General features: G+C 49.7%; 55 protein-coding genes, 4 tRNA genes, 3 rRNA genes, 1 pseudogene and 1 riboswitch (1 of these 64 only partly in view). Of the genes and pseudogenes, 30 read left to right on the forward strand and 33 right to left on the reverse strand.

The genetic code is table 11. The features are described from left to right. Positions 1 to 717: IS3 family transposase (locus tag IX31_RS20585; protein WP_034461504.1), on the forward strand; the 717-nt coding region annotated here is incomplete at its 5' end. A gap of 71 nt (positions 718 to 788) precedes the next feature. On the opposite strand, the gene IX31_RS20590 is transcribed toward IX31_RS20585, so the two are convergent. Together IX31_RS20590 and IX31_RS20595 are read right to left on the reverse strand one after the other, a co-directional pair. After that, positions 789 to 1106, reverse strand: coding sequence for a PTS lactose/cellobiose transporter subunit IIA (locus IX31_RS20590; RefSeq protein ID WP_034461505.1), 318 nt, complete (start codon positions 1104 to 1106; stop codon positions 789 to 791). 3 nt (positions 1107 to 1109) lie between these two features. Beyond that, positions 1110 to 1418, reverse strand: a complete 309-nt coding sequence (locus tag IX31_RS20595) for a PTS sugar transporter subunit IIB (protein ID WP_034461506.1) — start codon at positions 1416 to 1418, stop codon at positions 1110 to 1112. Positions 1419 to 1707: 289 nt separating this feature from the next. On the opposite strand from IX31_RS20595, the gene IX31_RS20600 reads away from it, so the two are divergent. After that, entirely contained in the window at positions 1708 to 3060 is a 1353-nt protein-coding gene (locus IX31_RS20600; RefSeq protein WP_034461604.1) for a PTS sugar transporter subunit IIC, read from the forward strand. Then, a complete protein-coding gene (locus IX31_RS20605; protein ID WP_034461507.1) occupies positions 3053 to 4366 on the forward strand; it encodes a 6-phospho-beta-glucosidase in 1314 nt (437 codons plus the stop codon). Before IX31_RS20600 ends, IX31_RS20605 begins: the two co-directional genes overlap by 8 nt. Here IX31_RS20605 and IX31_RS20610 read toward each other — a convergent pair. Then, entirely contained in the window at positions 4356 to 5087 is a 732-nt protein-coding gene (locus IX31_RS20610; protein WP_034461605.1) for a GntR family transcriptional regulator, read from the reverse strand. The two genes, IX31_RS20605 and IX31_RS20610, sit on opposite strands and share 11 nt — an antisense overlap. 104 nt (positions 5088 to 5191) lie before the next feature. Between IX31_RS20610 and IX31_RS20615 the strand changes: the two genes are divergently transcribed. Further along, a complete protein-coding gene (locus IX31_RS20615; protein ID WP_034461508.1) occupies positions 5192 to 6337 on the forward strand; it encodes an SIS domain-containing protein in 1146 nt (381 codons plus the stop codon). An 85-nt stretch (positions 6338 to 6422) separates the two neighbouring features. Here the strand turns inward: IX31_RS20615 and thiH are convergent, their stop codons facing one another. The 7 genes from thiH to IX31_RS20650 all read right to left on the reverse strand — a co-directional run bounded on the left by thiH (position 6423) and on the right by IX31_RS20650 (position 12558). Beyond that, positions 6423 to 7553, reverse strand: a complete 1131-nt coding sequence (gene thiH, locus IX31_RS20620; protein WP_034461509.1) for a 2-iminoacetate synthase ThiH — start codon at positions 7551 to 7553, stop codon at positions 6423 to 6425. Continuing rightward, on the reverse strand, positions 7553 to 8332 hold the full coding sequence (gene thiG / locus IX31_RS20625; protein WP_034461510.1) for a thiazole synthase: 780 nt from the start codon (positions 8330 to 8332) through the stop codon (positions 7553 to 7555). Before thiG ends, thiH begins: the two co-directional genes overlap by 1 nt. A gap of 1 nt (position 8333) precedes the next feature. Further along, entirely contained in the window at positions 8334 to 8534 is a 201-nt protein-coding gene (gene thiS, locus IX31_RS20630) for a sulfur carrier protein ThiS (protein WP_034461512.1), read from the reverse strand. Next, positions 8518 to 9273 (reverse strand): HesA/MoeB/ThiF family protein, encoded by a 756-nt coding sequence (locus IX31_RS20635; RefSeq protein ID WP_034461513.1) that lies wholly within the window; start codon positions 9271 to 9273, stop codon positions 8518 to 8520. Before IX31_RS20635 ends, thiS begins: the two co-directional genes overlap by 17 nt. Continuing rightward, positions 9266 to 9901 (reverse strand): thiamine phosphate synthase, encoded by a 636-nt coding sequence (gene thiE, locus IX31_RS20640; protein WP_034461514.1) that lies wholly within the window; start codon positions 9899 to 9901, stop codon positions 9266 to 9268. The genes IX31_RS20635 and thiE overlap by 8 nt, the downstream gene beginning before the upstream one ends. Then, positions 9901 to 11802, reverse strand: a complete 1902-nt coding sequence (gene thiC / locus IX31_RS20645) for a phosphomethylpyrimidine synthase ThiC (protein ID WP_034461515.1) — start codon at positions 11800 to 11802, stop codon at positions 9901 to 9903. Before thiC ends, thiE begins: the two co-directional genes overlap by 1 nt. Before the next feature lie 88 nt (positions 11803 to 11890). Then, positions 11891 to 12004, reverse strand: a riboswitch (TPP riboswitch). 50 nt (positions 12005 to 12054) lie between these two features. Continuing rightward, positions 12055 to 12558 carry an Rsd/AlgQ family anti-sigma factor gene (locus IX31_RS20650; protein ID WP_034461516.1) on the reverse strand — a complete coding sequence of 168 codons (504 nt, stop codon included), beginning with the start codon at positions 12556 to 12558 and terminating at the stop codon, positions 12055 to 12057. Positions 12559 to 12661: 103 nt separating this feature from the next. Between IX31_RS20650 and nudC the strand changes: the two genes are divergently transcribed. The 7 genes from nudC (at position 12662) to IX31_RS23050 (ending at position 18471) form a co-directional block, all read left to right on the forward strand. After that, entirely contained in the window at positions 12662 to 13435 is a 774-nt protein-coding gene (gene nudC, locus IX31_RS20655) for an NAD(+) diphosphatase (RefSeq protein ID WP_034461517.1), read from the forward strand. A 51-nt stretch (positions 13436 to 13486) separates the two neighbouring features. After that, complete coding sequence (gene hemE, locus IX31_RS20660; protein ID WP_034461518.1) at positions 13487 to 14551, forward strand: uroporphyrinogen decarboxylase; 1065 nt, start codon at positions 13487 to 13489, stop codon at positions 14549 to 14551. Positions 14552 to 14566: 15 nt separating this feature from the next. After that, a complete protein-coding gene (nfi, locus tag IX31_RS20665) occupies positions 14567 to 15238 on the forward strand; it encodes a deoxyribonuclease V (protein ID WP_034461519.1) in 672 nt (223 codons plus the stop codon). 43 nt (positions 15239 to 15281) lie between these two features. Continuing rightward, positions 15282 to 15872: a YjaG family protein gene (locus IX31_RS20670; protein ID WP_034461521.1), complete on the forward strand. Its 591-nt coding sequence runs from the start codon at positions 15282 to 15284 to the stop codon at positions 15870 to 15872. 186 nt (positions 15873 to 16058) lie between these two features. Beyond that, on the forward strand, positions 16059 to 16331 hold the full coding sequence (hupA, locus tag IX31_RS20675; RefSeq protein ID WP_032615913.1) for a nucleoid-associated protein HU-alpha: 273 nt from the start codon (positions 16059 to 16061) through the stop codon (positions 16329 to 16331). 14 nt (positions 16332 to 16345) lie between these two features. Then, positions 16346 to 17044 carry a DUF1481 domain-containing protein gene (locus IX31_RS20680; protein WP_034461606.1) on the forward strand — a complete coding sequence of 233 codons (699 nt, stop codon included), beginning with the start codon at positions 16346 to 16348 and terminating at the stop codon, positions 17042 to 17044. Between the two features lie 69 nt (positions 17045 to 17113). Next, positions 17114 to 18471 (forward strand): IS3 family transposase gene (locus IX31_RS23050; RefSeq protein WP_122974009.1). Its coding sequence is split into 2 segments (ribosomal slippage): positions 17114 to 17576 and positions 17576 to 18471, totalling 1359 coding nucleotides; the frame shifts between segments, so codons are not numbered across the junction. 69 nt (positions 18472 to 18540) lie between these two features. On the opposite strand, the gene purD is transcribed toward IX31_RS23050, so the two are convergent. Together purD and purH are read right to left on the reverse strand one after the other, a co-directional pair. Further along, a complete protein-coding gene (purD, locus tag IX31_RS20695; protein WP_034461522.1) occupies positions 18541 to 19833 on the reverse strand; it encodes a phosphoribosylamine--glycine ligase in 1293 nt (430 codons plus the stop codon). 17 nt (positions 19834 to 19850) lie between these two features. Next, positions 19851 to 21440 (reverse strand): bifunctional phosphoribosylaminoimidazolecarboxamide formyltransferase/IMP cyclohydrolase, encoded by a 1590-nt coding sequence (gene purH, locus IX31_RS20700; RefSeq protein WP_034461523.1) that lies wholly within the window; start codon positions 21438 to 21440, stop codon positions 19851 to 19853. Positions 21441 to 22051: 611 nt separating this feature from the next. On the opposite strand from purH, the gene IX31_RS20705 reads away from it, so the two are divergent. The 7 genes from IX31_RS20705 to dkgB all read left to right on the forward strand — a co-directional run bounded on the left by IX31_RS20705 (position 22052) and on the right by dkgB (position 28395). Next, a 16S ribosomal RNA gene (locus IX31_RS20705) occupies positions 22052 to 23591 on the forward strand. Positions 23592 to 23660: 69 nt separating this feature from the next. Beyond that, positions 23661 to 23737: transfer RNA gene (locus IX31_RS20710), tRNA-Ile, on the forward strand. Positions 23738 to 23857: 120 nt separating this feature from the next. Beyond that, positions 23858 to 23933: transfer RNA gene (locus IX31_RS20715), tRNA-Ala, on the forward strand. 206 nt (positions 23934 to 24139) lie between these two features. Then, a 23S ribosomal RNA gene (locus tag IX31_RS20720) occupies positions 24140 to 27048 on the forward strand. 110 nt (positions 27049 to 27158) lie between these two features. Continuing rightward, a 5S ribosomal RNA gene (gene rrf / locus IX31_RS20725) occupies positions 27159 to 27274 on the forward strand. Together the 16S, 23S and 5S rRNA genes with 3 tRNA genes alongside form the textbook arrangement of a ribosomal RNA operon. A 62-nt stretch (positions 27275 to 27336) precedes the next feature. Next, positions 27337 to 27413 (forward strand) — tRNA-Asp (locus tag IX31_RS20730). Between the two features lie 178 nt (positions 27414 to 27591). Beyond that, the gene (gene dkgB / locus IX31_RS20735; protein ID WP_034461524.1) at positions 27592 to 28395 is read left to right on the forward strand and encodes a 2,5-didehydrogluconate reductase DkgB; all 804 of its coding nucleotides are present in this window, start codon (positions 27592 to 27594) and stop codon (positions 28393 to 28395) included. Here the strand turns inward: dkgB and yafC are convergent. Continuing rightward, a pseudogene (yafC, locus tag IX31_RS20740) lies at positions 28392 to 29305 on the reverse strand (DNA-binding transcriptional regulator YafC). The gene dkgB and the pseudogene yafC overlap by 4 nt on opposite strands. A 104-nt stretch (positions 29306 to 29409) precedes the next feature. Here yafC and IX31_RS20745 point away from each other — a divergent pair. The 3 genes from IX31_RS20745 (at position 29410) to IX31_RS20755 (ending at position 32377) form a co-directional block, all read left to right on the forward strand. Continuing rightward, entirely contained in the window at positions 29410 to 30585 is a 1176-nt protein-coding gene (locus IX31_RS20745) for an MFS transporter (RefSeq protein WP_034461526.1), read from the forward strand. Positions 30586 to 30735: 150 nt separating this feature from the next. Further along, the gene (locus IX31_RS20750) at positions 30736 to 31539 is read left to right on the forward strand and encodes an endonuclease/exonuclease/phosphatase family protein (RefSeq protein ID WP_034461607.1); all 804 of its coding nucleotides are present in this window, start codon (positions 30736 to 30738) and stop codon (positions 31537 to 31539) included. A gap of 70 nt (positions 31540 to 31609) precedes the next feature. Then, on the forward strand, positions 31610 to 32377 hold the full coding sequence (locus IX31_RS20755) for a class I SAM-dependent methyltransferase (protein WP_034461527.1): 768 nt from the start codon (positions 31610 to 31612) through the stop codon (positions 32375 to 32377). A 64-nt stretch (positions 32378 to 32441) separates the two neighbouring features. On the opposite strand, the gene mltD is transcribed toward IX31_RS20755, so the two are convergent. Together mltD and gloB are read right to left on the reverse strand one after the other, a co-directional pair. Further along, positions 32442 to 33800 (reverse strand): murein transglycosylase D, encoded by a 1359-nt coding sequence (gene mltD / locus IX31_RS20760; RefSeq protein ID WP_034461528.1) that lies wholly within the window; start codon positions 33798 to 33800, stop codon positions 32442 to 32444. Positions 33801 to 33871: 71 nt separating this feature from the next. Then, the gene (gloB, locus tag IX31_RS20765) at positions 33872 to 34627 is read right to left on the reverse strand and encodes a hydroxyacylglutathione hydrolase (RefSeq protein WP_034461529.1); all 756 of its coding nucleotides are present in this window, start codon (positions 34625 to 34627) and stop codon (positions 33872 to 33874) included. Positions 34628 to 34663: 36 nt separating this feature from the next. Here gloB and IX31_RS20770 point away from each other — a divergent pair, with 36 nt between their 5' ends. Then, entirely contained in the window at positions 34664 to 35431 is a 768-nt protein-coding gene (locus IX31_RS20770; protein WP_034461530.1) for a class I SAM-dependent methyltransferase, read from the forward strand. On the opposite strand, the gene rnhA is transcribed toward IX31_RS20770, so the two are convergent. Further along, positions 35379 to 35855, reverse strand: a complete 477-nt coding sequence (rnhA, locus tag IX31_RS20775; RefSeq protein ID WP_034461531.1) for a ribonuclease HI — start codon at positions 35853 to 35855, stop codon at positions 35379 to 35381. The two genes, IX31_RS20770 and rnhA, sit on opposite strands and share 53 nt — an antisense overlap. A gap of 52 nt (positions 35856 to 35907) precedes the next feature. Here rnhA and dnaQ point away from each other — a divergent pair, with 52 nt between their 5' ends. Beyond that, positions 35908 to 36639, forward strand: a complete 732-nt coding sequence (gene dnaQ, locus IX31_RS20780) for a DNA polymerase III subunit epsilon (protein WP_034461532.1) — start codon at positions 35908 to 35910, stop codon at positions 36637 to 36639. 134 nt (positions 36640 to 36773) lie between these two features. Then, positions 36774 to 36850, forward strand: a tRNA-Asp gene (locus tag IX31_RS20785). A 139-nt stretch (positions 36851 to 36989) separates the two neighbouring features. Here the strand turns inward: IX31_RS20785 and IX31_RS20790 are convergent. From IX31_RS20790 to radC, 7 genes are all read right to left on the reverse strand, one after another. Then, complete coding sequence (locus tag IX31_RS20790) at positions 36990 to 37835, reverse strand: DUF4942 domain-containing protein (protein ID WP_034461534.1); 846 nt, start codon at positions 37833 to 37835, stop codon at positions 36990 to 36992. 73 nt (positions 37836 to 37908) lie between these two features. Beyond that, the gene (locus tag IX31_RS20795) at positions 37909 to 38106 is read right to left on the reverse strand and encodes a DUF957 domain-containing protein (protein WP_034461536.1); all 198 of its coding nucleotides are present in this window, start codon (positions 38104 to 38106) and stop codon (positions 37909 to 37911) included. 29 nt (positions 38107 to 38135) lie between these two features. Next, on the reverse strand, positions 38136 to 38627 hold the full coding sequence (locus tag IX31_RS20800; protein WP_034461537.1) for a DUF5983 family protein: 492 nt from the start codon (positions 38625 to 38627) through the stop codon (positions 38136 to 38138). Continuing rightward, positions 38624 to 39004, reverse strand: a complete 381-nt coding sequence (locus tag IX31_RS20805; protein ID WP_034461539.1) for a TA system toxin CbtA family protein — start codon at positions 39002 to 39004, stop codon at positions 38624 to 38626. The genes IX31_RS20800 and IX31_RS20805 overlap by 4 nt, the downstream gene beginning before the upstream one ends. A 68-nt stretch (positions 39005 to 39072) precedes the next feature. After that, positions 39073 to 39420: a type IV toxin-antitoxin system YeeU family antitoxin gene (locus tag IX31_RS20810; protein WP_034461541.1), complete on the reverse strand. Its 348-nt coding sequence runs from the start codon at positions 39418 to 39420 to the stop codon at positions 39073 to 39075. Positions 39421 to 39450: 30 nt separating this feature from the next. After that, complete coding sequence (locus IX31_RS20815) at positions 39451 to 39672, reverse strand: DUF987 family protein (protein WP_034461543.1); 222 nt, start codon at positions 39670 to 39672, stop codon at positions 39451 to 39453. A 9-nt stretch (positions 39673 to 39681) separates the two neighbouring features. After that, entirely contained in the window at positions 39682 to 40161 is a 480-nt protein-coding gene (gene radC, locus IX31_RS20820) for a RadC family protein (RefSeq protein WP_034461544.1), read from the reverse strand. 468 nt (positions 40162 to 40629) lie between these two features. Here radC and IX31_RS20825 point away from each other — a divergent pair, with 468 nt between their 5' ends. Beyond that, positions 40630 to 41760, forward strand: coding sequence for a GGDEF domain-containing protein (locus IX31_RS20825; RefSeq protein ID WP_034461545.1), 1131 nt, complete (start codon positions 40630 to 40632; stop codon positions 41758 to 41760). Positions 41761 to 41798: 38 nt separating this feature from the next. Here the strand turns inward: IX31_RS20825 and IX31_RS20830 are convergent, their stop codons facing one another. The 6 genes from IX31_RS20830 to IX31_RS23680 all read right to left on the reverse strand — a co-directional run bounded on the left by IX31_RS20830 (position 41799) and on the right by IX31_RS23680 (position 49050). Next, entirely contained in the window at positions 41799 to 43406 is a 1608-nt protein-coding gene (locus IX31_RS20830) for a mechanosensitive ion channel family protein (RefSeq protein ID WP_051880791.1), read from the reverse strand. A gap of 202 nt (positions 43407 to 43608) precedes the next feature. Continuing rightward, on the reverse strand, positions 43609 to 44397 hold the full coding sequence (locus IX31_RS20835) for a hypothetical protein (protein WP_034461546.1): 789 nt from the start codon (positions 44395 to 44397) through the stop codon (positions 43609 to 43611). A 51-nt stretch (positions 44398 to 44448) separates the two neighbouring features. Beyond that, positions 44449 to 46428, reverse strand: a complete 1980-nt coding sequence (locus IX31_RS20840; protein ID WP_034461547.1) for an alkyl/aryl-sulfatase — start codon at positions 46426 to 46428, stop codon at positions 44449 to 44451. Between the two features lie 304 nt (positions 46429 to 46732). Beyond that, positions 46733 to 47914 carry an OmpP1/FadL family transporter gene (locus tag IX31_RS20845; RefSeq protein ID WP_034461548.1) on the reverse strand — a complete coding sequence of 394 codons (1182 nt, stop codon included), beginning with the start codon at positions 47912 to 47914 and terminating at the stop codon, positions 46733 to 46735. A gap of 156 nt (positions 47915 to 48070) precedes the next feature. Continuing rightward, entirely contained in the window at positions 48071 to 48277 is a 207-nt protein-coding gene (locus tag IX31_RS20850; protein ID WP_034461549.1) for a hypothetical protein, read from the reverse strand. Between the two features lie 653 nt (positions 48278 to 48930). Then, entirely contained in the window at positions 48931 to 49050 is a 120-nt protein-coding gene (locus tag IX31_RS23680) for an autotransporter adhesin family protein (RefSeq protein ID WP_241767210.1), read from the reverse strand. Positions 49051 to 49607: 557 nt separating this feature from the next. Here IX31_RS23680 and IX31_RS20860 point away from each other — a divergent pair. Both IX31_RS20860 and IX31_RS20865 read left to right on the forward strand, forming a co-directional pair. Next, on the forward strand, positions 49608 to 50198 hold the full coding sequence (locus tag IX31_RS20860) for a YbhB/YbcL family Raf kinase inhibitor-like protein (protein WP_051880793.1): 591 nt from the start codon (positions 49608 to 49610) through the stop codon (positions 50196 to 50198). Beyond that, positions 50188 to 51000, forward strand: a complete 813-nt coding sequence (locus IX31_RS20865; RefSeq protein WP_051880797.1) for a DoxX family protein — start codon at positions 50188 to 50190, stop codon at positions 50998 to 51000. Before IX31_RS20860 ends, IX31_RS20865 begins: the two co-directional genes overlap by 11 nt. A 49-nt stretch (positions 51001 to 51049) precedes the next feature. On the opposite strand, the gene IX31_RS20870 is transcribed toward IX31_RS20865, so the two are convergent. The 4 genes from IX31_RS20870 to IX31_RS20885 form a co-directional block, all read right to left on the reverse strand. Further along, positions 51050 to 51829, reverse strand: coding sequence for a glycine betaine ABC transporter substrate-binding protein (locus IX31_RS20870; protein WP_072009491.1), 780 nt, complete (start codon positions 51827 to 51829; stop codon positions 51050 to 51052). A gap of 518 nt (positions 51830 to 52347) precedes the next feature. Continuing rightward, the gene (locus IX31_RS20875; RefSeq protein ID WP_034461551.1) at positions 52348 to 52746 is read right to left on the reverse strand and encodes a VOC family protein; all 399 of its coding nucleotides are present in this window, start codon (positions 52744 to 52746) and stop codon (positions 52348 to 52350) included. 2 nt (positions 52747 to 52748) lie between these two features. After that, complete coding sequence (locus tag IX31_RS20880) at positions 52749 to 53924, reverse strand: MFS transporter (RefSeq protein ID WP_034461552.1); 1176 nt, start codon at positions 53922 to 53924, stop codon at positions 52749 to 52751. Positions 53925 to 54038: 114 nt separating this feature from the next. Beyond that, complete coding sequence (locus IX31_RS20885; protein WP_034461553.1) at positions 54039 to 54950, reverse strand: LysR family transcriptional regulator; 912 nt, start codon at positions 54948 to 54950, stop codon at positions 54039 to 54041. Between the two features lie 102 nt (positions 54951 to 55052). On the opposite strand from IX31_RS20885, the gene IX31_RS20890 reads away from it, so the two are divergent. The 3 genes in view from IX31_RS20890 to IX31_RS20900 are tightly spaced (at most 15 nt apart) and all read left to right on the forward strand, a layout consistent with a single transcriptional unit that may run on beyond the window. Further along, complete coding sequence (locus tag IX31_RS20890; RefSeq protein WP_034461554.1) at positions 55053 to 56159, forward strand: alkene reductase; 1107 nt, start codon at positions 55053 to 55055, stop codon at positions 56157 to 56159. A gap of 3 nt (positions 56160 to 56162) precedes the next feature. Further along, positions 56163 to 56882, forward strand: a complete 720-nt coding sequence (locus IX31_RS20895) for an SDR family oxidoreductase (protein ID WP_034461555.1) — start codon at positions 56163 to 56165, stop codon at positions 56880 to 56882. A gap of 15 nt (positions 56883 to 56897) precedes the next feature. Next, on the forward strand, positions 56898 to 57066 hold the 5' portion of the coding sequence (locus IX31_RS20900) for an ester cyclase (RefSeq protein ID WP_198528586.1). The gene runs 248 nt beyond the window's last position; only the first 169 of its 417 coding nucleotides appear in the window; the start codon lies at positions 56898 to 56900; its stop codon lies beyond the right edge, outside the window.

The raw sequence follows: 57066 nt of genomic DNA on the forward strand, positions 1-57066 counted from the left end.
CATCAGATTTTAGCGCTGTTCCATAAGCATAAAGGGCGATATGGATATCGGCGTATCACGCTGGCCGGTCGTCGGCAAGGGAGTTCACTGAATCATAAAACGGTTCAGAGACTGATGCAGCAGTTAGACTTAACCGCCTGTATCAGAAGGAAGAAATACAACTCTTACAAAGGGCGATATGGCAAAGCTGCGGGTAATGTGCTGAACCGCCAGTTCAGTGCAGACAAACCCAACCAGAAGTGGGTAACAGACGTGACAGAATTTAAAATTGCCGGGGAAAAGCTGTATTTATCCCCGGTCCTTGACCTGTATAACGGTGAAATCGTGGCGTATCAGATGGAGCATCGACCCGTTCTGTCGATGGTGGACGATATGCTGAGTAAGGCGCTGTCGGTTCTGAGTGAAGGTGAATATCCGCTGGTACATTCAGACCAGGGTTGGCAGTATCAGATGGCGCACTATCAGAAGCGACTCAGGGAAGCAGGGCTGAAACAGAGTATGTCACGCAAGGGAAACTGCTATGACAATGCGGTGATAGAAAGCTTCTTCGGCACGCTGAAAACGGAATGCCTGTATCTGGAGGAGTATAAAAGCATCAGGGAGTTACGGGATGCTATTGACGAATATATCTACTATTACAACCATGAAAGAATAAAACAGAAACTAAAAGGCCTGAGTCCGGTAGAGTACCGAACCCAGGCCCAGATAGCCGCCTGATATAAACCGTCCAACTTTATGGGGTCAGTTCAAAAGAGCGGTTTTTTTATACCTGAAATACCTGAAATAAATCAGTTAGCTAGAGGCAGACGGCGATACAGTTCAATCATGTCTTCGGCCAAATCCTGAATCACCATCGCGTTCATCAGGTGGTCCTGGGAGTGTACGGTAATCAAGTTAACCGGCAGTTTGCCAGTGCCTTCATCTAACCCGATAAGTTGGGTCTGAATTTTGTGAGCATGTTTCACAAACTCACGAGACTCTTCCATCGCTTGTTGAGCTGCTACGAAATCCCCTTTACGGGCCATTTGCAGAGCTGTCAACGCCTGGCTGCGCGCGCTACCTGCGTTAACCAACAATTCCATGATAATCGTTTCTAAATCTTCCACGTCTTATGACTCCATCATTTTCAAAGCTTTCTCGAGCACAACATCGCCTTTCATCATGCCGTAATCCATCATGTCGATGACTGCAACTGTTTTACCCATTGGCTCTGCAATCGCCTGTAGCTTAGCGTGTTCATATTTAACCTGTGGACCCAGCAGCACGATATCGGCGGTGTCGATATTGTCTTTAAATTCTGCAACCGGCACTGCCTTGATTGAGACTTCAATACCTTTCTTCTGAGCGGCGTCCTTCATACGTTGGACCAAAATGCTAGTCGACATACCCGCTGCACAACACAAAACGATATTCTTCATAGATCTGCTCTCAGTGTCCGTTGGATACACAGATAATTATCCGTGACGCCTCGGTACAACAACCGCTTTGCGGTGATTGTGTGTGAGGGGTCACAAAAGAAACTTGGATGGACTGAAACCGGTTACATTTTGAGTTTCCCTGGTAGCTTGCGATTGTGGAGCTGCTCACAAAACCCGCTTAATCCTGGTAAACCCCATTGTGCTCCATTGACAGAAAACCCTGAACTACATAGTCTTTAACTAAGTGGTATATACCACTAAAATCAAAACCAGCACAGTGAGCCACAACATGAAAAATTTCACTGCTTTTATGGAAAGGAAAATATTGCCTCTGGCAATGAAGATTGAAGGGAATGATTATCTCTCGGCGATTAAAGATGGTTTTATTCGGATTATGCCATTTCTCATTATTGGCTCTTTCTTTTTACTGATAGCCAATTTGCCGATCCCTGGCTATAACGAATTTATTATTCGTATTTTTGGTGAGAAATTTATTGGGCAGTTAAATTATGTTCTGGATGCCACCTATTCTGTAATGGCATTACTGGTAGTCTTGAGTACCAGTATTAGCCTGGCAAAACGTTGGAAACTTAATGAAATATCCTGTGCACTTATTTCCTTCGTCAGTTTTTTGATTGTCACGCCTTATAAACTCCCACAAGAAAATGGTGGTGTAATTAGCGATGTCATTCCAACCTTCGCGCTGGGTGCTCAGGGTTTATTCCTTTCGCTGATTGTGACGGTAACAGCAGTGCGCTTGTATCGTTTCCTTAACCACCCGCGTTTGACAATTTCTATGCCGTCGAGTGTTCCTCCTGCGGTGGCAAATAGCTTTAGCTCATTAATTCCATCATTTCTTATCATCGTGGCATTTTGGCTGATTCGCTTGTTATTTGAAGTGACTCCGTTCGGCACAGCGCAAGAGATGATTTTTAAGGTGCTACAAGCTCCGATGATGCAGTTGGGCAATACCTTACCATCACAAATGGTGGCGGAGTTTTTTGTCAGCTTCTTCTGGTTCTTTGGGTTGCATGGTGATTCTATTGTGACGGCCATTATGGGCCCAATCTGGCGTTCATTAACGCTTGAGAATATGCAAGCCATGAAGCAAGGCTTGCCACCAGTCAACATCATTACTCAACAGTTCCGCGATGTATTTTTAATTTGTGGTGGTACAGGGTTTACCCTCGCAATGTTATTGGTGATGTTGTTTCGGGCCAAAAGTAAGCGTATGCGTGAAATTGCCAAACTTGCTTCACCGGCCGCCATTTTTAATATCAACGAACCGATAATATTCGGTGTGCCTATTGCCCTAAACCCGCTGCTATTTATCCCCTTTATTATCGTTCCGGTTGTGCTATGCGTAATAACCTATAGTGCGATGGCTTTTGGTTGGCTACCTCTAACGTCTGGGCTAGAAATTCCCTGGACCACGCCCATTTTTATTAGCGGTTTTTTAATTTGTGGCTGGAAAGGCATGCTCTTCCAGGCAATTAACCTCGCAGTCGCAATGACAATTTATTATCCGTTCGTTATGACGCTGGATAAACAGTATCTACGAGAAGAAAACGAGCAGGAAGAAAGTATCGTCAATCAGGATGAAATAGTCCTGGAGTATAAAGAAGGATTGCGGAATGAATAAAAAATTAAAGATAGTGACCATTGGTGGCGGTAGTTCGTATACGCCAGAGATTATCGAAGGTTTTATCCAGCGCTATGCCGAAATGCCGATTAATGAAATCTGGCTGGTGGATGTTGAAGCCGGACGTGAAAAACTGGAAATCGTAGGAAACCTGGCAAAACGTATGGTCGAGGCGGCTGGCATTGACTGCCAGGTGCATCTTACGCTCGACAGACGCGAAGCGCTGAAAGATGCCGACTTCGTCACAACCCAGCTGCGCGTGGGGCAATTAGACGCGCGTATCAAAGACGAACGTATTCCCTTGTCACATGGGCTTATCGGCCAGGAGACTAATGGTGCGGGCGGGTTGGCTAAAGCATTACGTACCATTCCCGTGATTCTGGACATCTGCCGCGACATGGAAGAGCTGTGTCCGGATGCGTGGCTGATTAACTTCACCAATCCGAGTGGTATCGTCACCGAAGCGGTTATCAAACACAGCAAAATTAAATGCGTCGGGCTATGTAATTTATCCCAGTCAATGCAGCGCATGGTGGCAGAAATTCTCGGTGTGGATAAATCTCGCTTCTTGCTGCAACTCGTTGGCTTGAACCATTTCCTGTATGGCACCCACGTCTATATGGATGGTAAAGATGTCATGCCAGACGTGCTGAAAAATCTCAAATATGACAGCGAACACAAACCGAAAAATATCCCGGACATTCCATGGCTTCAGGACCAAATCCAACATCTTGGCGTGATCCCATGCCCTTATCACCAGTATTACTACGCCACCAGTGATGTGCTGGAAAAGCAGCTTCAGGAATTCGAAGAACATGGAACGCGTGGCGAAGTGGTGCAAGCGGTCGAGCATGAGTTATTTGAGCTGTACAGAAACCCACAGTTGCATGAAAAACCAAAACAGCTTGAGCAGCGCGGTGGGGCGTATTACTCCGAAGCGGCCTGTGAGTTAATCAGCGCAATCTATAACGACAAAAACCTCCTGATGACGGTCAACGTACGCAATAACGGTGCGATTCGTTCACTGCCGGATAATGTCGCCATTGAAACGACTTGTGTTATCGGTCGTTACGGTGCGATTCCGCTGAATAACGATCCGTTGCCTGCCACCGTTTCGGGTTTAGTTTCTCTGATGAAAGCATGGGAAGAAATGGCGGTGGAAGCAGCGGTTACGGGTGACTATGGTGCAGCTTTGCAAGCGCTAACCCTTAACCCACTGGTTCCTTCCGGCAAACTAGCAAAAGTGGTGCTCGATGAATTACTCGAAGCGCACCGCGAATATCTACCGCAATTCTTTAAGGGATAAGATTTTTACGGCTGCGCATTCTGAAGAGGTCGCCACGGTTATAACTCCAGGAGTAGTTAAACACTGTGCCGTCCTCAAGCCAGGTGCTCTCTTTGATGTGCAACATGGGTGAATTAACGGGGATGTCGAGCAGGGCTGCCATCACATCGTCAAACAGGCTCGCTCCTACCATTGAGTCTGTGCCGCCGATTTTTTGTTGGCACTTCTCTTCGATAAAGGCGTACAGCGAGTGGTTTTGTAACACGTCGTCGTCGATGGTATCGACAATCGCTAACGGAATGTAGCTGTCCTCAACTAATACTGGTGTCCCATCGAACAGGCGAACACGGCGAATAGCGTGGACAGGTTTGTTTTCAGGCACGCCAAACTGGTTGGCAAGGTATTCACCGGCAGGTTGCTGCACATGGTAAATCAGACGGCTGGTGATGGTGACTTTACCACTGAGTTCTTTCGTGACGCCCAGCGCACTGCTTTCGCCATCTGGGTTGAGCAAATAAACCGGTGGTGCAAAGGTGCGATTTACGTAGGTGCCTTTACCGACCACTTTTTTAACCAGGCCTTCTTGTTCCATATGAGCAATGGCTTTTTGCACCGTCGCACGCGTGACCTGGTAAGTTTCCGCCAGTTCGCGTTCAGAAGGGATCAGGGAGCCAACCGGGTATTTTTGGTTCTGAATATCGCGTTTAAGTGTATCGCGAATAAGGATATATACCGGTTTCATGGTTCCCCCGATAGGGTTGTTAATGAATAGGAATGGCGCAGAAGTCGGCATGCTAAAGCACTTCTTCGGCATGGCGCAAGTTTCATAACAGGTGGAAAATAAACATGTTAAATCATAATGAAGCGTACTGGCAGCAAAAGGGAGCCAGTTTGACCGTAGAAGCCATCGTGGCTCAGCCCCGTTTGTGGCAAGAAGGGCTTGAACGTGTGAAAGCACATGAAGCCGAGATTCAGGCATTCTGGCGAAAAAGTGATACTGACACGCGAATCCTTATTACCGGGGCGGGCTCCTCGCTGTTAGCGGCACAGGCGAGTGTGAACTGGTTGCGTAGTGTTGTACCAAATCAAATCGATGTGTTACCTGCAACCGATCTGGTACTGATGCCCGAAAGCCTGCACGATAATACCGTATTAGTATCCGTTAGTAGTTCGGGTAACACGCCTGAAACTGTGAAAGTTGTGGAGCGTGCACTCGCCGCCAACCCGAAATTGCGCCACCTCAGTGTCACCAACAACGTCAGCAGTCGCCTTGCTCAACTTGCACAGAAGCATTCAGAAGGGCTGTTTATACCGGTTCCAGAAGGCACTTCTAACGGCAGTTTTGCGGCGACTTCCGAGTTCACCATTCCCCTTTGGTATCTAATGTTGCTGGTGGCCCCTGCCGGCTGGTCTGAGGCCGAAAAAGTGCTGCCAATCTTGCAGCGTGGCATGAACCATTTTCTTACGCATTATGCTGCTGATATCGAACAGTGGGCGGCGGAGTCTCGCAACAATGTCGTGGTGGTCGGTTCCCTGTCGCTAAAAGCCGTTGCTTGTGAAACGAGTCTTAAACTGCTGGAAATGGGTAACGGCCAAGTGATGACGGCCTGGCATTCAATGCTGGAGTTCCGCCATGGGCCAAAGCTGATTATCAATCGCGATGCTACTGTTATCGGTTATCTCGCTGCATGCGCCGAAATCCACCGTTATGACAGCGACATGATGTCGGAACTGACCCACGAGCGAAGCGCCACAGCGCAAATTATTGCCATCGGTCATGATGCTCTACCTGCCGGCGTTAAGCTGGGGGATCGTTATTTTCATTTTGCTACACCAGAGTTGGCGGATTACCACGAATCCTGGGCGACGTTACTCTATGTCGCATTTGCGCAACTGGCCGGGCTTTACAGTGCCATTGCTCTGGGAATCACTCCTGATACTCCTTCTCGTGACGGTAAAGTCGCAAAAGTAGCGAAAGTCACCGTTTATTAATCGAAAAGCGGGGCGGCAGTTAGCGGAGAAGTTGCCGCCCCGGTTGGTTTCGGAATCTCTTTATTGGCTATGCAAACGCGCAGAACTAATGCGAATTTCTTCCCAAAAAACTATCCCAGTCTTTCCATACTGGCTGTAAGCCAGAGCGTGTTAATGCTGCTGCGACTTCAGCTGGTGTGCGCCCGTCGTGCGGAGCAAACTGCTCGAGCTCAGGGTGGTTGTCGGCATAACCACCCGGTTGAGTTTTAGAGAACGCACTGACATTGTTGATGGCGAGCGGGATCATATGATCCCGAAACCATGGTGATTCACGAGTAGAAAGTGAAAGCTCCACATCGGGCGAAAGCAGGCGAAACGCGCATATCACCTGCACCAGTTGGCTTTCTGTCATTATCGATGCCGGTTCTACTCCACCCGCACAGGGGCGTAATCGTGGAAATGAAATCGAATAACGGCTTTGCCAGTAGTTTTGCTGAAGCCAAAGTAAGTGCTCTGCCACCATAAAGCAGTCGGTGCGCCAACTGTCTGATAAACCAATCAACGCGCCGAGGCCTATTTTATCTATCCCCGCACGGCCCAGCCTGTCCGGTGTTTCCAGGCGCCAGAAGAAATTCTGCTTATTGCCCCGTAGATGATGTTGCGCGTATACCGCCTGATGATAGGTTTCCTGGTAGACCATTACGCCGTCTAACCCAAGCGCTTTGAGTTCAGCGTATTCGCGTTCATCCAGCGGCTGCACTTCCATTTGCAGCGAGCTGAAGCAGCGACGAATCGCCGGAAGATGCTGACGGAAATAATCCATGCCGACTTTGGTTTGATGCTCACCCGTCACCAATAACAAATGCTCAAATCCCAGCTTGCGAATCGCCTCGCATTCCCGCTCAATTTCTTGCTCATCCAGCGTCTTACGTTTGAGCTTGTTGCTCATCGAAAAGCCGCAGTAGGTGCAGTCGTTGGCGCAAAGATTGGAGAGATAAAGCGGAACGTAAAAACTCACCGTGTTTCCAAAACGCTGGCGAGTTAACTGCTGGGCCTGCTGTGCGAGCGGTTCAAGGTACTGACTGGCAGCCGGAGACAATAGCGCCATAAGATCATCGCGGGTAATCTTGCGGGTGCTTAATGCACGTTCTACATCGGCAGCGGTTTTGCTGTTGATACGAAGCGTGATGTCATCCCAGTCCAGCTCGCGCCAGCGGTCGGTGAAGGTTTGTGCCATCACAAACCCTCCTGGCTGAATTGCAGAAACTGGGTTAGCGGACTGGAAGCTTGTGCCTGCTGGTGGCGAGCCCCTAAACCGGATTGAGCGGCAATTGCTCCGGCTTCAACAGCCATGCGAAAAGCGTGGGCCATTTGAATGGGATCTCGTGCAACCGCAATGGCAGTATTCACCAGTACAGCAGCAGCCCCCATTTCCAACGCTTCTGCGGCATGGCTTGGCGCACCAATGCCAGCATCAACCACTACCGGCACGCGGGCCTGGTCGATAATGATTTCTAAGAATGCGCGGGTTTGTAAGCCCTGATTGGAACCTATTGGCGCTCCGAGCGGCATGACTGCCGCACATCCCACTTCTTCAAGCCGTTTGCACAATACCGGATCGGCGCCGCAATATGGCAGCACCACAAATCCCAGTTTGACGAGTTTCTCTGCAGCTATCAGTGTTTCGATGGGGTCGGGTAACAAGTAGCGGGCGTCGGGATGAATCTCCAGTTTTACCCAATGAGTGCCGAGCGCTTCGCGGGCCAGTTGAGCTGCAAAAATCGCTTCTTCCGCCGTTTTGGCTCCGGACGTATTCGGTAGCAACTGCACGCCTGCCTCAAGCAATGGCGCGAGGATCGCATCGTTATGGTTACGCAAATCGACACGTTTCATTGCCATCGTCACCAGTTGGGAACCGGAGATACGAATGGCCTCGACCATCACCTGCGGTGAAGAGAATTTCCCGGTACCGGTGAATAATCGTGATGAGAAAGTTTTATCAGCAATCTGTAGCATGTTAACCCCCGGCTATGGCCTGAAAAAGCAAGATTTGGTCGCCATCATTCAATAAATGGGTCTCCCACTGCTCGCGTGGAACGATAGTCTGATTGATGGCCAATGCGATCCCTGGCCTTATTAGACGCAACCGCTCCAACAAATTTTCCAGCGTCAGGTTATCCGGGCACTGCATTGGTTCTTCGTTAAAGTGGATGTGCATGTTGCCCTCCGCATACCGGGCAATTAGCTGCTTTCTGCATGGCGAGAGTTCGCCAGCTATGTTGACGGGCATCAAACAGACGCAAAGTCCCGGCAGCGGGAACCATACCGCTTATCAGTTTTATGGCTTCAAGTGCCTGTAATGTCCCCATGACCCCAACTACCGGGCCGATAATGCCTGCGGTGCGGCAATTGCGTTCTGGCTCTTGTTCATCCGGCCAGACGCAGCGATAACAACCGTTTTCCCATGGCGGCGTAAGGACCATCAACTGCCCGCCAAACCCCACTGCGCTGGCGGAAATCAACGGTTTATTATGCGCGATACATGCAGCGTTAATCCCCTGTCGTGTCGCCATGTTGTCGCTGCAATCCAGCACTAGATCGGCGCTTTTTACTGCCTGAGCTAATGATTTTCCAGCCAGGCGTTCGCCAATAACCTGGAGTTTAATATCAGGATTGAGCAGTTGAAGATGACGCTGTGCGACTCGTGATTTCGGCTGGTCGAGATCTGCTGAAGTGAACAGAATCTGGCGCTGCAAATTACTGATATGCACATTGTCATCATCAGCAAGAATCAAAGTGCCAACGCCCGCAGCTGCAAGATATAACGCGGCTGGCGAGCCTAGCCCGCCAAGCCCGACGATTAAAACTTTACTTGCGAGCAGCTTCTGTTGCCCTTCGATGGCAATGTCTTCCAGCAACAGCTGGCGGCTGTAGCGCATGAAATCTGTATCATTCATCGCCAGCCCCCACCAGTTCCAGTAGCTGCGCAGTAGCAGTTTGCCAGTTAGCAGCCTGAGTTATTGCGCTAACAACAGCCACACTGCCAACGCCAGTGGCGAGGACGGCAGGAACTCGTTCCAGGCTAATTCCGCCAATCGCCACGGTGGGATAATCACCGAGGGTTTTGATATGTTCAGCCAATTGCTCGAGCCCCTGCGGGGCAGACGGCATCTGTTTGGTATTGGTTGGAAAAACATGCCCCAGAGCGATGTACGAGGGGCGTGCCGCGAGGGCGCGATCCATTTCCATATTATCGTGAGTGGAAAGTCCAAGCCGCAGACCCGCATCGCGAATAGCGTCCAGATTTGCCACATCCATATCTTCCTGACCGAGATGCACGCCGTAAGCGCGATGTTTTATCGCCAGTTGCCAGTAATCGTTAATGAATAAACGTGCGTTGTAGCGATCGCCCAGTTTGATGGCCGCGATAATATCGGCTTCTACGTCGCTTTCGACTTTGTCTTTGATTCGTAGCTGGATGGTGCGTACACCAGCCTCTAGCAAACGCTCGATCCACTCCACACTATCCACCACCGGATACAATCCCAGGCGTTTTGGAACATCTGAAAAAGCTGATTCGCTCATCACACTTCCTCCTGGCGCAGGTAAATTTCACCGCCTTTTGCCCGGAACGTTTGCGACATATCTTCCATGCCGACTTCAATCGCCTGTTTAGCCGCGAAATCACGCACTTCCTGGGAGATTTTCATTGAGCAGAATTTTGGCCCGCACATCGAACAGAAGTGAGCGACTTTGCCGGATTCTTGCGGCAGCGTTTCATCGTGATAGGCGCGAGCGGTGAAGGGATCGAGCGCGAGATTAAACTGATCTTCCCAGCGGAACTCGAAGCGGGCTTTTGACATGGCGTTGTCGCGGATTTGCGCGCCGGGATGGCCTTTTGCCAGGTCTGCAGCATGCGCCGCAATTTTGTAGGTAATCAGCCCCTGTTTAACATCTTCTTTATTCGGCAGGCCGAGGTGCTCTTTTGGCGTCACGTAACAGAGCATCGCGCAGCCAAACCAGCCGATCATGGCGGCTCCAATACCGGAAGTGAAATGGTCGTAACCTGGCGCAATGTCCGTGGTCAGCGGGCCGAGTGTATAGAACGGAGCTTCGTGGCAATGCTCCAGTTCTTCGGTCATATTGCGGCGGATCATCTGCATTGGCACATGTCCTGGCCCTTCAATCATTACCTGCACATCGTATTCCCAGGCAATTTTGGTCAGTTCGCCCAGTGTATGTAGTTCTGAGAATTGCGCTTCATCGTTGGCATCCTGAATGGAGCCAGGGCGCAGGCCATCGCCCAGTGAGAGTGAAACGTCGTAAGCGGCACAAATTTCGCAAATTTCGCGGAAGTGCTCATACAGAAAGTTTTCCTGATGATGCGACAGGCACCATTTCGCCATAATCGATCCGCCACGCGATACAATTCCGGTCAGGCGTTTGGCTGTCATCGGCACATAACGCAGCAACACTCCAGCGTGAATAGTGAAGTAGTCCACGCCTTGCTCGGCTTGTTCCAGAAGCGTGTCGCGAAACATTTCCCAGGTCAGGTCTTCAGCAATGCCGTTTACTTTTTCCAGTGCCTGGTAGATTGGCACTGTTCCGATTGGCACAGGGCTATTACGCAAAATCCATTCGCGGGTTTCGTGGATATAGCGGCCAGTAGATAGATCCATCACGGTGTCCGCCCCCCAGCGTGTTGACCAGACCAGTTTTTCCACTTCTTCTTCAATGGAGGAGGTGACCGCTGAGTTGCCGATATTAGCATTCACTTTGACAAGGAAATTACGCCCGATAACCATTGGCTCAGATTCGGGGTGGTTGATATTGGCAGGGATAATTGCCCGGCCTGCGGCGACTTCGTCACGCACAAATTCAGGGGTAATATTTTCTGGCAGGCGCGCGCCAAAACCCTGGCCTGGATGCTGGTGGCGTAACACTTCATCGCGAATGCGTTCACGGCCCATGTTTTCACGGACGGCGATAAACTCCATTTCCGGCGTCACAATTCCCTGTCGTGCATAGTGCAGTTGCGTAACGATTTTTCCAGCCTTAGCGCGCTTAGGCGTGAGTTGTGTTTCAAAACGCAATTCGTCCAGGCCATCATCAGCAAGGCGCTCTTTGGTATACGCAGAGCTACGGTCGGTCAGTATTTCGCAGTCATCACGTTCGGCAATCCAGTTTTCACGCAGTGGTGAAAGCCCGCGCAGAACGTCGATGCTGATTGCCGGGTCGCCATACGGGCCAGAAGTGTCATACACCGGTATCGCATCGTTAGGGGTGAATAAAGGGTTTTCTTTGGTACCGCCAGTTGCGGTTGGGCTGAGTTGAATTTCGCGCATCGGTACGCGGATATCATCGCGTGAGCCAGTTAGATAAATACGTTGGGAGTTGGGGAAAGCAGTACCTTCCAACGTATTGATAAAATGTTGGGCAGCAGCGCGTTGTTCGCGGCGGTTTAGTTTTTTTTCAGTAGTAGACATAGCTCATTCCAGTGTTTATCAGGAAGTGGCTTGTCAGAACAACGGAGGAGTAATGAATGTGGGGCGCCCGCGTACGGGTGAACCCAAAAGCAGAATTACTCTTGTTCCCTTCGCAGGTATTAGCCTGATCAGGTTCCGCGGATCCCGAATTAACGGTCTCAGCCGGTGTTCAATTAAACACTCGGCACTCCGACAAGATAAACCCGTATTGCTACGGGTCGCTATGTAAACTACTCGTTAACAGAGCAGAACTCAAGCCGGACGTGCAAGGCTGCCGGTATCGTTAGCACTGTCATTTAAATCATTGTCGTACGCCAACAGAATGAGTTTATCTTCCAGCGAGAAACGTGATTCCAGCGCTTCGCCGATGCCGGATAATGCTTTCTGGAACTCAATATAGTTATCATCATCGATAGCACTTTCGAGATGCGAATCGTAAAAATCCATAATGTGTTGGGTGTTGGCTTCAAGCTGCGGATAAAGGTGAGTTGCGGCTAAAAGTGGGCTGCTACCTTCCATTTCGCTGATAATGCGTTCATAAATATTGAAATGACCGGCAGAAAGATAATCCACCAGATTATGGCAAAAGTTATCCAGAGCCTTTTCATTGAGCGCGGTATGGGATTCCTTGTTAGGCTTGATCCCTACCATATTGTAATAAGCCACCAATAAATGTTTGCGGGCATGTAGCCATTGGTCGATTAACTCATTACTACCACCGACGCGCTCAGTCAGATTTTCTAACTGGTTAAGCATGATTGACTCCGTGATTCCGTGAGTAAAAGATGTAACGCAAACGTACCCAAAATTGTTACGACCATTTGTTTATACCAGCGAACTCGGGGATGTGCACCAGGTTATGGAACGTGTAATTCAAAAGTTAGATCAGGGCTGGTTTATCGTCAGTCATGAACAAAAATTGTGGTTGCCGAAAGGTGAGCTACCTCACGGAGCGGCGCAAGATTTTCAGCTTGAGGGTGCGGTTGGGATGCATATCGGCGAGTGGGAAAGTGAGCCGGTGTGGTTAGTGCGACAAAATCGCCGTGCAGATATGGGCTCAGTGCGCCAGGTTATTGACCAGGACCCAGGGTTATTTCAACTTGCCGGGCGTGGCGTGCAGTTAGCCGAGTTCTATCGCTCACATAAATTCTGTGGTTACTGCGGCCATGAAATGCACGTTAGCAAAACCGAATGGGCGATGCTGTGTAGCCATTGTCGTGAACGCTACTATCCACAAATTTCACCGTGCATCATCGTGGCTATCCGCCGTGACGACCACATTCTGCTTGCTCAGCACACACGCCATCGCGGTGGGGTTTATACCGTGCTGGCCGGGTTTGTCGAAGTAGGGGAAACCCTCGAGCAAGCAGTGGCGCGTGAAGTGATGGAAGAAAGCAGCATCCACGTGAAGAATTTGCGTTATGTGACTTCCCAACCATGGCCGTTCCCGCAATCTTTAATGACCGCATTCATGGCGGAATATCACAGTGGTGAGATTGAAATTGACCCGAAAGAGTTACTTGATGCGGGTTGGTATCGTTATGACCAACTTCCGTTATTGCCGCCACCTGGTACGGTTGCTCGTCGACTGATTGAAGACACTGTCGCCCTGTGTCGGGCAGAGTATGAATGACGTGGTAAACTGGCGGAATGTATTTAGAGTTCCAGCCAAAGGAAATGCAAAATGACTGAACTGAAGAACGATCGTTACCTGCGGGCGCTGCAACGCCAGCCTGTAGATACCACGCCAGTATGGATGATGAGGCAGGCAGGTCGTTACTTGCCAGAATACAAAGCAACACGTGCCCAGGCCGGCGATTTTATGTCGCTGTGCAAAAATGCGGAGTTGGCTTGCGAAGTGACTTTGCAACCGCTGCGTCGCTACCCGTTGGATGCGGCGATCCTCTTCTCCGACATCCTCACCGTACCGGATGCGATGGGGCTTGGCCTCTATTTTGAAGCGGGCGAAGGCCCACGTTTCCGCTCACCTATCACCAGCCGTGCTGATGTTGAAAAGTTGCCGATTCCTGATCCGGAAGGTGAACTGGGTTATGTGATGAATGCAGTGCGCACCATTCGCCGCGAGCTAAAAGGCGAAGTGCCGCTGATTGGCTTCAGCGGTAGCCCGTGGACGCTTGCGACTTATATGGTTGAAGGCGGTAGCAGCAAAGCCTTTACCGTGATTAAAAAGATGATGTATGCCGACCCGCAAGCGCTGCATCTTCTGCTCGATAAGCTGGCGCAAAGCGTCACGCTATACCTGAATGCGCAAATCAAAGCTGGCGCGCAATCGGTGATGATTTTCGATACCTGGGGTGGCGTGTTGACCGGGCGTGATTATCAGCAGTTCTCGCTCTATTACATGCACAAAATCATTGATGGCCTGCTACGTGAAAACGAAGGTCGTCGCGTGCCAGTGACTATGTTCACTAAGGGTGGCGGCCAATGGTTGGAAGCGATGGCTGAAACGGGATGTGATGCGCTGGGATTAGACTGGACGACCGATATCGCCGATGCTCGTCGCCGTGTAGGCCATAAAGTCGCACTGCAGGGCAATATGGACCCGTCCATGCTTTATGCTCAGCCTGCACGTATCGAAGAAGAAGTCGCAACGATTCTGGCAGGATTCGGTAAAGGTGAAGGCCACGTCTTTAACCTGGGCCATGGCATTCACCAGGATGTTCCGCCAGAACACGCGGGTGCATTTGTTGAAGCGGTACATCGTTTGTCGAAACCGTATCACCTGTAAAAATCAGGAGAGGGAATGGATCTCGCAAATCTTCGTAAGCAACAGATCGAATTAGCTTCACAGGTGATCCGTGAGGATCGTCTTGAGCAGGATCCTCCACGGTTAATCGCCGGGGCTGACGTTGGGTTTGAGCAGGGCGGTGAAGTTACACGAGCCGCCATTGTGTTATTGAAATATCCTTCCCTCGAACTGGTTGAGTATCAGGTGGCGCGTGTTGCCACCTCAATGCCTTATATCCCCGGTTTCCTCTCGTTTCGCGAATACCCTGCGCTGCTTGCCGCCTGGGAAATGCTGTCGCAAAAACCAGACCTGCTGTTTGTTGATGGCCACGGTATTTCGCACCCACGGCGTTTGGGCGTTGCCGCCCATTTTGGCCTGCTGGTGGACATCCCAACGATAGGCGTTGCCAAGAAACGTTTATGTGGGAAGTTTGCACCGTTATCTGAAGAGCCCGGCTCATGCCAGTTGCTGACTGACAAAAGCGAGCCGCTTGCGTGGGTGTTACGCAGTAAAAAACGCTGCAATCCGTTGTTTGTCTCCACAGGCCATCGTGTAAGCCTTGATACAGCCTTGTTATGGGTGAATCGCTGTCTGATGGGTTACCGCTTACCTGAACCTACTCGCTGGGCAGATGCTGTAGCATCTGGTCGCCCGGCTTTCACGCGGTGGCAAGCAATTCAGGGGTGATTAAGGTAAACTGCCGCTAATATTCCGTCTTTGAGACATCGCTATGTTACAAAACCCAATCCATCTGCGCCTGGAGAAACTGGAAAGCTGGCAACATGTCACTTTCATGGCTTCTTTATGCGAACGCATGTATCCAAATTACGCCATGTTCTGCCAGAAGACTGAATTTGGTGATCCTCAGTTGTATCGCCGTATTCTCGACTTGATTTGGGAAACGCTGACGGTCAAAGATGCGAAAATAAACTTTGATAGCCAACTTGAGAAGCTCGAAGAAGGCATTCCGTCTGCCGACGACTATGATATTTACGGTGTCTACCCGGCGATTGATGCATGCGTTGCACTTAGCGAATTGATTCACTCACGTCTTTCAGGGGAAACTCTGGAGCATGCAATTGAAGTCAGTAAAGCATCAATCACCACGGTTGCTATGCTGGAAATGACCCAGGCTGGTCGTGAAATGACCGATGAAGAGCTGCGAGCAAACCCGGCTGTTGAAGAAGAATGGGACATTCAGTGGGAGATTTTCCGCCTGTTAGCTGACTGCGAAGAACGCGATGTTGAGCTGATCAAAGGGCTTCGTGCGGACCTGCGTGAAGCGGGTAGCAGCAATATTGGTATAAATTTGCAGCAGTAAGACAGCAAAACGTGACTTACAGTCCGAATTGTCACCCCTGAAGGCTTCCAATTAGCCCCCCGTCTGGTCTACATTTGTGGGGCGAAAAAAAGTGGCTATCGGTGCGTGTATGCAGGAGAGTGCTTTTTTGGCATTTCCGTCGCACTCGATGCTTAGCAAGCGATAAACACATTGTAAGGATAACTTATGAACAAGACTCAACTGATTGATGTAATTGCTGACAAGGCTGATCTGTCTAAAGTACAGGCTAAAGCTGCTCTGGAATCCACCCTGGCTGCAATTACTGAGTCTCTGAAAGAAGGTGATGCTGTCCAACTGGTTGGTTTCGGTACCTTCAAGGTAAACCACCGTGCTGAGCGCACTGGCCGCAACCCACAGACTGGTAATGAAATCAAAATCGCCGCAGCTAACGTGCCGGCATTTGTTTCAGGCAAAGCACTGAAAGACGCTGTTAAGTAAGTTAACCAGTGTCAGTGAACAGTTTTAGCAGAGGGGCGTTTACGCCCCTTTTGTTTGCCTGCCGTCCTTTGGTCGCGCTGGCAGGCACAGTGCTGCTAATGGCATGCAGCAGCCAACCTCCTATCCCGCCATTTACCGCGAGCGGTTATATTGCCGATCAGGATGTGGTGCGTATCTGGCGTAAAGATAATAGCGATGATGGCAGCATCCATATGATTGCGGTGTTTAGCCCGTTGCAGAAGGGGGTGACGTCTAGCAATGATTATCGTTGGCAGGGCGAGCAACTTGTCTCAATTGAGATGACGATTCAGAGCCAGCCTCCAGAGCATGTAAAAGTACGTTTTGACGATCACGGTGAGCTAAGCTTCATGCAGCGTGAAGTGAATGGTCAAAAGCAGCAGCTTTCTAATGACCAAATCGCTTTGTATCAGTATCAGGCAAGCCAGACTAAAGTGACTAGCGAAGCATTGCGCATCGGGCGTGTTGTTTTGCGACAAGGCCGCTGGCATGACAATGGCACAGTAACGACCTGCGAAGGTGAGACCATCGAGCCTAAACTCGACAGCGTGTCGCTTAATCATATTGAGAATCGCCAACGTCATTCATCGCTGGATGTGAGTATTGCCTGGCTTGAAGCGCCTGAAGGTTCTCAGTTGCTGCTGGTAGCGAATCAGGATTTCTGTAGCTGGCAGCCTAAGCCTGCTACGTTCTAAATAAAAAACCGCCACGCGTGAACTGCACCCAAAAAGTTGGACACCCAACCGAGTAAGGTGCAGTTTTTTATGAGCAAATATTCTCTTAGCTTCAAACTTCAGGTTGTGAAGCACTATCTTTCCGGTCTGGAAGGGTACAAAGCGACAGCAAAGCGTTTTGGTATCGATCACAGTGCCGTTCGTAAGTGGTCTGCCGTCTGGAAGCTTCATGGCGAAGCCGGGCTAACCACACGACGCTTCACCTACTCTCCTGTCTTTAAAGAGTCCGTCATCCTGTATATGCGTGAGCATCGACTGTCTGTTCGCGAAGTTTGTGCAACATTCTCTATTCCTGCCTTTTCCACGGTTTGTGAGTGGGAACGACTGTATGATGAAGGCGGTCTGCAAGCCCTGACAGATAACCGCCGCAGGAAAAAAACGATGCCGGATACCCCTGGAAATAAATCAGTCAACACGCCTCAAACGCCCCTTAACCCGGACGAACGTGAGGAGCTCGAGCAGCTACGCGTCGAAGTRGCTTATCTAAAAAAGCTTCAGGCCTTACTCAGGGAAAAAAACACGCCAGAACGCGGCAGAAAACACAGGTCGTGAATGAGTTAAGGCCGCAGCATCCCCTGGCTCGTCTGTTAAAAGCGGCRGAGCTGGCCAGAAGTACGTTTTACTGGCAGCTGGCTTGCGCGAAAAAACCGGACAAATATGCTGATGATAAGCATCAGATTTTAGCGCTGTTCCATAAGCATAAAGGGCGATATGGATACCGGCGTATCACGCTGGCCGGTCGTCGGCAAGGGAGTTCACTGAATCATAAAACGGTTCAGAGACTGATGCAGCAGTTAGACTTAACCGCCTGTATCAGAAGGAAGAAATACAACTCTTACAAAGGGCGATATGGCAAAGCTGCGGGTAATGTGCTGAACCGCCAGTTCAGTGCAGACAAACCCAACCAGAAGTGGGTAACAGACGTGACAGAATTTAAAATTGCCGGGGAAAAGCTGTATTTATCCCCGGTCCTTGACCTGTATAACGGTGAAATCGTGGCGTATCAGATGGAGCATCGACCCGTTCTGTCGATGGTGGACGATATGCTGAGTAAGGCGCTGTCGGTTCTGAGTGAAGGTGAATATCCGCTGGTACATTCAGACCAGGGTTGGCAGTATCAGATGGCGCACTATCAGAAGCGACTCAGGGAAGCAGGGCTGAAACAGAGTATGTCACGCAAGGGAAACTGCTATGACAATGCGGTGATAGAAAGCTTCTTCGGCACGCTGAAAACGGAATGCCTGTATCTGGAGGAGTATAAAAGCATCAGGGAGTTACGGGATGCTATTGACGAATATATCTACTATTACAACCATGAAAGAATAAAACAGAAACTAAAAGGCCTGAGTCCGGTAGAGTACCGAACCCAGGCCCAGATAGCCGCCTGATATAAACCGTCCAACTTTATGGGGTCAGTTCACGCGGGCGGTCTTGAATATCACATCGAGTTTTGAATCTTACTTTGCGTTTTCACGCTCAATAGCACGATAGCCAATATCTGAACGGCTAAAACTGCCATCCCAATGGATATCCTTCATAAGCTCATATGCGCGCTGCTGCGCTTGTGCAACGGTATCGCCTAATGCGGTCACGCACAGAACGCGTCCGCCATTCGTCACGACCATATCGTCTTCACGTAGTTTAGTTCCGGCATGGAAAACCTTGCCGTCTGCAACTTCTTCAAGTGGCAGACCATGAATCACATCACCGTTACGGTAATCAGCAGGGTAGCCGCCTGCGGCCATCACGACACCCAGCGATGGGCGCTCGTCCCACTTCGATGTTGTCACATCCAGCTTGCCATCACAGGCGGCCAGACACAGCTCAACCAGGTCTGATTGCAGGCGCAGCATAATCGGCTGGGTTTCAGGGTCGCCAAAGCGGCAGTTAAACTCGATAACCTTCGGGTTACCTTGTTTGTCGATCATCAGGCCAGCATACAGGAAACCGGTGTAGGTATTCCCTTCAGCCGCCATGCCGCGCACGGTTGGCCAGATAACCAGGTCCATAGCACGCTGGTGGACTTCATCAGTCACGACCGGAGCCGGGGAGTAAGCCCCCATACCGCCAGTATTCGGGCCGGTATCACCATCTCCAACGCGTTTATGATCCTGACTGGTAGCCATCGGCAGCACATTCTTACCGTCAACCATCACAATGAAACTGGCTTCTTCGCCATCGAGGAACTCTTCCACCACGATACGGTGTCCGGCGTCGCCGAAGGCGTTACCAGCCAGCATATCGTTTACCGCTGCTTCTGCTTCTTCCAGCGTCATTGCGACAATCACGCCTTTACCGGCAGCCAGTCCGTCGGCTTTAATCACAATCGGTGCACCTTTTTCACGGACGTAGGCCAGCGCTGGCTCCACTTCAGTGAAGTTCTGGTATTCAGCCGTTGGGATTTTATGGCGAGCCAGGAAATCCTTGGTGAAGGCTTTGGAACCTTCTAACTGCGCAGCGCCCTGAGTTGGGCCAAAGATTTTCAAGCCAGCCGCGCGGAATGCATCAACCACGCCAATCACCAGTGGCGCTTCCGGGCCAACAATCGTCAGATCGATTTTTTCGTTTTGCGCAAAGCTGAGCAGAGCAGGGATGTCCGTTGGGCTAATCGCCACGTTCTGCAAAGCGGGTTCCAGAGCCGTGCCGGCATTGCCTGGAGCAACAAATACCGTGCGCACTAAGGGTGACTGCGACGCTTTCCAGGCCAGCGCATGTTCGCGCCCGCCATTACCTATCACTAATACTTTCATTTATAGACGCTCCGGGATTAATGGCGGAAGTGGCGCATATCGGTAAAGATCATGGCGATCCCATGTTCGTCAGCGGCGGCAATCACTTCGTCATCGCGGATCGAACCGCCAGGCTGGATAACACAGCTCACGCCAACTGCCGCAGCGGCATCAATACCGTCACGGAACGGGAAGAAGGCATCGGATGCCATTGCGGAGCCTTTTACTTCCAGGCCTTCATCACTTGCTTTGATACCGGCAATTTTAGCGGAGTAAACACGGCTCATCTGACCGGCACCTATACCAATAGTCATATTCTCGCGGGCATACACAATCGCGTTGGACTTAACAAACTTTGCTACCTTCCAGCAGAACAACGCATCACGCAGTTCTTGCTCTGTCGGCTGGCGCTTGCTAACAACACGCAGGTCTGCGGCTGTAACCATACCCAGATCGCGATCTTGTACTAACACACCGCCGTTAACGCGTTTGAAATCCAGGCCCGGAACACGTTGTTGCCACTGGCCGCAAGTCAGAACGCGAACGTTTTGCTTAGCAGATGTGATCTTCAGCGCTTCTTCGCTGGCTGACGGAGCAATAATCACTTCAACGAACTGGCGGGAGATAATCGCCTGCGCGGTTTCGGCATCCAGTTCACGGTTGAACGCGATGATGCCCCCGAATGCAGACGTTGGGTCAGTTTTATAGGCGCGGTCGTAGGCATCTAATAAGGAATTGCTAACAGCCACACCGCAAGGGTTTGCATGCTTCACGATAACGCATGCAGGCTCGTTGAACTCTTTCACACATTCCAGTGCCGCATCGGTATCGGCAATGTTGTTATAAGAGAGCGCTTTGCCCTGAACCTGAGTTGCGGTGGCAACGGAGGCTTCTTTAATTTCTTCTTCTATATAGAAGGCGGCTTGCTGGTGGCTGTTTTCACCGTAACGCATATCCTGCTTCTTAATGAAGTTCAGGTTTAGCGTGCGAGGGAAACGACCAGAAGGATCTTTGCTTTCGCCATGGTATGCAGGAACCATGCTACCGAAGTAGTTGGCGATCATGCTGTCGTAAGCGGCGGTGTGTTCGAAAGCCTTAATAGCCAAATCGAAACGGGTTTCTAACGTCAGAGATCCTTCATTAGCATCCAGCTCGCTAATAATCGCTCCGTAGTCACTGCTCTTTACTACGATTGCCACATCTTTATGGTTCTTCGCAGCGGAACGCACCATGGTTGGGCCACCAATATCGATATTCTCTACCGCATCTTCCAGAGAGCAGCCTTCGCGGGCAACAGTCTGTGCGAACGGGTAGAGGTTGACGACAACCATATCGATTGGGGAGATAGCGTGTTGTTCCATGATCGCATCATCCTGGCCGCGACGGCCCAGAATACCGCCATGGACTTTTGGATGCAGGGTTTTGACGCGTCCATCCATCATCTCCGGGAAACCGGTGTAGTCAGAGACTTCGGTTACCGGCAGGCCAGCTTTAGCCAGCAGATGAGCGGTTCCGCCAGTGGACAGCAGCTCCACGCCACGTTGGGAGAGCGCCTGGGCGAATTCGACGATACCGGCTTTGTCAGAAACACTGAGCAGAGCGCGGCGTACAGGACGACGTTGTTGCATGGTTTGATCCCTTAGCTTTGGTTCGCATATAGAAGAGCGTTAGCTGAATTTTAGTTATTTTCCCTAAAACTCAGCTAACGCCCCAAAACGGGGCATCCAATTATTGCGGGTGCATTGTAGCGAAAACGTTTGCGTCACGCTCGCAAAATTTAGGACCTCATCACGAATGTGGATAACTTTGTGCACAACTGCGTATAAGGTGGGGTTTTGCTGTGGAATGCAGCAGTCAGTCAAATTMGTGCATATTTAGGGTTGCAGCCTCAGGATAACTCCCTATAATGCGCCTCCATCGACACGGAACATGTGAACAACATCACAGAGTAACGGCGGCGATGAGAGTCAAATATCCTGAAATTAAGGGTTGACTCTGAAAGAGGAAAGCGTAATATACGCCACCTCGAGTTAGCAAGCGAAAGCGCSYAACTCACTGCTCTTTAACAATTTATCAGACAATCTGTGTGGGCACTCGCAGGATTGATATCTCAGATACCTTCGGGTATCACAAAAAATATCAAGTCTTGAAGAGTGACCAAGCAGTAATTCATTTAGTTGAATTATTACGAAAGTTAATTTTTGAGCACCGCTTCACGAGTTGAAGCAAATCAAGCTTTTAATTGAAGAGTTTGATCATGGCTCAGATTGAACGCTGGCGGCAGGCCTAACACATGCAAGTCGAGCGGTAGCACAGGGAGCTTGCTCCTGGGTGACGAGCGGCGGACGGGTGAGTAATGTCTGGGAAACTGCCTGATGGAGGGGGATAACTACTGGAAACGGTAGCTAATACCGCATAACGTCTTCGGACCAAAGAGGGGGACCTTCGGGCCTCTTGCCATCAGATGTGCCCAGATGGGATTAGCTAGTAGGTGAGGTAATGGCTCACCTAGGCGACGATCCCTAGCTGGTCTGAGAGGATGACCAGCCACACTGGAACTGAGACACGGTCCAGACTCCTACGGGAGGCAGCAGTGGGGAATATTGCACAATGGGCGCAAGCCTGATGCAGCCATGCCGCGTGTATGAAGAAGGCCTTCGGGTTGTAAAGTACTTTCAGCGAGGAGGAAGGCATTGTGGTTAATAACCGCAGTGATTGACGTTACTCGCAGAAGAAGCACCGGCTAACTCCGTGCCAGCAGCCGCGGTAATACGGAGGGTGCAAGCGTTAATCGGAATTACTGGGCGTAAAGCGCACGCAGGCGGTCTGTCAAGTCGGATGTGAAATCCCCGGGCTCAACCTGGGAACTGCATTCGAAACTGGCAGGCTAGAGTCTTGTAGAGGGGGGTAGAATTCCAGGTGTAGCGGTGAAATGCGTAGAGATCTGGAGGAATACCGGTGGCGAAGGCGGCCCCCTGGACAAAGACTGACGCTCAGGTGCGAAAGCGTGGGGAGCAAACAGGATTAGATACCCTGGTAGTCCACGCCGTAAACGATGTCGACTTGGAGGTTGTTCCCTTGAGGAGTGGCTTCCGGAGCTAACGCGTTAAGTCGACCGCCTGGGGAGTACGGCCGCAAGGTTAAAACTCAAATGAATTGACGGGGGCCCGCACAAGCGGTGGAGCATGTGGTTTAATTCGATGCAACGCGAAGAACCTTACCTACTCTTGACATCCAGAGAACTCGCCAGAGATGGCTTGGTGCCTTCGGGAACTCTGAGACAGGTGCTGCATGGCTGTCGTCAGCTCGTGTTGTGAAATGTTGGGTTAAGTCCCGCAACGAGCGCAACCCTTATCCTTTGTTGCCAGCGGTTCGGCCGGGAACTCAAAGGAGACTGCCAGTGATAAACTGGAGGAAGGTGGGGATGACGTCAAGTCATCATGGCCCTTACGAGTAGGGCTACACACGTGCTACAATGGCGCATACAAAGAGAAGCGACCTCGCGAGAGCAAGCGGACCTCATAAAGTGCGTCGTAGTCCGGATCGGAGTCTGCAACTCGACTCCGTGAAGTCGGAATCGCTAGTAATCGTAGATCAGAATGCTACGGTGAATACGTTCCCGGGCCTTGTACACACCGCCCGTCACACCATGGGAGTGGGTTGCAAAAGAAGTAGGTAGCTTAACCTTCGGGAGGGCGCTTACCACTTTGTGATTCATGACTGGGGTGAAGTCGTAACAAGGTAACCGTAGGGGAACCTGCGGTTGGATCACCTCCTTACCTGAAAGATACGAACTTGCGTAGTGCTCACACAGATTGTCTGATAGAAAACGAGCAGTAAAACCTTATAGGCTTGTAGCTCAGGTGGTTAGAGCGCACCCCTGATAAGGGTGAGGTCGGTGGTTCAAGTCCACTCAGGCCTACCAAATTCTCCCCTGTTCTGCGTTGCAATTCCGGCTCGCATACCAAAGTATGCGTCGCGAAATTGCGCCTTGACCAGTGAAGAATTATCGGTAAGAAAAAATATAAGGTTTTACGAAATCGATGGGGCTATAGCTCAGCTGGGAGAGCGCCTGCCTTGCACGCAGGAGGTCAGCGGTTCGATCCCGCTTAGCTCCACCATCATTTCATGCTCACCCAATACTTCTAAGTGTACTGTTTAACAGTGTGCTGAGAAGTATTTGCTCTTTAAAAATCCGGAACAAGCTGAAAATTGAAACGACACACTGTTTCCTTTCTCCGTAATAAGAAAGGAAGTGAAGTGTGTTCGAGTCTCTCAAATTTTCACAACATCGATTGTTGTCTTACGAGACACCTTCGGGTTGTGAGGTTAAGCGACTAAGCGTACACGGTGGATGCCCTGGCAGTCAGAGGCGATGAAGGACGTGCTAATCTGCGATAAGCGTCGGTAAGGTGATATGAACCGTTATAACCGACGATTTCCGAATGGGGAAACCCAGTGCAATTCGTTGCACTATCGTTAAGTGAATACATAGCTTAACGAAGCGAACCGGGGGAACTGAAACATCTAAGTACCCCGAGGAAAAGAAATCAACCGAGATTCCCCCAGTAGCGGCGAGCGAACGGGGAGCAGCCCAGAGTCTGAATCAGTTTGTGTATTAGTGGAAGCGTCTGGAAAGTCGCAGGGTACAGGGTGATACTCCCGTACACAAAAATACACCTACTGTGAACTCGAAGAGTAGGGCGGGACACGTGGTATCCTGTCTGAATATGGGGGGACCATCCTCCAAGGCTAAATACTCCTGACTGACCGATAGTGAACCAGTACCGTGAGGGAAAGGCGAAAAGAACCCCGGCGAGGGGAGTGAAACAGAACCTGAAACCGTGTACGTACAAGCAGTGGGAGCCTCTTTTATGGGGTGACTGCGTACCTTTTGTATAATGGGTCAGCGACTTATATTCTGTAGCAAGGTTAACCGTATAGGGGAGCCGCAGGGAAACCGAGTCTTAACTGGGCGTTAAGTTGCAGGGTATAGACCCGAAACCCGGTGATCTAGCCATGGGCAGGTTGAAGGTTGGGTAACACTAACTGGAGGACCGAACCGACTAATGTTGAAAAATTAGCGGATGACTTGTGGCTGGGGGTGAAAGGCCAATCAAACCGGGAGATAGCTGGTTCTCCCCGAAAGCTATTTAGGTAGCGCCTCGTGAACTCATCTTCGGGGGTAGAGCACTGTTTCGGCTAGGGGGCCATCCCGGCTTACCAACCCGATGCAAACTACGAATACCGAAGAATGTTATCACGGGAGACACACGGCGGGTGCTAACGTCCGTCGTGAAGAGGGAAACAACCCAGACCGCCAGCTAAGGTCCCAAAGTCATGGTTAAGTGGGAAACGATGTGGGAAGGCACAGACAGCCAGGATGTTGGCTTAGAAGCAGCCATCATTTAAAGAAAGCGTAATAGCTCACTGGTCGAGTCGGCCTGCGCGGAAGATGTAACGGGGCTAAACCATGCACCGAAGCTGCGGCAGCGACGCTTAGGCGTTGTTGGGTAGGGGAGCGTTCTGTAAGCCGTTGAAGCTGGACTGTGAGGTCTGGTGGAGGTATCAGAAGTGCGAATGCTGACATAAGTAACGATAAAGCGGGTGAAAAACCCGCTCGCCGGAAGACCAAGGGTTCCTGTCCAACGTTAATCGGGGCAGGGTGAGTCGACCCCTAAGGCGAGGCCGAAAGGCGTAGTCGATGGGAAACAGGTTAATATTCCTGTACTCGGTGTTACTGCGAAGGGGGGACGGAGAGGGCTATGTTAGCCGGGCGACGGTTGTCCCGGTTTAAGCATGTAGGCGGAGAGTTTAGGTAAATCCGGACTCTTRTTCAACGCTGAGGTGTGATGACGAGGCACTACGGTGCTGAAGTAACAAATGCCGCACTTCCAGGAAAAGCCTCTAAGCATCAGGTAACATCAAATCGTACCCCAAACCGACACAGGTGGTCAGGTAGAGAATACCAAGGCGCTTGAGAGAACTCGGGTGAAGGAACTAGGCAAAATGGTGCCGTAACTTCGGGAGAAGGCACGCTGTCGGTAAGTGAAGTCCCTCGCGGATGGAGCTGAAGGCAGTCGAAGATACCAGCTGGCTGCAACTGTTTATTAAAAACACAGCACTGTGCAAACACGAAAGTGGACGTATACGGTGTGACGCCTGCCCGGTGCCGGAAGGTTAATTGATGGGGTTATCCGCAAGGAGAAGCTCTTGATCGAAGCCCCGGTAAACGGCGGCCGTAACTATAACGGTCCTAAGGTAGCGAAATTCCTTGTCGGGTAAGTTCCGACCTGCACGAATGGCGTAATGATGGCCAGGCTGTCTCCACCCGAGACTCAGTGAAATTGAAATCGCTGTGAAGATGCAGTGTACCCGCGGCAAGACGGAAAGACCCCGTGAACCTTTACTATAGCTTGACACTGAACATTGAGCCTTGATGTGTAGGATAGGTGGGAGGCTTTGAAGCGTGGACGCCAGTCTGCGTGGAGCCAACCTTGAAATACCACCCTTTAATGTTTGATGTTCTAACGTAGACCCSTKATCSGGGTTGCGGACAGTGTCTGGTGGGTAGTTTGACTGGGGCGGTCTCCTCCTAAAGCGTAACGGAGGAGCACGAAGGTTAGCTAATCACGGTCGGACATCGTGAGGTTAGTGCAAAGGCATAAGCTAGCTTGACTGCGAGAGTGACGGCTCGAGCAGGTGCGAAAGCAGGTCTTAGTGATCCGGTGGTTCTGAATGGAAGGGCCATCGCTCAACGGATAAAAGGTACTCCGGGGATAACAGGCTGATACCGCCCAAGAGTTCATATCGACGGCGGTGTTTGGCACCTCGATGTCGGCTCATCACATCCTGGGGCTGAAGTAGGTCCCAAGGGTATGGCTGTTCGCCATTTAAAGTGGTACGCGAGCTGGGTTTAGAACGTCGTGAGACAGTTCGGTCCCTATCTGCCGTGGGCGCTGGAGAATTGAGGGGGGCTGCTCCTAGTACGAGAGGACCGGAGTGGACGCATCACTGGTGTTCGGGTTGTCATGCCAATGGCATTGCCCGGTAGCTAAATGCGGAAAAGATAAGCGCTGAAAGCATCTAAGCGCGAAACTTGCCCCGAGATGAGTTCTCCCTGACCCTTTAAGGGTCCTGAAGGAACGTTGAAGACTACGACGTTGATAGGCTGGGTGTGTAAGCGTAGCGATACGTTGAGCTAACCAGTACTAATGAACCGTGAGGCTTAACCTTACAACACCGAAGGTGTTTTGGTTGAGAGACCAGAGATTGATTTTCAGCTTGAACCGAGATTTTAGTTGATGGTTACGTGRATAACGTAACGGTTAACGATACAGAATATGCCTGGCGGCAGTAGCGCGGTGGTCCCACCTGACCCCATGCCGAACTCAGAAGTGAAACGCCGTAGCGCCGATGGTAGTGTGGGGTCTCCCCATGCGAGAGTAGGGAACTGCCAGGCTCCAAATTCAAAGCAGTAAAAGCCAGAAGTGACATCTGGTGGTAATAAGAAAGAAATTCGGTGGAGCGGTAGTTCAGTCGGTTAGAATACCTGCCTGTCACGCAGGGGGTCGCGGGTTCGAGTCCCGTCCGTTCCGCCACTTATTAAGCCCTGAGTCTAATAGACTCAGGGCTTTTTTCAGGTCTGTAATTCAACCAAATATCTTCCTACTATTGCGTTTAACGCAAATATCTTCTGCATTTACCTGTCTTTTTCAGCAAAGTGATTACCGCCATAATCCTCGTATTGGCCACACATATCCCTTAACGAGGTAAATAATGACAATTCCTGCATTTGGTCTGGGTACTTTTCGCTTAAAAGACGACGTAGTTATCGCATCAGTAAAAACAGCTTTAGAGTTGGGTTACCGTACTGTTGATACCGCACAAATCTATGATAATGAAGCGGCTATAGGGCAGGCGATTGAAGAGAGTGGTGTAGCTCGTGATGAGTTATTTATCACGACCAAAATCTGGATTGATAACCTTAGCAAAGACAAATTAATCCCAAGCCTGAAAGAAAGCTTACGTAAATTGCATACCGATTATGTCGATTTGACGCTGATTCACTGGCCATCACCGAATAATGCGGTTCCGGTAGCAGAGTTTATGCAAGCATTGCTGGAAGCCAAAAAAGAAGGGCTGACACGTCAGATTGGTATCTCTAACTTCACGATCGATCTGATGCAACAAGCCATTGATGCCGTGGGGGCTGAGAATATTGCTACCAACCAAATTGAGCTTTCACCCTATCTGCAGAACCGTAAAGTGGTTGATTGGGCACATGAACATGATATCCACATCACCTCTTATATGACGCTTGCCTATGGCAAAGCATTGGCAGATGAAGTTATCGGGCGAATTGCTAAAAAGCACAATGCAACGCCTGCGCAGGTCATTTTGGCCTGGGCAATGAAGTTGGGTTATGCGGTGATTCCTTCATCTACAAAACGTGAGAATCTACAAAGCAATCTACAGGCGCAGACTCTCATGCTGGATGCGGAAGATATGGCTGCTGTCGCTAAGCTGGACTGCAATGATCGACTGGTTAGTCCGGAAGGTCTGGCTCCTGACTGGGACTAATTTTCCACAACAGCCCCTCCGGGGGCTGTTGCACATGTTCGCTTAAAAAGTCTATAAACGCCCGAATGCGGCTACTGACGGCCCGATCGCTGTAATACACCGCACTAAATGGCATTTCTACTGGTAACAGCTTGTTTGTCAGTAATTCAACAAACTTCCCCTCAGCTATTTCTTTATTAATCATATAGTCAGATAGACACGCAATCCCATTTCCTGTCAGGCATAGTTGCTTAAGTGTTTCCCCACTATTGGATGTGATTCCCGGCGTAATGTCATAACGCAGCCCATCTGCCTGCGCTACTGGCCATTTATTGAGGCTTTCAGTCTCTGAGAAACCAAGACAAATATGATCCTGAAGATCTTCTGCATTTTTTGGCATACCGTACTGCGCTAAATATTCCGGCGAGGCGATGATTTTACGACGACTGGAAAAAAGAGGCCGCGCCCGCAACGTTGAGTCAGTCAAAGTGCCCGCTCGTATCGCAACATCGACTTTTCGCTCAATCAAATTAATAAATGTCTCAGATGAGATGAGGGAAAGCGTTACTTCCGGGTAGCGCTCGCGGAAAGGCTTAATCAACGGCATTAAAAGGTGCAACATTACGGGAGTTGCAGCATCAATACGCAGTAAGCCGCGTGGGCTTTGTCGCGTTTCCATCAACTCATTTTCCGCCGCTGCCATTTCCTGCAAAATCTGTTGTACACGGCGGAAGTAGCGCTCACCTTCCTCGGTGAGGCTCAGTTGGCGGGTTGTACGATTTAGCAGAGTGACACCTAACTTCATCTCTAATTTCTTTACTGAGCGACTGACTGCCGAATTTGCCATCTCAAGTTGGCTCGCGGCGCGACTGAAGCTTCCGCTTTCTACAACAGCGACAAAAATCGTCAGTTCTTCTGAGGTGGCCTTCATTGTTGCTCCTGAGACAAAATTCTATTGAGATTTTGCATATTTTTGTTATTTAACCATCTTGCCATACTGCGTGTCATCAAAAGACACCTGTTATGGAGTAAATCATGCCTCTGGCGCTTTGGGCACTGACTATCAGTGCATTCGCAATCGGTACTACCGAATTTGTTATTGTTGGACTGGTACCAACAATTGCTGAGCAACTTTCAATTTCGCTCCCTTCTGCGGGATTGCTGGTTTCAATTTATGCATTAGGAGTTGCTGTTGGTGCTCCTGTACTAACCGCGCTGACAGGAAAGTTGCCTCGTAAACAGCTACTGATCGGACTGATGGCGCTATTCACAGCAGGTAACTTGCTGGCCTGGCTTGCGCCAAATTATGAAACGCTGGTCATTGCTCGTTTGCTCACAGGTCTTGCGCACGGTGTTTTCTTCTCAATTGGTTCGACTATTGCAACCAGCCTGGTGCCTAAAGAGAAAGCAGCGACTGCAATTGCCATTATGTTTGGTGGCTTAACGGTTGCATTGGTCACAGGTGTACCTCTCGGAACGTTTATCGGACAGCATTTCGGATGGCGTGAAACCTTCCTTGCGGTTTCTGCAATCGGTGTGATTGCATTAATCAGCAGTACTATTCTTGTGCCAAAAGATATCCCGACCCGAGCGGTTGCTAGTTTGAAAGATCAATTAAAAGTAATGACTCACCCTCGTCTTTTAATCATCTACGCAATAACAGCACTAGGTTATGGTGGCGTGTTTACAGCATTTACCTTCCTGGCTCCGATGATGCAAAACCTGGCAGGATATTCACCAGCCGCGGTAAGTTGGATTTTGTTGGGATATGGAGTCTCTGTTGCTATCGGTAATATCTGGGGTGGGAAACTTGCAGATCGCCATGGTGCTGTACCGGCTTTAAAATTCATTTTTGCAGCACTCGCCGCATTACTGCTTGTCTTCCAGTTCACTGCGAGTTCGCATATTGGCGCTTTAGTGACGGTATTGATTATGGGAGTCTTTGCTTTCGGTAATGTACCGGGATTGCAGGTGTACGTTGTGCAGAAAGCTGAGTTGTACGCGCCAAATGCTGTAGATGTTGCTTCTGGGCTGAATATTGCCGCTTTTAACGTCGGGATTGCATTAGGCTCTGTTATTGGTGGTCAGACAGTTCAAAGCTTTGGTTTAGCCCAGACACCGTGGATTGGGGCCGTAATTGTTGTTGGCGCACTATTCTTAATTACCATCAGTGGTCGACTGGATACACGTCGTGAAGTTGCTATCGGTTAGGCATTCAGAACAAGGCTGTTAGCAATTACTTACGGTCTTGTTCGTCAATGGTTTGAATTGGTCGTTGAAACTCGGCACCAAAGTCCCTATAACTGAAAGACAGCCTTCGATTTGGAGGCTTCTTTGGTTATAGAGGTCATTAGTAAAAACGTGCGCAAAAATACTTATGCCATGAGATATGTTGCCGGTCAGCCAGCAGAACGTATTCTGCCTCCTGGCTCATTTGCAACTATTGGTCAGGCATTGCCACCCGGCGAACCGTTACCAAGTGAGGGTTCACTAAAAGTATTAGTGTGGAATATCTTTAAACAGCAGCGTGCAGAATGGCTTTCTGTACTGCAAAACTTCGGTAAAGATGCTCACCTTGTTTTATTGCAGGAGGCTCAAACGACCCCTGAACTGGTAAAGTTTGCCACCAGTAACTATCTGGCCGCCGATCAGGTTCCTGCATTTGTCCTGCCTCAACACCCCTCAGGTGTTATGACTCTTTCCGCTGCTCATCCTGTTTACTGTTGTCCGTTACGCGAACGCGAGCCGATTTTGCGCTTGTCCAAATCTGCATTAGTGACCGTATATCCACTGCCTGATGGTCGGTTGTTGATGGTTGTGAATATCCACGCGGTCAATTTCAGTCTCGGTGTCGATGTCTACAGCAAGCAGCTTGGGCCGATTGGCGATCAAATTGGCCACCATAATGGGCCGGTGATTATGGCGGGTGATTTTAACGCCTGGAGCCGCCCACGCATGAATGCGCTTTACCGCTTCGCCCGTGAAATGACTCTGCGGGAAGTGCGTTTCACAGATGACCATCGCCGCCGTGCTTTCGGTCGCCCACTTGATTTCGTGTTTTATCGTGGTTTAAACGTTGCAGAAGCCTCTGTTTTGGTGACTCGTGCGTCCGACCACAATCCTCTACTAGTCGAATTCCGTCCCGGCAAACCTGAGCTGAAGTAGGGTAAGTCAGGTCTGCCATTGGGCAGACTATGTGCTGCCCTTACTTACAATCATCTGCAAGGACAATACAATGACAACACAATCTCACCATGACAAAGTCGATCAACAGTTTGGCTCGCAGGCCAGTGCCTATCTGACAAGTGCTGTGCACGCTGCTGGCCGCGATCTGGAGCGTCTGAGCGCGCGTCTGGCTGATTTCCCTGATGCGCGTCTGCTCGATATGGGGTGTGGGGCAGGGCATGCGAGCTTTATTGCGGCGGCTCAGGTGAAAGAGGTGGTTGCTTATGATCTCTCAGAACAGATGCTCAGAGTGGTCAATGATGCTGCTAAAACGCGTGGCATCTTCAACATCACGACTCAACAAGGTTATGCAGAAGTGTTGCCGTTTGATGATGGTTCTTTTGATGTGGTGATTAGCCGCTATTCAGCTCATCACTGGCATGATGTAGGTAAAGCATTGCGTGAGGTAAAGCGCGTACTGAGACTTGGTGGTGTTGTAATTTTTATGGATGTGATGTCTCCAGGTCATCCCGTTCTCGATATCTGGCTGCAAACGGTTGAAGCATTGCGCGATACATCTCACGTTCGTAATTATTCAAGTGGCGAGTGGTTGAGCTTGTTTAATGATGCGGGCCTGGTCTCGCAAAATCTCTTGTGCGACCGATTGAATCTGGAGTTTACATCCTGGATTGCCAGAATGAGAACACCTGAAGCTCTGGCTGACGCTATTCGAATCTACCAACAGAGTGCATCAGATGAAGTGCAGCACTATTTTGAGTTGCAGGGAGATGGCTCGTTCACCAGCGACATTATTATGGTAGAAGCAAAGCGCGTGTAATTCAGGACGGGTCATACCAATTAAAAAAGGCACCTAAAAAGGTGCCTTTTGATTCGATTAACGCTTACGCATCAGGTGTAGAGTTGTTGCTAACAAATAGCGTCAACTGATCTCCAGGTTTCAGATCGTCTGTATCGTCGTTCCAGCGCAGAACATCCTTGATGTTCACACCGTGACGTTTCGCGATACTCGACAACGAGTCACCCTTGCGCACCTTATAAGTGATGCTATCGTTCTTAGCTAAACTCTGTGCGCCATTTTTGACGTTGAGTGTTTGGCCGACTTTAATATTCGCGCCGCGTATGCCGTTCCAGCTTTGCAAATCTTTTGCACTCACACCTAAGCGTGAAGCAATGCTCGATAAGGTATCACCTGAACGAACACGGTAAGATTTGCTGCCACCTGCAGTACTGCGGTTATCAGCGACTAGCCGTGGCTGCACTGCTGCAATTTCACCAGAAGCCAAAGAGGCTTTTAGCTGATCGGCATGCTTTTTGGGTACCATTACATAACGCTGGTTCTTGCCAACGGTCGAAGTTTTTACCCCGGCGTTGAATGTCTTCAGCGTGCTTAATGATATACCTGCCATTTCGGCAACCTGCGTAAGCTCAACCGGATCACTAACTTCTACACGTGCTAAGGCACGGCTTTCGTCAGTAGTAGGTAAGCGTACGCCGTACTTTTTGCTGTTTTTGAGAATGTCACTCAAAGCCAACATTTTTGGTACGTAAATTTTGGTTTCCCGTGGCAGTGAAAGCGACCAAAAATCCGTTGGTAAACCACGAGCTTTATTCGCTTTCATTGCCTTCAGTACACGACCTTCGCCGCTGTTGTACGCCGCCACGGTTAATAACCAGTCGCCGTCAAACATCTTGTTCAGACGCTGCATCATATCGAGTGCGGCAGTGGTGGAAGCCACTACATCACGACGTGCATCGTATGCTTTGGTCTGTTTTAAACCATAATTTCGACCCGTACTCGGTACAATCTGCCAGATGCCAGCGGCATTTGCAGAAGAGGTAGCGTGGGGGTCAAAAGCGCTCTCCACTATGGGTAGCAGTACTAGTTCCATTGGCATGTTGCGTTTCTTAACTTGCCCGGCAATCCAGTACATATACGGCTCTGCCCGTAATGTTACATCGTGGAGATAGCTCTTATTCTTCAGGTACTTCTGTTTCTGTTCGCGGATCCGGATATTCTCCGGTACCCCCATCTTTAGCTCGTCGCCAATGAAGTTCCACAAGTTTTGGTTATCCGCGAGATATGTCCCATCGTCCATCCATCGCGAACCTGTGTACTTTCCTGCTTCACCTTGACCAGCTGCCGACAGACTCTGTGCGTGCTGTTGGATGTTGCCGTCATGCCTTGACGCCTGGCACCCCACAAGCAAAACAGAGGCGAGTAATATCGCTTTTGCCTTCATGTGTGTGTCAAATGGTTGCTTAAAAGACGAGCAAGAATACCTTCCACTTTAAAACAACACAACCAAAAAATTCAGAAGGTATCTTTCTTTGTCCGTAACCAGGCGAATATCTGCTGTGGTTGTTGCAAGTTTGTTTCTTTATTTATTTTTTCTTTTAAATCAATATCATCAGTTCTTAAGAATAAATTTATTTTGCGTTCATTTGCCAAAGAACTTGGTAAGGTTGATTGGTTTTTTGCACGTAACTCATTAACTTTTCGACAGTATCCGTTTAATTTCTCATCGTCAGGAAGAATAGATAAGGAAAATTTTATATTTGAGAGTGTGTATTCGTGTGCGCAGCAAATTAACGTATCTGCAGGTAGTTTGTTAAGCTTTTGAAAAGAATCATACATATTCTCTGCGGTGCCTTCAAAAAGGCGTCCACAGCCGCCAGAAAACATGGTGTCACCGCAAAAAAGATAAGGTGCGCTATAGAAACAGATATGTCCTAAAGTGTGACCGGGTGTGGCAATTACAGTAAATTCATACTTCAAAATATTGACCGTTTCGCCCTCTCTGACTACCCGGTTCGTTCCCTTATCTTGTGTCTCCTCTGGGCCATATACCACAAGGCCTGGATACTTTTTGAGAAGTTCTTTCACGCCGCCAACATGGTCGTTGTGATGGTGGGTCAGTAAAATAGCTTCTGGCCGCCAGTGATTATCTTCAAGGGCTTTTAGTACAAGTTGAGCTTCGCCCGGGTCAACAATGATGCATCTGCCTTGCTCATCATTCAGAACCCAGATGTAGTTGTCCTGGAATGCGGAAATACTGTTAAGATTCATAATTCGACCTCTCTGAATTGCGCTAAGAAGGTAGTGATGAAACCGGCAAGGATACCTGAAAATTTCATTTCACCGCATCATTGGGGAGAACTGCCATGGGGCGAGTACTACCGTGAGGCGCTGGAATCCCAACTTCAGCCATGGTTTGCTAAGATGTTTGGCTTCCACCTGCTGAAAATTGGCAACTTAAGCACTGAAATCGACACAGAAGCCTGCGCTATTTCACACCAGGTGAATGTTGCTTTACAAGGCGACCGACTCCAGGTGAATGCCGATCCGCTGCATTTACCTTTTGCCGGTAAATCAGTCGATGCATGTATGTTGGCTCATACATTGCCGTGGTGCCAGGATCCACATGGATTATTGCGCGAAGCCGATCGGGTGTTAATTGATGATGGATGGCTAATCCTTAGTAGCTTTAACCCAGTGAGCTTACTGGGTTTAGGTAAGACAGTGCCGTTTTTACGTAAACGCACGCCATATCATTGTCGAATGTTCACACCGATGAGGATATTTGATTGGCTGGCATTGCTGAATTTTGAAGTGATGCACCAACGCAGTTTCCAGGTATTACCCTGGAGTAAACAAGGCGGGAAAATGCTCAGTACCCATCTTCCTGCGTTGGGATGTATGCATGTCATTGTGGCGCGTAAGCGGACATTGCCCCTTACGCTCAATCCTATGAAAAGCCGGAAAGCAAAACCGCAAATCCGCTCAGCTGTGGGGGCAACGCGGCAATTTCGTGAAACAACTAAGGCTTCGCCGTCTCTGACAGATAACCCACGTCCTCGAGAGTTGGATTAGAAGCCGCTTCGCGGGCGAGCTCATCACAACGTTCGTTTTCAGGGTGACCGGCATGGCCTTTCACCCATTCCCAACTGATTTTATGCTCGCTTAAGGCAGTATCCAGTCGCTTCCATAAATCGACATTCTTGACTGGTTTTTTATCGGCCGTTTTCCAGCCACGTTTTTTCCAGTTATGAATCCATTGGGTAATTCCCTGGCGAACATATTGGCTGTCGGTGCTAAGCACAACGTCGCAAGGCTCGATCAACGCCTCAAGTGCAACGATTGCCGCCATCATTTCCATGCGATTGTTTGTGGTCAGGCGAAAGCCAACGCTAAAAATTTTTTCGTGCTGTTTGTAGCGTAAAATAGCACCATATCCACCCGGCCCCGGGTTACCGAGGCAAGAGCCATCGGTGAAAATTTCTACCTGTTTGCGCATCTCTGGTAGACTTCCTGTGATTAAAAAACCAAGTCTGACATAAACGAGCGCCATGAGCACAGCAATTACACGACAGATCGTCCTCGATACAGAAACCACCGGTATGAACCAAATCGGTGCTCACTACGAAGGGCACCGCATTATTGAAATCGGTGCGGTTGAAGTCATCAACCGCCGCCTGACGGGTAATAATTTCCACGTATACCTGAAACCTGATCGTCTGGTTGACCCGGAAGCCTTTGGCGTGCATGGAATTGCCGATGAGTTTTTGGCAGACAAGCCAACCTTTGATCAGGTTGCTGATTCGTTCATGGACTATATTCGCGGCGCAGAGCTCGTCATCCATAACGCATCGTTCGATATCGGCTTTATGGACTATGAGTTCGGCAAGCTCAATCGCGATATCCCGAAAACCAACACCTTCTGCAAAGTTACCGATAGCCTGGCGCTCGCCCGTAAAATGTTCCCGGGCAAGCGTAACAGCCTCGATGCACTTTGTTCACGTTATGAAATAGATAACAGCAAGCGAACGTTGCACGGCGCCTTGCTCGATGCCCAAATTCTGGCCGACGTCTATTTAATGATGACGGGTGGGCAAACTTCTCTGAAGTTTGCAATGGAAGGGGATGTGCAGCAGCGTAGCGGAGACAACGGAATTCAACGTGTTGTGCGCCGCAGCTCGGGAATACGCGTCATTCGTGCCAGTGATGCAGAACTGGAAGCGCATGAATCGCGGCTCGACCTGGTGGAAAAAAAGGGCGGAAGCTGCCTGTGGCGTATATAAAATCAGCGCCAATGTATTAAAAAGCACCGTTTGGGTGAAATTAACGGCAAACGATTAGTTTAATAAGAAAAAACGTTGACGCTCATGAGCCCTATACGTATTATCTGCCTCGTTCCCGACGGGGAACAAAACGCGGAGCGGTAGTTCAGTCGGTTAGAATACCTGCCTGTCACGCAGGGGGTCGCGGGTTCGAGTCCCGTCCGTTCCGCCACAATTCGAGGCTATGCTATTGATTAGCATGGCCTTTTTTCTTTGTGATTTTTTCGGTATGCCATCCAGTATGCCATCAGCGTTCGGCTTGTATGAGGCACTATCGTTTCTCCCTGGACGATATTTCGTTTTTCTCTGAGCTACAATGCAGCCAGTATCCTTGGATAGTGTTTCGCGATAATGTCGTTCATCTTCTCGATCAGGTCGGGGCGCTTGAAGGTGAGATGTCCCGAGCCTTTCTGAAAGTAGCGTATCGAAAGATATTCATCCTCGTACACGTTACTGTGCTGTTTGCTTATGTGATCATCTAACCTGATGCTGAGTTCATAACGATTCTCCGGGACAGGTTTACCATCCAGCAGATTTAGCATCCGATCCAAATCTGACAACTGCTCGCGTCTGCGTCCATGACGGAAATGAAATCCCCAGCGGTCAAATTGTACCAGACCATCAATGATAATCTTCTTTCCGAATTTGCAGGGGCAGTTGCTCTTATAGTCCCAGCTTAGTCCTTTAAACACGTTAATGATCCCTCGTTCGAATACTTCCTCTTTACTCTGATGTAATTGCTCAAAGGTGCTGAGGATATTCGCTTCACTAATGGCTGGAATATCATCTCTCTCCAGGTTGTTGTACCACTGGTCACGCGCCTGCGCGTCCATCAGCGCAATCATGCCGGATTTCTTCATCAAATCGCGCCAGATGCTACGGTCAATATTGCACGTGATGACTTTCATGGCTGTTTGTTCTTTCTCAAGTAACCAGCAACCACGGCGGAAGTCCTGGCGCATTGCCCAGTCAATGGCTGCTTTACCCCCAATACTTTCTGTTAGCGCAGAGATATCAGTGAGCTGGTGGAGCACCGACTTAATTCGTTCCAGCGCGTTATTGCGCCCGGTAACGATACGCTCAATGCTGGTGGAACTGATAAGCTCGGTATGGTCCGTCAGTACGTCGGGCTCAACGGGAGTGCGTTGTTCAGACATATTTCTTTCCTTTTGTATAGACGAAAAACGCCAGCCGTGTAAGGGCCGGCGTTTATGCAGTTCTGTCAGGGGATCACAATTTATTGGCGTTGCGTAGGAGCTGGAGATGGCGGAGATCCCGGACATCGTTCCTTGCCTGCTGGGGCAAGAGCGCAGCCGAGTCGGCTTTGTCCTCGTCGTTATCGACGAGGAGTTCTGATCCGCAGTCGATATTGTCCTGAAGCCAGTCAATCAGGATATCCATCGCCGCTTCGGTGGTGAGTGCCGGCATGGGATTACCTGTTACTTATGTGAAATGATTTACCAGTCGAAGGTGTCAAAGCCCGGCAGCACTTCACCAAAGGCATCAAGATGAATGACGCTCAACGGGTAGCGGCGCATCAGGGTGACGATTAACCGACGGCAGGCTTTAGACAGTCCACGTCGTTTCAGTTGCAATACAGGGAACGTCCAGGCATCCGGACGAATGAGATAGCCCGATCCGGTATACCCAATCCACTCAGAATCGTCAAAATCCTGTTGTTGTCGCGACAGTCGATGCAGCAGATCATTATCCTCGCGGGTGATATGTGCGGTACTGCACTGGATGCCGTTATACCGGCAGCTTACCGGTAGGGGATCTTCAATCAGTAACTTTCCGGGTGCATCAGCAATACGAAGCGAGTAGCCGTTATCGCAGACTACGTCGATCAGTTCGGACAACGAGATCCCGTCGATATCAACGGCGATCCGGCCCATGTTGAGGGCTAGTACGCTGATGGCGTCAGCTTCAATGTTCAGGCTGACTTTCATTGCCCTGACTCCTGTGAATATTGCCCGGTGGTGATATCGGTAATGGTTTTGTAACCCTGACGGTTCATCAGCCCGGTGGCATGGCGGGCGCGGAGTATATCGATACAGCCGATTAACGGAGATTGCTCAGCCACGGAGAATCCGTGGCGGTCAGTACGCACCAGGTCATACTTTTCGACAATAAAATTCACGGCATCACAGAGTGAGATACCAGCATTGATATGCTCCTGAATTGTGGTTTCATTGCTGAATGGCGTATCACCCAGCGTCAGACCGTAGTGCTGCGTGAGCAAGTGTGCCAGCAGCAGTTGCCAGACAGCGACAGGTGACGGACAGGACTCAGCCGCCCGTTGATAAGGTGAAGATGGTGTCTGCATTGTGTTCTCTTTCTGAGGTTAAGCGAAGATAAGTGGCGATATTGCAGGGGATGTTGTGGGTACTGCAGTTATGCTCCCGCTGTCTCGCCCGGGTAAATGGCGAGATAAACGTAGCCACAGGAGCCCAGTGTGTCGGCTTCACAGATAAGGCCGTTGTGATACAGCGTGACGCAGTGCTGATGGCGTGGCTTGAGTTCGCCAGAAACGAGCATCAACTCCAGTTGCTTAAGCATTAGCGGAAAAGCCTGGTCAAGTTGTCGGGCGGTAGCGTCATTGAACTTTCCGGTGATGCTGGCCCGGTCAGTCAGGTAGTGCAGCCGGTAGCCTTCCTGCACCAGGCGTGCGCCAAACATCGGCGCAACGGGCCGCTTTAACCCCCACTCAGGCGTGGAAGTCTCTGACGTTGTATTGTTCACTTGAGCTCTCCTTTAAGTCACAGTATGGGATTAATTGAGGGTGATGCTGCGCAGCACCACATATGGGCCATGGCGGTCCTGGTGACGTTCAGCGAATACGGCCAGCACGCCGGCGATATCCTGAACTTCCCGGTCGTAGTAATGGCAGATGCTGCCGGACCAGTGATATTTCCCGGTACAGAAGCGAAACAGCCGGGCCTCAGGATGCTGGCGGTATATCGTCATCGCCTGACGTTTGGGGATAATTTTCATGATTGCGCCTTACAGTAATCCATGTTCAGCGAAAGAGAATATCTGCCTGCTGCCAACAATCAGGTGGTCGGGAACCCGGATTTCCACCATCATCAGTGCCTGCACCAGTCGCTGGGTAATAGCCTTGTCTGCCTGGCTCGGAGTCACTTCCCCGGACGGGTGGTTATGGGCAAAAATCACTGCTGCCGCGTTAAAGTACAGGGCGCGTTTCACCACCTCGCGGGGATGGACTTCAGTGTGACTGATAGTGCCAGTGAATAGCGTTTCGTGGGCAACCAACTGATTCTGGTTATTGAGGTACAGCACGACAAACTCTTCACGCTCAAGAGTTCCCATTTTCAGCCTGAGCCAGTCGCGAGTTGCCTGTGTGGAGGTGAATGCCACACCCGGTTCACGCAGGTGTTGTTCAAGCAGAACCAAGGCTCGCTGAATGGTACGCAGTGCAGGTAACGGCAGCTCAGGTGTAAAAAGAGTGATTTGTTTATCCATAGCAAATCTCCTTAATTAAAGGTGGTAAGGATGGCACTGGGTTCGGCACGACAGGCGTGATGGCCGTATTCGAGGAGGAAGATGGCAATATGATTGCGAAATGCATGAGGAAACGAAGCCAGTAATGATCCAATGACTCTACCCAGTCACAGTGTTAAAAATAAAAATCCCGCAATCCAGTGAGGATGCAGGAGGAGGCATGGAGATAATATCTATCTGAAATAATTTAGAAAAATGGATATTTATCAAACTCTATTATGAGATTTATCCGTACAGATATTTCTTGAATACTATGGTCCGCTTTGTGCTGTGAGTTTAACGGGTTGACGCAACTCTACTATCTTTAAATAAAGGGGGGAGTAAATATAAATAATACTGACCTGTTTGATTGTTCTGCATGAAACGCCTGTACTGAGAGATACCTATATTACACTGTCTGGTAATTATTCTTATATGAGGCAAGCAGGGATGGAGCAGCATTCGAACGATAAGCGCCGTACTTTTAATACTGCAAGGCTGTGGCAGAACCACAGTGATATGGTCAGACAAGCGCTGTCAGTGAGTATTCCATGGTTCACATTTGTGAATGTCAGTTTTGCGCTAATCATTTTATTCCGCAATGTTCTCTTCAGTCACTTTGACCGGTCGCTCGACGCACACACTGGAATATTGCCGTTTATAGACGAAATTACGGGCGGCATTATTGCTTTGTCGCTTCTGTTGATGCTTTTCATCTATCGCTTCCCTGCCCGGTTTATACCTCTTTGTTTAGCGATGTTGGTGACTATCAGTCTGATGTGGAGTTACTGCATCTATTGCTTTATTGTCTGGTGGCAACTGCCTTTTACCTGGCCCCTCAGTGTCATCCTTATGCTCGCCGCGCTGGCAGCGCTTTATTATCATCCACCAGCCCTGTTACTTTTTATCATTCCATTATGGCTGACTACACTGCTGGCCAGCGTGAAGCTTAACCAGGGGATTAACGTCCGGTTTTTATTGGTCTGGCTTACTTTCACCGCCATTCTCATTTATGGTCGCTTTATCCTACAACGCTGGTTTGACGAAGCCTGGTTGCGTTATCAGGAGAACCGAATGCTAATCGCGCGGCTCGATGTTATGGCTCACCAGGATGCACTAACCGGGACTGCTAATCGGCGGTCAATGGAAAACTTTCTTGATGATGCTCTTCTGCAGGCTGAACCGTTTGCGCTGCTCATGCTCGATGTGGACTATTTCAAACGCTATAACGACCATTATGGTCACCAGGCTGGAGATGCATGCCTGGCAAAAATAGCCGACCTGATGAAGGCGTCGATACGTACTTCGGCAGATTTGGTGGCACGTTATGGGGGCGAAGAGTTTATCATTGTGCTGCCGGCAGCCTCTATGGATGAAGCTGCGCGGGTGGCTGAACGTATTCAGACGAACCTGCGTGAGACCTCACTGCCACATGCAGCATCGGAGGTTAGCGAAACGGTCACAGTCAGTATGGGCATCACCCTTTCCAAAGGCGGTGACAGTGCTTCCGGCGTGATTGCCAGAGCGGATGAAGCCCTTTATCGGGCAAAACAACAGGGACGAAATCGTTGGGTAAAGTAAAACCTGTCGCACAGTGCTGAACTCGGCCGTTTGGCATCTTATTTTTCTTTTTCTCCCGCAGGAGGGGCAAACCAGTTCGACTTTGTCACGAGCACAGGCTGCTCGGGCTGGCTGATGAAATTAGGTGACATGATCTGCACGCCGAATTCGTTAAACACATCCTGTATATGGCCGTGGAGAGTACTTCTGACGCCAGCCAAAGACTCACCCGCTTTCAGCCGTACCTGGAGTTCATACGCCACATACCAGTCCTGCAGCGCTAACTGCCGTACCAACGGAGGAATGTCGCGGTTAATTCCGGATGTACGGCTTGCAGCAAGTTCCAGCATGGCTTCAACCTGTCGCCACGGCGTGTCATAACCAATGGTGACACTGGTCGTCATGTTGACGCCTTCGCCTTTAAGCGTTGCACTTAAGTTCACTATTCTGCCGCTAACGACCACCGCGTTGGGAACCGTCACCTCGTAGTTTTCCCTTGTCAGAATTTTGGTAGCCAGCATACCCACTTCACTGACAACCCCCTCATGATCTGCAATCCTGATGACTTCACCTTTACGCAGTGCACGGGAATAGGTCAGAACCAGCCCGCTCATGGCATGATTCATCACTCCGGCAGATCCCAGTGTGAGCATCAGGCCGAAGAAAACGCTTATCCCTTTGAAGGCGAGTGAATTAGCCCCCGGCAGAAACGGATAGGCCGCTGACAAAGCAAATAACCAGATGACTACGCTGATAAGCTTGCGGGTCACGCCAACCGTGTCCGGGTGCAACCCAGGCAGATGTAATTGTCCGGTTTCAACTCGCCTTAGCACCAGCCTCAGCAAACGCGTTACCAACGCTGTGATGATAAATATCACGACCACAATGACCAGACCCGGTAGAGCGGAAAGTGCCGCCAGCCCCATCATTTGCAATAGTCCTAGCGCATAACTTCCCAGTTCCATGCCCCAAATGCGCGTCCAGGGAAACAGCCGCAAAACCCAGCTTATCCAGATGTAAAAGGCTACGAGGATGGCAGTAGTAAGAACGACAGCATATAGCCGTACCTCAATCGGACCGAGAAATGCGCGAAGCTCGGCAGAAATAATGCTTTTCCGCTGAGCGCGCCGCACGGTATATACGCGTTTCAGCCAGGCATAGGATCGCAAAGAAAACCAAATGAATGCGGCAATCACCAGTGCGCCCACGAGACTTTTGACCGAGGAGAGTAACAGGTAACGCGAAGAGTACTGTTCAGACAATGAGAGACGTAGCGTGTCGAGACGCAACCTGACGCGCTCCGCCGATTGTGCAAGCGTCAGGTCATCCCCTTCATCGAGGTCTCCCTGAGTCAGTAACATAAAGGGTTTGCCGTTAACAGAAAAAAGCACCGCAGGCTGTCGGTATCGCGTCACGCCATGAGTAACAACCGGCTGAGCCAGGTCATTATCATTGAGCGAGCGCAAGATCGTAACGATACGCTTAACCCGCTCCTCTGGCGTGGTAAGCCCAAATTTTGCCTGTAGCATCACAACGGGTTGATTAAGCAGATACAAGGTACGCGCCTGTTCCTGTGGGGAAGGTGCCTGACGTGGCTCAGCGCCTATTGCGTCGCGAAAAATGAAAAGCAACAGACAAATGCATAAACCCATTAAACCTTTGATCATCCTTCCTCCCGAAATCCGTCACTACCCGGTGGTACATCAGTCAATAAGGCAGCCGTCAAACGATCCTTTAAAATTATCAGGTATACAAAATCAGAAAGCGTGTATCGGGTCCATACAGGTAGCATCAGTACACATGAACGGGTACCGCTACCCAAAGGGCAGCGGAAATATAAATCGCTGGCAAGCGTGAACCACAAACGGATTAATTCAGGAACTGAAGGTTTAACCCGAAGAAAATCTGCCAGTGAGGCTGCCCAGGACCGCGGTCTGCAACCGAGCCTTGAGGCTCTACAAAGAAGTTATAGACGGTTTTACCCTGCTTAATCACCTGTCCAACGCCTAAACCCATCGGAACACTGTAGCTGTCATTCTGAAAGTTGTAGACCCAGATAGGTGCCGCTCTGAGATAGGTACCGCCGCTCAACTGATAGAATAAAAATGGCTGGAAAGTACCAAGATTTACATCGCTGCGGTTGTCTTCTCCCGCAAAGCTATGCTGCCATGAGGCAAGATAACCGTACTGAAATTTCGGCGAACTGGCATTGAAGAGCACGTTAACCAGGCCCGCAGACCATTTTTCTGTGCCCAGTGCATCCTCTGTAGACGTTGGTGCCGTAATCTGCGGACCGAAACCAAAACTCACTGCGGGATTGCCGGTATCAATCAGCCAGGACGCAAACAGGTTAAGATCGCCTAATCCTGTTTTATGCCCACCGGACGGCGCAACCGGATAGGTGTTAATGGGTAATGAACCTCGCAATAACCATTTATTGTCACCTAATGAAAAAGGCTGCGCATAACGGAACCAGAACTGATTGGCATCCTGGTCAGTACCACTGACATCTCCGATGTAATAGTTCTGCATATTAAATGCAGTCATATTCGCCAGAGGGTTATTTGCCTGTGCAGCATCCGGAGCATGTTCTTCAGCAACTACATAAGATGAAACAAGGCATAAAAATGAAGGAAAAATCGAATATGAAAGACGCATATGATTACCTGAATTAAATCCCCTGCAGCACTGAAGCTGCAGGGGGCTTATTTATGGTGTGACGATATTGAACCAGAACTCAAATTTGTCCATATAGCCCAACATCTCATCAAGCTTGGCACCGTTGCCGGTGACTTTCACTTCGCCTTTATCTTCAGCCTGCTTCAGGGTTTCTTCTTTCAGGATGATTTTATTCAGCGTTTCACGGTTAAGCGCAATGGTGGCATCTGCGTCTTTCGCTTCAGCACCAGCAGTATGGTTCAGTACTCCATTTTCCAGCTCCAGCTTGTACTTGCCGCCGTCGCTACCCAAATCGATATTAAACACTGCTTTGGCGCTTGCCGCTTTTTCACCGTTGATGTGAACACCAAGGTAATCGAAGAACATCTCCGGTGACATGGCTTTCACCGTATCCGGACTTGCCGTATTTGGCGTCGGCAATTTCTGAACTCCATTACGCAGTTCCTGCGCACCAGTCAGATAGAAGTTACGCCATGGCCCAGATTCAGCCTGGTACCCCAGTTGTTCGAGTGCGTCAGCTTCCAGATTACGTGCTGCCTCGTTATTTGGATCGGCAAACACAACTTTGCTGACAACCTGTGCAACCCAGCGATAATTACCCTGTTCGTAATCTGTTTTCGCTTTTTGCAGGATGTTGTCGGCACCGCCCATGTACTCGACGAATTTCTTCGCTGCTTCTTCTGGTGGCAACTCATCAAGTGTAGCCGGGTTGCCATCGAACCAGCCGAGATACAGCACGTAGGTCGCTTTAACATCGTGACTCACTGAGCCATAGTAGCCACGGCTTGCCCAGGTTTTAGCCAGGCCATCAGGAAGTTTGAAGTTGGCAGCAATTTCATCCCGTGTCAGGCCGGTGTTAGCAAGACGTAAGGTCTGGTCGTTAATATAGCGGTACATATCACGTTGACCTTTCATCAGGTTAACAACGTTTTCATTACCCCACGTTGGCCAGTGGTGCTGAGCCATAATAATTTCAGCTTTGTCACCCCAGCGGTTAATGGCTTCGTTGATATATTTCGACCATGCCAGCGGGTCACGGATCTTCGCTCCACGCAGTGAATAGGTGTTATGCAGGGTGTGGGTAACATCTTCCGCAGCTTCGATGAGTTTTTTCTCTTCGACGTACCACAGCATTTCGGACGGCGCTTCAGAGCCTGGAGCCATCAGGAAATCATAGGTCAGGCCGTCAATCGTCTCTTTTTGTCCGGTTTTAGTGATGTAATTTGTCGGAGCGATTAATGTCACTGTCCCAGCAGAAGTCGTTGTACCCAGACCTGCACCCACCTGGCCTTTAGCATCCGGCTTCAACAAATTGCCATACATGTAACTGGCACGGCGGCTCATGACGTTCCCCGCCATAATGTTCTCGGACACCGCTTCGTCCATAAAGCCCGCCGGGGCATAAATCTTTACTTTACCTGATTTCACATCAGCTTCGTCGACCACCCCACGCACACCACCGTAATGGTCAACGTGACTGTGGGTGTAAATCACTGCAACAACCGGTTTATTGCCACGATTTTTGAAATACAAATCCATACCGACTTTTGCTGTTTCAGCAGAAACCAGTGGATCAACGACAGTAATACCCTCTTTACCTTCAATAATAGTCATATTGGATAAATCGAGATTACGGACCTGGTATACACCATCGGTCACTTCAAAAAGACCGCTGATGTTAATTAATTGGGACTGACGCCATAGACTAGGGTTAACACTATCCGGCGATTTATCACCTTCTTTAATAAAGACATATTTCTGTGGATCCCAGACCACATTACCCTGCTCACCTTTTATGGCATCAGTGGGAATTGCAGCAATAAAGCCTTTATGTGCGTTGGTAAAATCAGTGTTGTCAGAGAAGGGGAGTTGGTTATAGAGCGCATCGTTGGCTTGTTTTGTTGATGCCGTTGCCTCTTTGGGGAGTTCTTGTGCAAACAACGGCGTCATTACTGTGGATGAAAGCAGCCCTGCCAGAGCAAGGCTTCTGACTATTAATGTAAGTCTCATTTCTTTTCCTCATATGTGAACGCTCAAATAACTCAGACTAACCGAGTAGTTACATCGAGTAATAAATCATTGGTTCAAATAACATTTAGGACCATGGAGTATTATCATTTTTAAATATAACCAAAGAGTTATATTTCGCCATATTGGAATTCAAAATATTAATAATTTAACTTTTTCTGGTTGGAAATTGTCTGGAGTAAAGTCATATGTTGGTAATCTGAGTTCATCATCGTTTAACCAAAAAAAGACATGATTTCTATCGAATTCGGTATTTATAAGCACTGAATTAAGGGCCTTTAAATAATCAGAACAGATAACTGTAGTTGACGCTGGCAAACCACAGGTACGGATCGTCATAGCTGCCTTTCAGGATTGCCGGGGACTGCACCCGAGAAGACTGCATATGCAGGTATTCCACGGCGATACCAATATTGCTTGCCTGACTAAGTTGATACTGCGCACCGGTGGCAAAACGCCATTCGTCGCCAGTTGGCAGGGTTAACGCCACATCACTCTGATCTTTGTATAACGTACTATCAAATGCCACGCCGGCATTGAGACGCCACGCTTCAGTTGGACGGTATTGCACACCCAATGCGGTATGCCAGGTATCCTTAAGGCGGCTCGTTTTGTCGAGCGCCTCACCTGCTACGGTAATCTGTGGCGCACCAAACTGGCTCCAGTCCTGCCACCCAAGATCGCCCATTACGGACCACTGTTTATCAATATCATGTACCAGGCTCAGCATGATTTGCTGGGGTGCGCGGACTTGCGCACCGATGGGTAAGGTGAAATCCACATTTGGCAGGTTTGGGAAGCGCGCCTGAGCATCAATATTAAAATCGTAATCGGTTTTACTGTTCCAGGTGATCCCCGCACGGGTTTGCTCAGTAAGCTCCATCAGCAAACCGAGGCGATAGCTCATCGCCCAGTCGTGGTCTTTTTGCGTTTTATCATCACCATCAACGTTACGCGTCAGCGACAAGAAGCCATAGTTGGCATTCACCGATCCTCCGATGGAAACACGATCGTTCAGTTTCCATGCCAGAGAGGGGCTCAGAGTCATGGCAAGCATGGTGCTCTTTTTGATTAACCTGTCCCCAGCCCAGTCACCAAAATCTATCCCCAGACCATAGTTTCCATACAGACCAATGCCCGCATATAAATCATCACTGACTTTTTGACTATAGAAGCTGCTGGCATTAGGGAAAAGCTTCATGACATTACCCGGGCTCTGTCTGGAGTTATCTAACTGATAGTTAATATCTCCCCCCATGACCTGTAGACCGCCGGTAAACATACTATCCGGCAAACGGGTCATACCGGCAGGATTGGTGACAATGGTAGAGGCGTCCTGAGCGCGAGCTGCCTGCCCGGCACCGGCCAGTGCCGTATCTTCGGTACCAATCTCATAAAAATAAAGGCCACTTGCGTGAGAAAATGAGGCTAACAACAGTCCTGAACACGCTACGATGCTCTTTTTCATGTGCCACCTGTTTCTAAAATAACCGCTAAAAGGCTGGAGATATCCTGCGGCCCGAAGTGAGCCGCAGTTTAATCAGAAGCGAATTTTCATCCCAACAGAGGCTAATTATTAGCTTCTACCCACACCGAAGCCGAGCGGCCGTTCGGGCAATGCGATTCATGAACGCTCTGTTTTTTCAAATCGACAGAGTGACGTCCGTACCGCTGCCGTTAGTCCTGTGGCAATATTAGGTATTGCGCAAAAAATATTCAGTTCGGTGTCTTCGGCGTAATGTTTTGCCAGCTGCTGACCGTCAATGGTAAACGCGTAGCCCGTCTCTTTTACTGCATCATAAACCGGTAGAAACAGGTAGTTCGGCTCCATGTCACATCTAGCGCGCTTGCCGTCGGGCCATAAACGCCAGCAACAATCAGCGCAGTAGTTAATAATTTTCGGCCTGTGCGTCCGGTCTTGCAACGGGAATAAAGCTGTTCGCCACATGGCTCCAAACCAAACGATAAATACTATTCATAGGTTATTTCTGTAGGTCACATAGGGAAATAGCGCTTTGACACAAATGAACAATAAGAAACACTTGTCGACATACTTGAGTAACATTAGTACATGACTGAGCATTTAGGAGGTGGGAGCTAAAAAAGTCTTATGCAGCGGATGCTTTTATGTAATGTGCAGGCTCCTTGAAGAAACAGGTGATATGCCTTCATGCAACGGGATGCTGGTTACATCTGTTCCTCGTTCAGAGTAGACCTTAATCCAGCCCCCACAAATTCGGGTTGGCCTATATGCTGAATGCCGTTAATGTGGAGCTGGCACCCAGCAGAATGCGAATGTATGGATTGAGTTTCATATTCTTTCCTTAATAAAAGTGAACGTGTTTTATTTTGCGGGCTAAGTCGTCGCTGGCGTCCAAACCGGCTTAGACATCACGCACGCCTTAATGCAAAAAAGCCCCTGCTGCGTGAGCAACAGGGGCCTGGCGTGGTGATGTGATGCCCTTAAATGGGGCAGATACGTTATCAGAAAGCGACGTTCAGCGTCGCCTGACCATTGTAGCCATTCGCACTATAACCGCTGACCCATGCAGGTAATCCGGAAAGCAATTGTCGCAAAGGCTGAGACGGATCTTTATGTTCCATAACATCTCCTCTGATAAATAAAAAAGCCGGATCGCAAGAATCCGGCCAATAGTTGGGTATGTTCATGGATGTAATATCTATCTGAAAATATTTTAAATCTGAAATCAGCTATCAATTCAATTTTTAAAAATTTCAGTTGTTATTTTAGATAATTAACTCTAAAACGCAGTCTCGGCAGAAGACGGATTTAAATTTTCGGAATGGAAAAAGCAAATGGGCCAGTTGCATGCACAACCAATGCCCAGAGAAAATCAGTGCGTGACAAAGGAGACTACGGCCGAAGATATTCTTACATGACATTTTTTAATTAAGCAGTTCATATCCCTTTTCAGAACTCTTTGGGTAAATAGGTTAAAACGCTATCGCCTATCGGCAGTTCTTACTTTTTGGGATTATAACGAACCTGAAAAAAACAAGCTCTACACCCCATAATTTAAAGTATATTATTCGTTTCAGGTGAATTATTTATTCAGTATTAATAGATAGCAGAACAAAGCCATCCAGCGTTATAAATATATTCCTCACTTGTATTTTAGTTGGATATTTATGGGGGACGAATGAGGTTCAGTAAAAAAGTAATGATAGCAACGTTGATTCTGTGGACTGGGGTATCATCAGCAACGGGATATGCTGCCAGACAGACGTTGAGAAGTTCGGTTTTGCATAATGGTGAAAATATCTCTGTTGATTTAATGGCAAATGATTTCGGATGCAAAGGGAAGAATATCCAGCCTGAATTATCATGGCAATCGTCCCCTGAAGGGACACGCAGTTATGCCATCACTTTATACGATAAAGATGCTGATACAGGCAGTGGTTTCTGGCACTGGATGTTAATTGATATTCCCGCAGCACGCAATTATCTCTCACGAAATGAAATACCGGATGGCGCAACAATAAAAGAAAATGATACCGGCAAGCGCAATTATCTCGGTCCTTGTCCTCCCGTGGGAAAAGTCCATTCTTATATTTATACACTACACGCTCTTGATGTTGAAAAACTCGATGTACCGGATAATTCAACCGCACCACTGACCGGATATTTTATTAATCAACATACACTTGCCACATCCACTCTTACACTCAAAGTTGTCAGAAATCAGAGACCTTTAGTATTTCTTAACAGGCGGCAAATAAATGAAAGCTAAAATTTATCATTTAACCTTTATTACCGGGCTGATTTCTTTTATTGCATCGGTGACATATCTGAATCATTACGACGGGACATGGTCTGCAATCGTGATGGTTTTGTTTTCATTCCTGATCCCATTGACAGCACTCTTATGGCGTAAAAACCGCCTGATAAGTTTTATGTTAACGTTGTTCTTTACGTTGATTGTCGTGCGAAGTGCCGATCAGCATGACTGGTCACGGGTGAGTTGGTTAACCGCCATCACATTCATTCCTCTCCTGCTTCAGGCTATCATTGTTTTCAGGGAGGGGATTCGCCAATACGGTCACCAGGAGGTCGCACTCTCCTTTTTAAGAATGTTTGTTGGATTTAATTTCCTGACGCATTGTACTGAAAAACTGTTTTTGTCGCATCATGATGCCGGTCTGGTTGGTTTCTTTCAGAATGTCGTGGGTATGCATACTTTCGGTACCGTGCTCAGTGAAAACGTTGCAGTTACAATGATTATTCTCGGTGGGCTCGCCGAACTCACAGCAGCAGTATCGATTGGTTTCGGTTTTCTGACCCGTTCTGGCGCTTTTATTGCAGCAATTTATCTTATTGCGGCCGAGTTAATGAGTGGACATTTTGGTATCGGTTACACGTGGATGATGCCAGGTGGCGGCTGGGAGTTTCCCTTCTTTTATTTTATGGTCACTATTCCGTTTTTACTGCCTAATTCCGCAGGTAAATTGTCACTGGATTTCGAATGGAAAACGGCGTTCCAGCCCATCATTAATCTCTTCTCGGGCGTTGATGCCAGTTTAAAATACCGCTAATTAAAGACAGTTTGCAACGGCGAGCCTGCTCGCCGTTTCCCACAACAGGCTATTCCTGATAGTGGTGTTGATGCCAGATTTCAGCGGCCTGACTGGGTGTTTTATTTTGCCGGCAGATGAGATAATCCAGCTCGCTGATGACGGTATTACCGGGTGATAAAGCCTGAAGCTCAGCAAGTAACTGGGGTTCGAATGTCTCTGTTATCGATTTGGACGCTATCAGCGTAGCTTCATCCTGTCCGCCAAGTAACCCTTTTGGCTCTTCTAATGCCCGGATGGTATATCTGTGATGCAGGAACTGCGGATGCCACAAGGGAATAACGAGCCAGCGCTGTTCGCTGACAGCCTGCTCAAAAGTGCTGTAGCACGCCGATTCACTGCCATTTTCAAAATAATAACCGGAATCGGAAAGTTGATATTCCTCGATCATTGTACGAGAAAAACGGCTGATCCCGGCCCCCGGGTTAATACCCAGGATCCGTTTTTCCATTTTTAACAGGACATCGGGTCTGAGTAAGTCTTCAACAGAGGTCACATCGCTGACGGGGACATAATCAGGGACTCCCCATATACAGTAAGGATGATACAGGACTGTTAATTTAACCGTATTATCCTGATAAGGGGCCAGATAGACATCGTGGCTGGCAGGGAGCCAGGCTGAAATGAGCATGTCCACTTCTCCTTTCCCATAGCGCTTAAACATCTCTTCATGAGGGCTGGCTGTCATTTCAACCTGCCAGCCATATTTTTCAAATACAGTACAAACCAGCGCTGCACTGGCCGCGTGGAAACTTAAATCAATATGACCGATACGAAGTGTTTTTTTCATGCTCGTCCTCAAAGGAATAGAGTGGGATAAAAAAAACGCTATGCTGTATTAGCCATAGCGTAAAAGTAACATTTCTGTTACTACGTCGAACTTTAATACTGGGGCGCGGCTGAATGATATTTTTGATTCAGTATGCGGACTCACGGGAACCATCACCAACAGAGCAAATCCGCTCTGGTCTTTATCACTGTGTAGAACCCAATATAACTATCACAGCAGTGATGCCTGTTAATTTATAGTAAGAGACAGAATGTCTTATTAATGCCATTAAAATCTCAGGTTATAAAATAGCGTAAATCGAACCGCTTAAAAATAATGACTGAACGATAAGACTTATCTTTCAAAAGTGAAAATAAGCGGGATAACTGGCCCCCAATTTGCCCGTTATCCCTGCACAGTTGTATTTTGGTTCGCTATCCTGCCGTAATGCCTGCCAACGGATACCACCATAAACCGGGCGCTGACAGTAGAGTGACATGCGTACAGATCCGAACTGCTTCAGAAAATGGCATTGTCCTTCAGGTTGATTCCGGTACAGGTTCACTGAACACCGCTTCTACTAACTGCCCTCCGGGGGCTCGTAAAAAAACTCGCCGCTCCTGAATATCAGCCAGGTCCATCAGGGAATAATGTATCCCAAGACCCTGGAGTTTTTCCCGAAAGGCACCGTAACCTTCGAGATGAAATGCCACATGGTCAATACTCTCTTTTAACGCCGCAGCGGGTAACGGGTACCCTTCATCGTCCGCAGGAATAATATGCACCAGCGGTTTTTCCTGCGCATATAACCAGTAACCGGGAATGCGGTTGCTGATAAGACCGGGGCGCACCCCGGGCTGTAAATCAAAGACTGCGATAAAAAAGTCTCGCGTGGCGTCCATGTCACTGCTTCGGAATGTCGCATGGTCGATGTACATAGTTACCTCGCGGCCTGGACTTTCAGGCCAGTGTTACGACGGTTAAACAGCACAAACGCAATGCCGGCCACAGGGATCAGTATCGCCACCCACGGAATACCTGCCGCGCCGAGGGCACTGTCGACGGTCAGACCACCGATAATCCCACCCAGTGCATTCGCCAGGTTAAAGGCAGAGATATTAGCGGTACCCGCCAGTTCCGGTGCAGTGCTGCCATGTTTCAGTACGCTCATCTGTAATGGCGGGACATTACCGAATGAGGCAATGCCGAACAGGAACGTCGCCACCATAAACAACCAGTAATGGCTGCTGACCAGGCCAACAACAATCAGTGACACGACCATTAGGACCGGCCATAAAAGCTGCGCCTGGCGCAGGTTGCGGTCCGCCGTCATCCCCCCGATATGGTTACCCACCACCAGACCAATACCCACCACAAACAGCAGTACGGTTAACGCCTGTACGCTGTAACCTGCCACCTGCTCTGCCAAGGGTGCAATGTAACCATACAGCGTCATAAAGCCCGTCCAGCACAGAACGGTAATCGCAAGGCTTGCCAGTAACGGGCCATGACGGAATACCGCCAGCTGCTGACGCACACTCTTACCCGGCTCAGGAGGCTGGCGCTGAATGGTCAGCATAATAGCAACCAGCGCCACCGCACCCAGGGCGGAGACAACATAAAACGTCACGTTCCAGCCGAAGATATTGCCAATCCAGGCACCGAACGGCACACCCAACACGTTTGCCAGCGTCAGCCCGGCAAACATTTGCCCCACAGCGCGACCCGCAAGATCCTCTGCCACCAGTCGCGTTGCGACCACCGCACCGATACCGTAAAACGGCCCCTGTACCAGGCCCGCCAGCACCCGGCTGACCAGCAGCACCGAATAACTGGTGGATAAGGCGCTGACTAGGTTGGCGGCAATAAACATCACCATCAATCCGGCCAGGACATTACGTTTTTCAAAACGGGCGAGCCACAGCGTCAGCACCGGCCCACCGATTACAATCGCCATGGCGTAAGCGGTGATCACATTTCCCGCCTGACCGTCGGTGATATTGAGGGTGTGCGCCATGGTGGTGAGTAATCCGGCGACAACAAACTCGGCGGTGCCAATAGCAAAAGCGGATAAGGTCAGTATCCAGACCTGTAATGGAATACGCTGCGATTTCATAAGTGACTCTGACAGATGAATGATGAGAGTCATTCTGGGCTAAAGAATCACTTTTGATAATTATAGTAATATTGAATGGATTATTTTATTTTTATGAATAAACCTGTTGCCGGATCATTCATTATCCAGCCAGTTGATGAAAAACTCGCTGAACGCCGTCACCTGCAAGGGCTGAAAACGGCGTTGCGGGTAGACAAACTGGAGGCCAACCTGTTTTTTGTCATGGCGACTGAAACCGATAAAGGTGTCGGCAAATAAGACGATGAGCCGCCCCTGTTCGACATCGCGCTTCACATCCCACCATGATTTGCTGGCGATACCCGCCCCGGCCAGCACCCACTGGCGCAGCAGGGCACCATCATCACATACCATGGCAGGCGTGACCCGCACTGTGGAGGGCACATCATGCTCTTCAAAACGCCACTCGTTCATCGGCGAGCCGCGCTGCTCCATCACCAGGCAACGATGCCCGTGCAGGTCATCCGGATGCACAGGTTTCCCATGTGTTTCAAGGTAGCTTTTTGACGCAACCAGTACACGGTGATTGGGGCGGATAAATTTCGTCACCAGATTGCTGTCCGGGAGGTTGCCGAAACGCACGCTCATGTCCAGACGGTTGGCAATCAAATCCACCACACTTTCACTCAGATAGACAAAGCTTCTGACTTCAGGATGCAGGCGGGAAAAATCGAGCAGTGCGGCCGAAAGATACTGTCGGCCAAAATCTGATGGCGCTGAAATACGCAGGCTGCCACTGAGCATCCCGTCTTTCTGTGTCAGTTTCGACTCGGCCTGCGCCATTTCCTCCATCACGCGAAGTGCGGCGTGGTAAAAATCCTCACCGGCGCGTGTCAGTGCAATTGCCCGGGTGGAACGATTAAACAGCCGGGTCTGATAGCGTTCTTCCAGTGCCTTTAACCGGGCCGTCATGGTGGCAGGAGAAAGATTCATCCGCCGTCCCGCTGCGGCCAGTCCACCCGCCTCCACGACTTCCACCAGTAACGTCATATCTTCAAACTTGCCCATTATTCCGTTTTCCTGAAAATAGAATCAGTTATTCCCGCCATTATCAAAGCGACGCGCAGGACGTAAAGTCAAGCCATAATTGACCTCCCTGGAGAACAGAACATGCAACAACACCCTCTTTTTGAAACCACACAGATTGGCCATCTTGAGCTAAAAAACCGTATTGTGATGGCGCCGATGACCCGTGCACGTACCGCGCAGCCGGGCAATATCCCCACTGCACTGATGGCGGAGTATTACCAGCAACGCGCCGGTGCAGGTCTCATCATCACCGAAGCGACGCAGATTTCTCCGCAGGGTCAGGGTTACTCCTGGACGCCGGGTATTCATTCCGCTGAACAAATCGCAGGCTGGCGTCTGGTGACCGACGCGGTCCATAAAGTGAACGGCAAAATCTTCTCTCAGTTGTGGCATGTGGGGCGTATGTCTCATGAAAGTTTTCACCCGGACGGCAAGCCTGTTGCCCCTTCAGCGTTGTCGCCGGAGGCACAGGTGTGGGTAGTCAACAGCGAAGGTGTGGGTGAAATGGTTGACTGCCCGGTCCCGCGTGAGCTGACCCATGGCGATATTCAGCAGGTGATTGCGGATTACCGCCAGGCGGCCATCAATGCTATGGAAGCCGGATTTGACGGTGTGGAAGTCCACGGTGGCAACGGGTACCTGATTGACCAGTTCCTGCGTCGCTCCTCGAATAAACGGACCGATGAATACGGCGGCAGCCTGGCAAACCGCGTACGTTTCGCTCAGGAAGTGCTGGAAGCCATCAGCGACGCCATTGGTGCAGAGCGCACCGGTATTCGCCTGGCGCCATTTATCACCCAACGTGGCATGGACGACCCACAGGCCATCGAAGCGATTCTGGCGCTGGCGGCCTGGTGTGAAACAAAGGGCATCGCCTTTATTCATCTGGCTGAAGCTGACTGGGATGATGCACCGCAGGTGCCTTATGAGTTCCGTGAAACCCTGCGGGCAACCTTCAGCGGCGCCATTATTGTGGCGGGGAATTACACGCGTGAAAAAGCCGACAAACTGCTGGCGGCGGGTGTGGTGGACCTGGTGGCCTTCGGTCGCCCGTTTATTGCCAACCCCGACTTCCCGCGCCGTCTGAAACAAAACCTGCCGCTGGCAGAGATGGGCAATCCGGCGACACTGTTTGGCGGTACTGAAGTCGGTTATACCGATTATCCGTTCCTGACGACTGAGGTCTGAATCATGACACAACGCACACTCATTATTGGTGGTGCTACCGGTATTGGTTTCGCCGTGGCACAGCTTCTGGCAACCCGTGGGGAGCATATTATTCTTGCCGGTCGCCATCACGATAAACTTCAACATGCCTGTCAGCAACTTCAGACAACCGGTGCGACAGCGGAAAGCCTGGTACTGGATATCGCCGATGAAGCGCAACTTGAGCGCCTGGCCCGGATGCTTGAACCGGTGGACAACATTGTGGTGACGGCGGGCTCCCAGGCGCCGGGTGGCGCATTCACCACCCTGGATTTGAAGACCGCAAAACAGGCGTTTGATACCAAATTCTGGGGCAGTCTGGCGGTTGCCCGTTATCTGAGCGGGAAAATTAAACCCGGTGGAACACTGACCCTGACCAGCGGTTTTCTTGCCCGTCGTACCGTTCCCGGTACCCTGGTGAAAACCACGATGAATGCGGCTCTGGAAGCTGCAGTGAAAATGCTGGCAAAAGAGTTATCTCCTCTGCGCGTTAACGCCATCAGTCCGGGACTGACAGATACTGAAGCCTATGCAGATATGGCACCGGAAGCACGTGAACAGATGCTGGCGCGGGCGGCAGAAAATCTACCGGCCAAAAGGTATGGTCGTGCAGAAGACCTGGCAAAAGGGTATCTGTTTGTCATGGATAACCCCTTTGTCACCGGCTCGATAGTGGATATTGAGGGTGGGGCCCTGATTAATTAACCCGGAGAAATGAAGATGACTCACCTGGATGTGGTTAAAGCTTATTTTAAATATTGTGTCGACGGAAAAGATGTCGAACGCGTGAATGAATTTTTTGATGAAAACGTGGTGATTCATCGTCCTGACTGCCCCGGGCCACTAGTCGGTCTTGAAGTTTTTAAAAAAGGGCTGCGCGAGAATGTGA

Source organism: Buttiauxella noackiae (genome assembly GCF_000737905.1).
GTDB classification, from domain to species: Bacteria; Pseudomonadota; Gammaproteobacteria; order Enterobacterales; family Enterobacteriaceae; genus Buttiauxella; species Buttiauxella noackiae.

Excerpts from the sequence above, each read along its gene's own strand:
- IX31_RS20595 (WP_034461506.1), bottom strand. The coding sequence starts at position 1,418 with ATGAAGAATATCGTTTTGTGTTGTGCAGCGGGTATGTCGACTAGCATT.
- IX31_RS20600 (WP_034461604.1), top strand. The coding sequence starts at position 1,708 with ATGAAAAATTTCACTGCTTTTATGGAAAGGAAAATATTGCCTCTGGCA.
- IX31_RS20605 (WP_034461507.1), top strand. The coding sequence starts at position 3,053 with ATGAATAAAAAATTAAAGATAGTGACCATTGGTGGCGGTAGTTCGTAT.
- IX31_RS20610 (WP_034461605.1), bottom strand. The coding sequence starts at position 5,087 with ATGAAACCGGTATATATCCTTATTCGCGATACACTTAAACGCGATATT.
- IX31_RS20615 (WP_034461508.1), top strand. The coding sequence starts at position 5,192 with ATGTTAAATCATAATGAAGCGTACTGGCAGCAAAAGGGAGCCAGTTTG.
- thiH (WP_034461509.1), bottom strand. The coding sequence starts at position 7,553 with ATGGCACAAACCTTCACCGACCGCTGGCGCGAGCTGGACTGGGATGAC.
- thiG (WP_034461510.1), bottom strand. The coding sequence starts at position 8,332 with ATGCTACAGATTGCTGATAAAACTTTCTCATCACGATTATTCACCGGT.
- thiS (WP_034461512.1), bottom strand. The coding sequence starts at position 8,534 with ATGCACATCCACTTTAACGAAGAACCAATGCAGTGCCCGGATAACCTG.
- IX31_RS20635 (WP_034461513.1), bottom strand. The coding sequence starts at position 9,273 with ATGAATGATACAGATTTCATGCGCTACAGCCGCCAGCTGTTGCTGGAA.
- thiE (WP_034461514.1), bottom strand. The coding sequence starts at position 9,901 with ATGAGCGAATCAGCTTTTTCAGATGTTCCAAAACGCCTGGGATTGTAT.
- thiC (WP_034461515.1), bottom strand. The coding sequence starts at position 11,802 with ATGTCTACTACTGAAAAAAAACTAAACCGCCGCGAACAACGCGCTGCT.
- IX31_RS20650 (WP_034461516.1), bottom strand. The coding sequence starts at position 12,558 with ATGCTTAACCAGTTAGAAAATCTGACTGAGCGCGTCGGTGGTAGTAAT.
- nudC (WP_034461517.1), top strand. The coding sequence starts at position 12,662 with ATGGAACGTGTAATTCAAAAGTTAGATCAGGGCTGGTTTATCGTCAGT.
- hemE (WP_034461518.1), top strand. The coding sequence starts at position 13,487 with ATGACTGAACTGAAGAACGATCGTTACCTGCGGGCGCTGCAACGCCAG.
- nfi (WP_034461519.1), top strand. The coding sequence starts at position 14,567 with ATGGATCTCGCAAATCTTCGTAAGCAACAGATCGAATTAGCTTCACAG.
- IX31_RS20670 (WP_034461521.1), top strand. The coding sequence starts at position 15,282 with ATGTTACAAAACCCAATCCATCTGCGCCTGGAGAAACTGGAAAGCTGG.
- hupA (WP_032615913.1), top strand. The coding sequence starts at position 16,059 with ATGAACAAGACTCAACTGATTGATGTAATTGCTGACAAGGCTGATCTG.
- purD (WP_034461522.1), bottom strand. The coding sequence starts at position 19,833 with ATGAAAGTATTAGTGATAGGTAATGGCGGGCGCGAACATGCGCTGGCC.
- purH (WP_034461523.1), bottom strand. The coding sequence starts at position 21,440 with ATGCAACAACGTCGTCCTGTACGCCGCGCTCTGCTCAGTGTTTCTGAC.
- dkgB (WP_034461524.1), top strand. The coding sequence starts at position 27,592 with ATGACAATTCCTGCATTTGGTCTGGGTACTTTTCGCTTAAAAGACGAC.
- IX31_RS20745 (WP_034461526.1), top strand. The coding sequence starts at position 29,410 with ATGCCTCTGGCGCTTTGGGCACTGACTATCAGTGCATTCGCAATCGGT.
- IX31_RS20755 (WP_034461527.1), top strand. The coding sequence starts at position 31,610 with ATGACAACACAATCTCACCATGACAAAGTCGATCAACAGTTTGGCTCG.
- mltD (WP_034461528.1), bottom strand. The coding sequence starts at position 33,800 with ATGAAGGCAAAAGCGATATTACTCGCCTCTGTTTTGCTTGTGGGGTGC.
- gloB (WP_034461529.1), bottom strand. The coding sequence starts at position 34,627 with ATGAATCTTAACAGTATTTCCGCATTCCAGGACAACTACATCTGGGTT.
- IX31_RS20770 (WP_034461530.1), top strand. The coding sequence starts at position 34,664 with ATGAAACCGGCAAGGATACCTGAAAATTTCATTTCACCGCATCATTGG.
- rnhA (WP_034461531.1), bottom strand. The coding sequence starts at position 35,855 with ATGCGCAAACAGGTAGAAATTTTCACCGATGGCTCTTGCCTCGGTAAC.
- dnaQ (WP_034461532.1), top strand. The coding sequence starts at position 35,908 with ATGAGCACAGCAATTACACGACAGATCGTCCTCGATACAGAAACCACC.
- IX31_RS20790 (WP_034461534.1), bottom strand. The coding sequence starts at position 37,835 with ATGTCTGAACAACGCACTCCCGTTGAGCCCGACGTACTGACGGACCAT.
- IX31_RS20795 (WP_034461536.1), bottom strand. The coding sequence starts at position 38,106 with ATGCCGGCACTCACCACCGAAGCGGCGATGGATATCCTGATTGACTGG.
- IX31_RS20800 (WP_034461537.1), bottom strand. The coding sequence starts at position 38,627 with ATGAAAGTCAGCCTGAACATTGAAGCTGACGCCATCAGCGTACTAGCC.
- IX31_RS20805 (WP_034461539.1), bottom strand. The coding sequence starts at position 39,004 with ATGCAGACACCATCTTCACCTTATCAACGGGCGGCTGAGTCCTGTCCG.
- IX31_RS20815 (WP_034461543.1), bottom strand. The coding sequence starts at position 39,672 with ATGAAAATTATCCCCAAACGTCAGGCGATGACGATATACCGCCAGCAT.
- radC (WP_034461544.1), bottom strand. The coding sequence starts at position 40,161 with ATGGATAAACAAATCACTCTTTTTACACCTGAGCTGCCGTTACCTGCA.
- IX31_RS20825 (WP_034461545.1), top strand. The coding sequence starts at position 40,630 with ATGGAGCAGCATTCGAACGATAAGCGCCGTACTTTTAATACTGCAAGG.
- IX31_RS20830 (WP_051880791.1), bottom strand. The coding sequence starts at position 43,406 with ATGATCAAAGGTTTAATGGGTTTATGCATTTGTCTGTTGCTTTTCATT.
- IX31_RS20835 (WP_034461546.1), bottom strand. The coding sequence starts at position 44,397 with ATGCGTCTTTCATATTCGATTTTTCCTTCATTTTTATGCCTTGTTTCA.
- IX31_RS20840 (WP_034461547.1), bottom strand. The coding sequence starts at position 46,428 with ATGAGACTTACATTAATAGTCAGAAGCCTTGCTCTGGCAGGGCTGCTT.
- IX31_RS20845 (WP_034461548.1), bottom strand. The coding sequence starts at position 47,914 with ATGAAAAAGAGCATCGTAGCGTGTTCAGGACTGTTGTTAGCCTCATTT.
- IX31_RS20850 (WP_034461549.1), bottom strand. The coding sequence starts at position 48,277 with ATGGAGCCGAACTACCTGTTTCTACCGGTTTATGATGCAGTAAAAGAG.
- IX31_RS23680 (WP_241767210.1), bottom strand. The coding sequence starts at position 49,050 with ATGGAACATAAAGATCCGTCTCAGCCTTTGCGACAATTGCTTTCCGGA.
- IX31_RS20860 (WP_051880793.1), top strand. The coding sequence starts at position 49,608 with ATGAGGTTCAGTAAAAAAGTAATGATAGCAACGTTGATTCTGTGGACT.
- IX31_RS20865 (WP_051880797.1), top strand. The coding sequence starts at position 50,188 with ATGAAAGCTAAAATTTATCATTTAACCTTTATTACCGGGCTGATTTCT.
- IX31_RS20870 (WP_072009491.1), bottom strand. The coding sequence starts at position 51,829 with ATGAAAAAAACACTTCGTATCGGTCATATTGATTTAAGTTTCCACGCG.
- IX31_RS20875 (WP_034461551.1), bottom strand. The coding sequence starts at position 52,746 with ATGTACATCGACCATGCGACATTCCGAAGCAGTGACATGGACGCCACG.
- IX31_RS20880 (WP_034461552.1), bottom strand. The coding sequence starts at position 53,924 with ATGAAATCGCAGCGTATTCCATTACAGGTCTGGATACTGACCTTATCC.
- IX31_RS20885 (WP_034461553.1), bottom strand. The coding sequence starts at position 54,950 with ATGGGCAAGTTTGAAGATATGACGTTACTGGTGGAAGTCGTGGAGGCG.
- IX31_RS20890 (WP_034461554.1), top strand. The coding sequence starts at position 55,053 with ATGCAACAACACCCTCTTTTTGAAACCACACAGATTGGCCATCTTGAG.
- IX31_RS20895 (WP_034461555.1), top strand. The coding sequence starts at position 56,163 with ATGACACAACGCACACTCATTATTGGTGGTGCTACCGGTATTGGTTTC.